This is a genomic window from Streptomyces beigongshangae, from assembly GCF_019710745.1.
Classification (GTDB): Bacteria; Actinomycetota; Actinomycetes; order Streptomycetales; family Streptomycetaceae; genus Streptomyces; species Streptomyces beigongshangae.
The window spans coordinates 56,167-100,047 of the sequence record NZ_JAHKJW010000030.1 but is presented as its reverse complement, the minus strand read 5'-3'; the positions used below and the strand labels follow the sequence as shown (position 1 = coordinate 100,047).

Here is a 43,881-nt window from a genome sequence, read left to right as displayed (position 1 = left end):
CTCCCGGGGCGCCCGGTACGCCGGGTGCGCGGCCGGCCGGTCCGGCTCCGGCGTCCGGGCCCGGCGCGCCGGGTGCTCCGGCCGGCGGGTACGTGCCGACGCAGCTCGTCTCACAGCTCGGTCCCGACGGACCGGAGGGCCCCGCGGGTCCGGGCGGCCCCGGCGCGCCCGACTCTCCCGGCGGTACGCCCGCCGGTGGTGTCCACCATGCGGCGACCATGCTCGCCGGCCCCCCGGTCGGCGGCCCCGGCGTTCCGCAGCCGCCGGGCGCTCCGGGTGCTCCGGGTGCTCCGAAGGCTCCCGGTGCCCCGGGTGCCCCCGGTGTTCCGGGCGGTACGCCGCCCGGTGGGGTGCACCACGCGGCGACCATGCTCGCCGGTCCCGCCGTCGGCGGTCCGGGTGTGCCCCCGCCCCCTCCGCCGCCCCCGCCCGCCCTCGGCGGTCCGGGCATGCCTCCCGGGGCTCCCGGTATGCCGCCGCCCGCCCCGCACCTGCCCGGCCGGCACCCGTTTCCGGGGCAGCAGCCCTTCCCGGGGCAGCCGGTGCCCGGTCAGCAGCCCCCCGCGTACGGCTACCCGCAGCAGGCGCAGCCCACGGTCGGCCCCGGCTACCAGGCCGTGCTGCGCTACCGCGCCCAGGACGGCAGCGAGCAGCAGCTGATCCGGCGGTCGGCGCCGGGCACCCCGCACCCGGAGTGGCAGATCCTGCACGAGCTGCGGGCGATGAACGTGCCGCCGCAGCAGGTGCTGGAGCTGCACACGGAGCTGGAGTCCTGCGAGCTGCCCGGCGCGTACTGCGCGCGGATGATCCGGGAGAGCTGGCCGCAGGCGCGGATCACGAGCATCGCCCCGTACGGCACCGACCACGCGAGCCGTCAGCAGGGCATGGCGCAGCTCCTGGCCCATCAGGGCGAGTTGCACCAGGTCGCGGACGGTCCCGCGCGACCGGGACCCGTACGGGCGCCGCTGCCGCCGGTGCAGTCCGCGCCGCCGATCCCGCCGGAGGCGATCGGGCAGGAGCTGGCGGCGGCCTTCGGGCCCGGTCTGTTCCGGTTCGACCAGGCGGCGGTGTCCCGGCAGGGCGTGCCGCCGATCGTGGCGCACACCCTGGTGGTGGCCGGTCTGCCCATCGACATGAACCCGTTCTTCTGGGCGCAGGCCCAGCCGGGCCGGCCGGTGCCGACGCTCGCCGAGCTGGCGCAGGAGCGGGGGGTGCGGCCGGGTGCGGACGCGGGCTCGTACCTTGTCATGGGCAGTGACTTCGGCAAGGCGATCTGTGTCCAGTACGGGACGGCGAACATCGTGGCCGTGCCCGTGGAGGCGGGGCCCGGCGGTGCTCCCGTACCGCCGCAGTTCGTGAACACGGGGCTGCCCGAGTTCACGCGCAGCCTCGCGCTGCTGGGCCGTATGTGGCGGTTGCGCTTCGGCCTCAACCAGGAGCAGGCGGGGCGCTGGACCGTCGACTTCCAGGCGCAGCTGGCCGCGCTCGACCCGGCGGCCCTCGGGTCGCCGGAGAGCTGGTGGTCGGTGCTGCTGGAGCAGATGTGGGACGGCCNCGGAAGTGTTCATAACGCGACACTCCGCGGGTCCCACCGGGCGGGCGACCGGCCGGGGGACGGGCCGAGAGAGGACCGGGGAGACGGAAGAGGGGCGGGATCCGGTCGGCCGACCGGATCCCGCCCCTCTTCCGTCTCCCCGGTCCTCTCTCGGCCCGTCCCCCGGCCGGTCGCCCGCCCGGTGGGACCCGCGGAGTGTCGCGTTATGAACACTTCCGCCTGATCTACCAGGATTGCGGCACATGCGGCACATGAGGCACATTACGGTGTGCGTCACAGGTCGTGGCCGCACGCCGGAGAGGGGACTTCGAGGATGAGCAGCGCACCGGTGCCGTCTCACGGCTTCGAGACCGTACGGGGGCGTGGTTACCGTCCCGGGCAGGTCGACGCGTACACCGCCGCGCTCTCGGCGGGGCGGGACGCTGCATGGGAACGGGCCGCGAGGCTGACCGTGCTGACCAAGGAGATGGAGGCCGAGGCGCTGCGGCTGCGCGAGGTCGTGGCATCGCTCACCCCGCAGACGTACGAGTTGCTGGGCGACCGGGCCCGGCAGCTCTTCGGGCTGGGCGAGGAGGAGGCCGGGGCGGTCCGCGAGGAGGCGCGGGACTGGGCGGCCCGGCTCGTGGCGGAGGCGGAGGCGGCGGCCGAGCGGGTGCGCGCGGCGGCGCGGGCGGACGCCGACGAGGTACGCGGCGAGGCCGACGAGGTGGCCGGGCAGCGGCTGCTCGCCGCCCGGACGGAGGCCGACGAGCTGCGGGTCGCCGCGCGGCGTGAGGCGAAGGAGACCCGCGGCGAGGCGCTGGCCATCCTGCGCGAGGTGCGGCTGCGCTGCGAGGCCCTGCTCGTCGAGCAGGAGAAGGAGCACACCGAGCGCTGGGAGAGGGCCGCGGGCGAGGTGGCCGAACGGGAGTCCGCGCTGGAGGCCCGTCACGCGGAACTCGTCGCGCGCGCCGAGGAGGGCCTGGCCCGGGCGGGGCGGGCCCTGACCAAGGCCGAGGAGTCCTCCCGCCACCTCCAGGAGGACGCGGAGGCCAGTGCCGCCGAGATCCTCGCCGAGGCGCGGGTCCGCGAGGAGCGCGTCGCCCGCGAGACGGAGCGGCTCCTGCGCGAACACGGCGAGCGGTGGGACGAGGTGCAGGCCCACATGGCGCATGTACGCAGCAGCCTCGCGGCGCTGACGGGCCGCGCACCGGCGGAGTGACCACCGACGGGGCGCCGACGGGAAGACGACGGGAAAACGGCGGGAACTGCGACCCGTCGGCTGATGTTTTCCGGACGACGGGCCGGAAACGATGCCGCTGCCGGAACTCCGGCGGCGGCATCCGGTCATTCCCCGGAAGGTTCCGGAAGTCCCTGGAAGGTTCCGAAGGATTCCGGTGGATATCAGCAAAGGGGACCGATGAGTGACGTACGCCGATCCGCGCCGCTCCGGCAGGTCGGATCGGCTCGGTTGCTGCTGTCCACGCTGGCGTTCGCGGGGCTGGTCGTCATGCTCGCGCTGTCGGAAGGGCTGACGTCCCACGGGAGGGGGAACCTGATGGCCCCGTGGCTCCTGGTCTGGGTGTGCGCGCTACCGGGCCCGACGTACGACGGCGGCGCGCGCAACGGAGTCCGGCTCACGACCGTCGCGGTGATGCTGTTCGTCGTCGTGGGACCGTTCGGCCGGGCTTTCGGCGCCGGGACGCCCGGGGAGCTCCTGGACGCCGCGCTGCGCATCGCGTTCGGGCTGCCGGTGATCGTCCTGCTGTTCCTGCCGGAGACCACCGCCTGGTTCGACCGGGAGAGGTGACGAAGGCCGTCGGGCCGGGTCCGGGGCCGGGTCCGGGGCCGGGGTCCGTGGTGCGTCGGTCGCCCGGGTTCTTCAGTCGCCCGGGTTCTTCAGGACCGGGAAGCGGCGCGGGGCCACGAACAGCAGGACCAGGAAGGCGGCCGCGGCCGCGCAGGCCGCGCCGAAGTAGACGGAGTGGACCGCCTCCGCGACCGCCCGGCGCACGTGCTCGGTGGGTGCGCCCGACTCCAGGGACGCGGTCACCGGGTCCAGGTCGCCCGTGCCGCCCAGCCGGGTGGCGAGCACCCCGTTGGCGACCGCGCCGAACAGCGCGGCACCGACCGTCTGGCCGGTCTGGCGGCAGAAGAGGACGGAGGCGGTGGCCGTGCCGCGCTCCGCCCAGCCGACGCTCGACTGGACGCCGATGAGCAGCGGGAGCTGGAAGAGCCCGAGGGCCGCGCCGAGGAGGAGCATCAGGAGGGTGGGCTGCCAGGCGTGGCCGGGGTACGGCAGGAAGGGGAAGGCCGACAGGAGCAGGGTGGCCGTGCCGATGCCGAGCATCGCCGTGTCGCGGAAGCCGATGCGGCGGTAGACGTGCTGGCTGAGGGCCGCCGAGACCGGCCAGCTCAGCGTCCAGACGGAGAGCACGAAGCCGGCGGCGACGGGGGCGAGGCCGAGCACCGACTGCGCGTACAGGGGCAGGAACACCGTCGGGGCGACCATGAGCAGGCCGAGGGCGCCGAGTGCGAGGTTCACGGCGGCGATGGTGCGGCGGCGCCAGACCCAGCCGGGGACGACCGGTTCGGCGGCCCGGCGTTCGACGAGGACGAGGACGGCGACGAGGACGAGTCCGGTGCAGAACAGGGCGATCGAGGGCGCCGACAGCCAGGGCCAGGCCACCCCGCCCTGCACCAGGGCCGTGAGGAGGGTGCCGCCGCAGGCGAAGACGGTGAGGGCGCCGGCCCAGTCGACGCGCGGCGGGCGCGCGGGGGCGGTCCGGTGGGGTTCGTGGAGGTGGCGGACCAGGAGCCGGAGGGCGACCGCGCCGAGCGGCAGGTTGACGAGGAAGATCCAGCGCCAGTCGGCGTAGGCCGCGAGCACCCCGCCGAGCGCCGGACCCGCGACCGCCGAGACAGCCCACACCGTGGACAACCTGGCCTGTATCTTCGGCCGTTGTTCGAGCGGGTAGAGGTCGGCGGCGAGCGTCTGGACCGTGCCCTGCAGGGCGCCGCCGCCGAGGCCCTGGACGACCCGGAACGCGATCAGCGCGGCCATGTTCCAGGCGAGGGCGCACAGCAGTGAGCCCACGAGGAAGAGGACGCAGCCGGCGATCAGCACCGGTTTGCGGCCGAAGGTGTCGGAGAGCTTGCCGTAGACGGGCAGGGTGACCGTCACGGCGAGCAGGTAGCCGGAGAACAGCCACGAGAAGACGGAGAAGCCGCCGAGGTCGCCGACGATCTGCGGGACCGCGGTCGACACGATCGTGGAGTCGAGCGCGGCCAGCCCCATGCAGAGCATGAGGGAGGCGACGACGGCCCGGCGGGTGCGGGCCCCGGCCCGCGCCGCCGCGGGTTCCTCCTCCGCCACCGCCGGTGTTCCGGTGTTCCCCTGGCCCACAGGATTCCTTCCCCTTGCACCTATCCGCCGGTGGCCACTGTCCCATTCGGGCCTCGTGTCGCGGGAGGGCGGGCGGCGGGTGGGCGGAAGGGAGGAGGCGTCCCTGAGAGGGACTCCGCCGCAGGGTGGAGAACCCCTAGGGGGACCTGGGTACTGAGGGTGGGGGAGGGTTCGTACCGCCGGAGGACGAGACGGGTCCGCCCGTTCCTTAACCTGGCTTTATGCCGCTGGGGGCGGGGCGCGGGGAGAAGCGGCGGGGGAGCCGTGGGAAGGACCGCCGGAAGGACCGCGGGAAGGGCCGCGGGAGAAACCGCACCTTGGGGGGTGGGGTTTTCCCCAGCAGAAGACTGCGCTGGGCACCAGCGCGGGGGACCGCCCAGCACCACCAGACTTGTCGCTGCAAGCACAGGGCGACCGCACGACGCCGCACACCGCCGTAGGACGACCGCACGGCGGCACCGCACAGCACCGCACGACGATCGCAGACCGTCACTGCCCGGCAGTGACCGACTTAGGAGACATACCGTGACATCGGCTGTAACCATTCCCAGGCACGGGGGCACTGGAGAGCGTACGGCCGTTGCCGCACGGGCGCGGCAGGTCGTGAAGGCGTACGGGTCGGGGGAGACCCGCGTCGTCGCCCTGGACCAGGTCGACGTGGACATCGCACGGGGCCGCTTCACCGCGATCATGGGTCCCTCCGGGTCCGGCAAGTCCACCCTGATGCACTGCCTCGCCGGCCTCGACACCGTCTCCGCCGGGAAGATCTACCTGGACGAGACCGAGATCACCGGGCTCAAGGACAAGAAGCTCACGCAGCTGCGCCGGGACCGGATCGGCTTCATCTTCCAGGCGTTCAACCTGCTGCCGACGCTGAACGCCCTGGAGAACATCACGCTGCCGATGGACATAGCGGGGCGCAAGCCGGACAAGGCGTGGCTGGCCCAGGTCGTGGAGACCGTCGGACTGTCCTCCCGGCTGAAGCACCGGCCGAACCAGCTCTCCGGCGGCCAGCAGCAGCGCGTCGCCGTGGCCCGTGCCCTGGCCGCGCGCCCCGAGATCATCTTCGGTGACGAGCCCACCGGCAACCTTGACTCCCGGGCCGGCGCCGAGGTGCTGGGCTTCCTGCGCCGCTCGGTCGACGAGCTCGGCCAGACCATCGTGATGGTGACCCACGACCCGGTCGCCGCCTCCTACGCGGACCGCGTGCTGTACCTGGCCGACGGGCGGATCGTCGACGAGATGCTCCGGCCGACGGCCGACGCCGTGCTCGACCGCATGAAGGACTTCGACGCCCGGGGGCGCACGTCATGACCGTCTTCAAGACCTCCAGGCGCAACTTCTTCGCGCACAAGGGACGCATGGCCCTGTCGGCCGTCGCGGTCATGCTGTCGGTGGCCTTCGTGTGCGGCACGCTCGTCTTCACCGACACGATGAACACGACGTTCGACAAGCTCTTCGCGACGACCTCGTCCGACGTCACGGTCACGCCCAAGGCGGCCGACACCAACGAGGACTCGCAGAACGGCACACCGGAGTCGCTGCCCGCCTCGCTCGTCGAGCGGGTGCAGAAGGTGGACGGCGTCGAGTCGGCCGAGGGCGCGGTCGCCGCGCTGAACGTGACCGTCGTCGACGACGAGAACGAGAACATGGGGTCCAGCACCGGGGCCCCGACGATCGCGGGCAACTGGACGAAGAACGACCTGCGTTCGATGGAGATCACCTCCGGGCACGCCCCGCGCGGGCCCACCGAGGTGATGGTCGACGCCGACACCGCGGACAAGCACGACCTGAAGATGGGTGACGAGCTGCGCACCATCGCCGTCACCGGTGACTTCAGGGCGAGGATCGTCGGCATCGCCACCTTCAAGGTCACCAACCCCGGTGCCGCCGTCGTCTACTACGACACCGCCACCGCGCAGCGCGAACTGCTCGGCGCCACCGGCCGGTTCACCCAGATCAACCTCGCGGCCGACGCCGGTGTGAGCCACACGCAGCTCAAGAAGGACGTCTCCGCGGCGCTCACGGGCTCGTCCGAGCCGGTCAAGGTCCAGACGCAGAAGGAACTCTCGGACGAGAGCCGCGAGGGCATCGGCGAGTTCATGAACGTCATCAAGTACGCCATGCTCGGCTTCGCCGGGATCGCCTTCCTCGTCGGCATCTTCCTGATCATCAACACCTTCTCGATGCTGGTCGCCCAGCGCACCCGCGAGATCGGCCTGATGCGGGCCATCGGCTCGTCCCGCAAGCAGGTCAACCGGTCCGTGCTCGTCGAGGCGCTGTTCCTCGGCGTCGTCGGCTCGGTCCTGGGGGTCGCCGCGGGCGTCGGCATCGCGGTCGGCCTGATGGAACTCATGTCGTCCATGGGGATGGACCTCTCCACGTCCGACCTGACGGTGAAGACGGCGACCCCCGTGGTCGGCCTGCTCCTCGGCATCGTCGTCACCGTCCTCGCCGCCTACCTGCCGGCCCGCCGCGCCGGCAAGGTCTCCCCGATGGCCGCGCTGCGCGACGCCGGTACGCCGGCCGACGGCAAGGCCGGCTGGATACGCGGGGGGATCGGCCTGGTCCTCACCGGCGCCGGTGCCGCCGCGCTCCTCACGGCGGCCGGCGCGGACAAGGCGAGCGACGGCTCGCTGATGCTGGGCGCCGGTGTGGTGCTCTCGCTGATCGGCTTCGTCGTCATCGGCCCGCTGCTCGCGGGCGGCGTGGTCCGGGCCCTCAGCGCGGTCCTGCTGCGCGCCTTCGGCCCCGTCGGACGCCTGGCCGAGCGGAACGCGCTGCGCAACCCGCGCCGTACGGGGGCCACCGGGGCGGCCCTGATGATCGGCCTCGCGCTGGTCGCCTGCCTGTCCGTGGTCGGCTCCTCGATGGTGGCCTCCGCGACGGACGAACTCGACAAGTCGGTCGGCACGGACTTCATCGTCCAGGGCAACCAGCGGATCGTGCCGCAGGCCCAGAAGGCCATCGAGGACACGCCGGGCCTGGAGCACGTCACCAGCTACAAGGTGGTCGAGGCGAAGCTGACCTCGCCCGACGGGAGGACCGAGGACAGCGACGTCACGGCCGCGGACCCGACGTACGCGGACGACCTGCGGCGCGAGACGATCGCCGGTGAGCTGTCGGCGGCGTACGGCAAGAACGCGATGTCGGTCGGTTCCGACTACGCGAAGAAGCACGGTGTGGAGCTCGGCGACACGCTGACCGTCGCCTTCAAGGGCGGGCAGACCGCGAAGCTGAAGGTCGCGGCGATCACCGACGACGACGTGGCCATCGACAAGGGCTCGCGCTACCTGAGCATCACCACGATGGAGCAGTACGTCCCGGCCGACCAGGTCCCGCCGAACGACATCATGTTCGCCACGGCGAAGGACGGCCAGGAGGCGGCGGCGTACACGGCCCTGAAGAAGGCCCTGGACCCGTACCCGCAGTACCAGGTCCGTGACCAGACCGACTACAAGCAGGAGCTCAAGGACCAGATCGGCCAGCTCCTGAACATGGTCTACGGCCTGCTGGCCCTCGCGATCATCGTGGCGGTCCTGGGCGTCGTGAACACCCTGGCCCTGTCGGTCGTCGAGCGGACCCGCGAGATCGGCCTGATGCGCGCCATCGGCCTCTCCCGCCGCCAGCTGCGCCGCATGATCCGTCTGGAGTCGGTCGTCATCGCCCTCTTCGGGGCGCTGCTCGGCCTCGGTCTGGGCATGGGCTGGGGCGCCACCGCCCAGCAACTCCTCGCCCTGGAGGGCCTGAAGGTCCTCGACATCCCCTGGCCGACGATCATCGGGGTCTTCGTCGGCTCGGCCTTCGTGGGGCTGTTCGCGGCGCTGGTGCCGGCGTTCAGGGCGGGCAGGATGAACGTCCTGAACGCCATCGCGACGGAGTAGCCGCCGCCGGCTCGGCGGGGTGGGGGCGGTCCGGTGCCGGACGAGTCGGGGGGCTCGTCCGGCACCGGGCCTTTTCCGGTCGTCCGCCGGGAACCGCGTGGCCGGGGGTTCGGGGGCGGAGCCCCTGAGGCGGTGGCGGGGAGGGGCTGTGTCCACAGGGGCGAGCAGGGTGGGGGCGGGCGTCGTACCCTGGACACCCCCGGCCCGTCAGACGTGTCGGGCGGCTCGTGTTGCCCACGGCCCTCGCCCCTGCCCCTGCCACCCGTACCTCTCACGATCCTCGGACGGAAAGCCCCTCCCATGAGCCTGCACGGTCTGCTCGACGCCGTCGTCAAGGACGCCGCACTCACCGAAGCGGTGAAGGCCGCCGGCGACGGCAACCGCATGCACGTCGACCTGGTCGGCCCGCCCGCCGCCAGGCCGTTCGCGGTGGCGGCCCTGGCCCGGGAGGCGGGGCGCACGGTGCTGGCGGTCACCGCCACCGGCCGCGAGGCCGAGGACCTGGCCGCGGCCCTGCGCTCGCTGCTGCCCTCCGACACCGTCGTGGAGTACCCCTCCTGGGAGACGCTGCCGCACGAGCGGCTCTCCCCCCGCAGCGACACCGTCGGCCGCCGGCTCGCCGTTCTGCGCAGGCTCTGCCACCCGCGCGCCGACGACCCGGAGACCGGCCCGGTCTCCGTCGTGGTCGCGCCCGTGCGCTCGGTCCTCCAGCCCCAGGTCAAGGGCCTGGGCGACCTGGAGCCGGTGGCCCTGCGCACCGGTCAGAGCGCCGACCTCGGCGACGTCGTGAAGGCCCTGTCGGCAGCCGCGTACGCGCGCGTGGAGCTGGTGGAGAAGCGCGGCGAGTTCGCCGTGCGCGGCGGCATCCTGGACGTCTTCCCGCCCACCGAGGAGCACCCGCTGCGCGTGGAGTTCTGGGGTGACGACGTCGAGGAGATCCGCTACTTCAAGGTCGCCGACCAGCGGTCCCTGGAGGTCGCCGGGCACGGGCTGTGGGCGCCGCCCTGCCGGGAGCTGCTCCTCACGGACGACGTGCGGGCCAGGGCGGCCCGGCTCGCCGAGGAACACCCCGAGCTGGGCGAACTGCTCGGCAGGATCGCCGAGGGCATCGCGGTCGAGGGCATGGAGTCCCTCGCGCCGGTCCTCGTCGACGACATGGAGCTGCTCGTCGACGTCCTGCCCGAGGGGTCGATGGCCGTCGTCTGCGACCCGGAGCGGGTGCGCACGCGCGCCGCGGACCTGGTGGCGACCTCGCAGGAGTTCCTTCAGGCGTCCTGGGCGGCCACGGCGGGCGGCGGCGGGGAGGCCCCCATCGATGTCGGCGCGGCGTCCCTGTGGTCCGTCGCGGACGTCCGGGAGCGGGCCCGCGAGCTGGACATGATGTGGTGGTCGGTGTCGCAGTTCGCGGCCGACGAGACGTTCACGTCCGCCGCCGACGCGGCGGGGGACGCGGACACGCTGAAGCTCGGGATGCACGCGCCCGAGAGCTACCGCGGCGACACCGCGAAGGCGCTCGCCGACACGAAGGGGTGGCTCGCGGACGGCTGGCGCACGGTGTTCGTCACCGAGGCGCACGGCCCGGCGGCCCGCACGGTCGAGGTGCTCGGCGGCGAGGGCGTCGCCGCCCGCCTGGAGTCGGAACTGCGCGAGCTGACCCCCGCGGTCGTACAGGTGTCCTGCGGCTCCATCGACCACGGGTTCGTCGACCCGGCGCTCCGGCTCGCCGTGCTCACCGAGACCGACCTCACCGGGCAGAAGGCCGCCGGCAAGGACGGCGCCCGGATGCCGGCCCGCCGCCGCAAGACCATCGACCCGCTGACCCTGGAGACGGGCGACTACATCGTCCACGAGCAGCACGGCGTCGGCCGCTACATCGAGATGGTCCAGCGGACCGTGCAGGGCGCGACCCGCGAGTACCTCGTCGTCGAGTACGCGCCCGCCAAGCGCGGCCAGCCCGGCGACCGGCTCTACATCCCCACCGACCAGCTGGAGCAGATCACCAAGTACGTGGGCGGCGAGGCCCCCACGATGCACCGGCTGGGCGGCGCCGACTGGACGAAGACCAAGGCGCGCGCCAAGAAGGCCGTCAAGGAGATCGCGGCGGACCTGATCAGGCTGTACTCGGCCCGGATGGCGGCCCCCGGGCACGCCTTCGGCGCCGACACGCCCTGGCAGCGCGAGCTGGAGGACGCGTTCCCGTACACCGAGACGCCCGACCAGCTCACGACCATCGCCGAGGTCAAGGACGACATGGAGAAGACGGTCCCGATGGACCGGCTGATCTGCGGCGACGTCGGCTACGGCAAGACGGAGATCGCGGTGCGCGCGGCCTTCAAGGCGGTCCAGGACGGCAAGCAGGTCGCCGTCCTGGTGCCCACCACGCTGCTGGTGCAGCAGCACTTCGGGACGTTCAGCGAGCGCTACTCGCAGTTCCCGGTCAGCGTGCGGGCCCTGTCGCGCTTCCAGTCCGACACCGAGGCGAAGGCGGTCCTGGAGGGCCTGCGGGAGGGCACGGTGGACGTGGTCATCGGCACCCACCGCCTCTTCTCCTCGGAGACGAAGTTCAAGGACCTGGGGCTCGTCATCGTCGACGAGGAGCAGCGGTTCGGCGTCGAGCACAAGGAGCAGCTGAAGAAGCTGCGCGCGAACGTGGACGTCCTGACCATGTCCGCCACCCCGATCCCGCGCACGCTGGAGATGGCGGTGACGGGTATCCGCGAGATGTCGACGATCACCACCCCGCCGGAGGAGCGGCACCCGGTCCTGACCTTCGTCGGCCCGTACGAGGTGAAGCAGATCGGCGCCGCGATCCGCAGGGAGCTGCTGCGGGAGGGCCAGGTCTTCTACATCCACAACCGGGTCGAGTCGATCGACCGGGCCGCGGCCAGGCTGCGCGAGATCGTGCCGGAGGCGCGGATCGCGACGGCCCACGGGCAGATGTCGGAACAGGCCCTGGAGAAGGTCGTCGTCGACTTCTGGGAGAAGAAGTTCGACGTGCTGGTCTCCACGACCATCGTGGAGTCGGGCATCGACATCTCGAACGCGAACACGCTGATCGTGGAGCGTGGCGACAACTTCGGCCTCTCCCAGCTGCACCAGCTGCGCGGCCGGGTGGGCCGCGGCCGCGAGCGGGGCTACGCGTACTTCCTGTACCCGCCGGAGAAGCCGCTCACCGAGACCGCCCACGAGCGCCTCGCGACCATCGCCCAGCACACGGAGATGGGCGCGGGCATGTACGTGGCGATGAAGGACCTGGAGATCCGCGGCGCCGGGAACCTGCTGGGCGGCGAGCAGTCGGGGCACATCGCCGGGGTCGGCTTCGACCTGTACGTACGCATGGTGGGCGAGGCGGTGGCGGACTACCGCGCCCAGATGGACGGCGGGGCGGACGAGGAGCCGCCGCTGGAGGTCAAGATCGAGCTGCCGGTCGACGCGCACGTCCCGTACGACTACGCGCCCGGCGAGCGGCTGCGGTTGCAGGCGTACCGCGCGATCGCCTCGGTCAACTCCGAGGAGGACATCAGGGCGGTGCGCGAGGAACTCGTCGACCGGTACGGCAAGCTGCCCGAACCGGTGGAGAACCTCCTGCTGGTGGCGGGGCTGCGGATGCTCGCACGGGCGTGCGGCGTCGGGGACGTCATGCTCCAGGGAACCAACATCCGCTTCGCGCCGGTGGAGCTGCGGGAGTCGCAGGAGCTGCGGCTGAAGCGCCTGTACCCGGGCAGTGTGATCAAGCCGTCCGTCCACCAGGTCCTGGTGCCGCGCCCCAAGACGGCGAAGGTCGGCGGAAAGCCGCTGGTCGGACGGGAGTTGCTGGGCTGGACGGGCGAGTTCCTGACGTCGGTCCTGGGATCCTGAGGCCGCGCGGGGGCGCGCACGAAGCGCCGTCCGAGCGGTTGGCCGGTGCCGCGGCCACCGGAGAGGTGTGCGGGGCGCGATGCGGGACAGCAGGTCTCCCGGGACCGGGCGGTCGCACGACCCCGGTCGCACCACCCCGGTCACGCCGGGGGGTGCGCCACGTACCCGCCGGAGCCCCTGTGCGTCCGGCCGCGGGCATGCCCCGCGGCCACCGCGCCAGTACGGTGAAGTGCGGGAAGACCGTCCGCCGGGGACGGAGCCCGGCAAGCGAGGAGAGGGAGCGCCCGTGACGTTCTGGACCAGGACCGCCGGTGTCGCGGCCCTGCTGCTCGCCGCGGCCGGCTGCACCGCGGAGACGACCGGTGGCACCGGAGCCCGGGAGACCGCGGGCGCGGGCGGAGCGGCCCTCACCGCCGTCGACTCGCTGACCGTCAAAGGCAGGGCGCCGAAGACGGGGTACGACCGGGACAAGTTCGGCAGCCCCTGGGCGGACACCGACTCGAACGGCTGCGACACCCGCGACGACATCCTCAAGCGGGACCTGAAGGACGTGGAGCTCGGCGACGGCGAGTGCGAGGTGACGTCGGGCAGGCTCGACCCCGACCCGTACACGGACAAGGACGTCACCTTCGTGCGCGGCGGCCGCAGCGAGGTCGACATAGACCACCTCGTCGCGCTGTCGGACGCCTGGCAGAAGGGTGCCGGGAAGTGGGACGCGAGCAAGCGGATAGCGCTGGCCAACGACCCGCTGAACCTCCTCGCCGTGGACGCCGGGCGCAACCGCAGCAAGGGCGACGGAGACACCGCGACCTGGCTCCCGCCGCACAAGGCGTACCGCTGCACGTACGTGGCCCGGCAGGTGGCCGTGAAGAAGAAGTACGAACTGTGGGTCACGGACGCGGAGAAGAGCGCGATGAAGAAGGTGCTGTCGTCCTGCCCCGGCCAGAAGCTCCCGACGGGCGGCACCCCGACCGAGGCCCCGGGCCGGTTCCGCGCGAACTGAGCGGACCGGATGGACCGGATGGACCGGGTGGACCGGGTGGCCTGAGCGGACTCGGTGGCCTGAGCGGACCGGGTGGGCTGAGCGGCTCGGGCGGATTGCCGGACGGCCCGGCCGAGCCCGGCCGGGCTCGGCCGGGGCCCGTGGGGTGGGCGCGGTGACCAGCACGACAACGGTTCGGTACAACCCTGGACCAGTTGCCCTGGTCGGCCTATACGCTCGGACTCCGCACGCGTACGTCCGTACGTCCGTACCTCCGTCCGCCCCATCAGGTCTCCAGGAGCAACCATGCACGGCCATGGCCCGGCGCAGCCGGTGAAGCCGCCACCTCCGACCGGGCAGCTGGTCTCCCTGCGCGCGCTCTTCGTGGTGATCTCCGTGTGCAGCTGCGGCCTGCTCGGCTGGACGATGATGCTGCGCCTGGCGCTGGTGACCCGCAAGTCGCTCGACTGGGGCCTGCTCGTGGCCACTCTCGCGGCCGAGACCCTCGGGTTCGTCCTGATCGGCACCGAGCCCGGCGACGAGATCCACACCCCGGGCGGCTGGACGGGTTTCACCCTGCTCCTCGGCTCCCTGCTCCCCGTGGTCCCGTACTACCTCGCGGCGGAGATCCGCCACTACCGCCGGCTGGACCGGGCGTACGCGGGACACCCGGCGCACCCGCAGCCCCCGGCGCAGGCGTACGGCTACCCGCAGCCGCCGTACGCCGCCGCGGCCGGCCCCCACACCCCGGTGCCGCCGATGACCCCGATACCCCGGCCCCAGCCCCCGCTCGCCGGTCCGGCGCCCACCCCGACGCCGGTCCCGCCGCCGCAGCGTCCCGCGCCCGCCCGTATCGACCAGGTGCGCGCCGAGCTCGACGAGCTGAGCGACTACCTCCGCAAGCACGAGGACGGCAGGTGACGGTGGCGGCGTCGGGACGTGTGATCACCGACCGCTACGAACTGTCCACGCTCATCGGCCAGGGCGGCATGGGCCAGGTGTGGACGGCGTACGACCAGCGCCTGGACCGGCGTGTCGCGGTCAAGCTGCTGCGGCCGGACAAGGTCGCGGGCCAGGAGGCCGACGAGCTGCGCCGCCGGTTCGCGCGCGAGTGCCGCGTCACCGCCCAGGTCGACCACCCCGGCCTGGTCACGGTCCACGACGCGGGCAGCGAGGGCGAGGAGCTGTTCCTCGTCATGCAGTACGTCGACGGGGCCGACCTCTCCGACCACCTCGCCGAGCACGACCCCTACCCCTGGCCGTGGGCCGTCTCGGTCGCCGCGCAACTGTGCGCCGTGCTCTCCGCGGTGCACGCCGTGCCGATCGTCCACCGCGACCTCAAGCCGCGCAACGTGATGATCAAGCAGGACGGCACGGTCACCGTCCTCGACCTCGGCGTCGCGTCGGTGATGGACACGGACACGACCCGTCTCACGCACACCGGCTCGCCCATCGGATCGCCCGCCTACATGGCCCCCGAGCAGGCGATGGGCGGCGCGGTCGGCCCGTACACCGATCTGTACGCGCTCGGTGTGCTGCTGCACGAACTGCTCAGCGGGGACGTGCCGTTCTCGGGCTCGACCGCCCTCGGCGTGCTGCACCGCCACCTCTACGAGCCGCCCGTGCCGGTCCGCCGGCTGCGCCCCGAGGTGCCCGAGGCGCTGGAGGCCCTCGTGCTGCGGCTGCTCGCCAAGGACCCGCAGCACCGCCCCGGCTCCGCCCAGGAGACGTACGAGCAGCTGCTGCCGCTGCTCCCCGCGCGCGGTGTCCCGAGCGGCGGGCCGCTCGATCCCACGCGCCCCTTCCTGCGCCCGCACGCCCCCTGGCCGGACCGCGCCCGTACGCCCGCGCCGCAGCCGCAGGCCGCGCCCGCCGTGGAGAAGCCGGACGTCGCGGGGGCGGTCGACGAGGTCAAACGGCTCCTCGGGGAGGGCCGCATCACCCAGGCCGTCGACATCCTCGGCCAGATCCTGCCGGCCGCCGCCGCTCAGCACGGCGAGCACTCGCCGGTCGTGCGCACCCTGCGCAAGCAGTACGCGGCCACACTGATGGACGACGGCCAGTACCGCCGCGCCCTGCCCGAACTGCGCCGCCTCGCCGGCGAACGGGCCACCGAGGCCGGGCAGGCCGACCCGCAGTCCCTGCGCTTCCGCTACGAGGCCGCCCAGTGCCTGGAACAGCTCGGCGAGCCGGCCGCCGCGCTCGCCGAGTACCGCGCGCTGCTGCCGTACTACGAGAACCAGTACGTCGCCCAGGACGCCGAACTCTCCTTCGAGGTGCGGCGCCGCATCGGGCACCTGCTCCTCGCCCTCGGGGACCGGGCCGCAGCCCACGACACACTGGCCCGGCTCCGGTACGACGCCGAACGGCTGCGGGGTCCCGGTCACCCGCTGGTCGCCGAGATCGGCCGGACCCTCCAGTGGCTGGGCCAGGTCCGCGGCTGAACCGCGCACCTGCGAGGCGGCTGAACCGCGTACCCGCGAGGCGGTCGAACCGCCTACCCGCGGGGCGGTGCCCGAAGTCCCGGGGAATCGTTGGGTCGAATGGGTGGCCGGGAGCCGGTCCCCTGCCTACCATCGATCACCGCAAGACTTTGTGCACCGCCGCACAAGCTCCCACAGGAGGTCTTCCTTGCACCGCCGCCGTCGCACCGCGCTCCTCCTCTCCGCCGCCCTCCTCACCGCGGCCCCCCTCCTCACCGCTTGCGGCGACGACGCGCATCCCGGTGCCGCGGCCGTCGTCGGTGACGACCGCATCACGGTCTCCCAGCTGGAGAACCGGGTGAACGAGGTACGGACCGCGCAGCGGGCCGCCACCACCGGCGAGGCGCAGTACGAACAGGCCATCGCCAAGACCGGCGGCCTCACCCGCGACACGCTGCACGGCATGGTCCTGGACCGCGTACTGCACCGGGCCGCCCGGGACGCGGGCGTGAGCGTCACCCGCAAGGAGGTCCAGGAGGCACGGGCGGGCCTGGAACGGCAGGCGGGCGACGCGAAGGCGCTGGAAGTGACCTGGCTCCAGCAGTACGGGGTGCCGCCGGAGCGGCTCGACGCCAACCTCCGCGTCCAGATCGAGGCCCAGAAGCTCGCCACCGCGCTCGGCACGGACACCGGGCAGCCGGCTTTCTGGAAGGCGCTGTCCGAGGCGTCGAAGAAGCTGGACGTCGACCTGAACCCCCGCTACGGCACCTGGGACGTGGAGAAGAGCAGCCGCGTCGACGCCAAGCTGCCGTGGCTGCGCGAGGTGACGCGGGCGGGGAGCCAGGAAACGGCGTGACGCCCGGCCGGTGCCCCCGATGGTTCGTGACCTCCGTGTCGGTGGCGTGGGTTACGTTCGGGGAGTGAACGCATCCAGCCCCGGGCGCATCGTCCTGCTCACCACCAGCCACCGTGTCGCGCCCGGCCTCCTGTCCTGGCCCGCCTGGCAGGCGCTGCACGGCGCCGACCGCGTCCTGTGCGCGGACGGCGCCCACCCCCAGCTGCCGTACCTGCGCGAGGCGGGCGTCCGGGTCGACGAGGCGTCGCCCGGTGCCCAGGAGCTGGTCGACGCCTGCGCCGGCGGGCGCACGGTCACCGTCGTCGCCACGGGGGAGGGCGAACCGCGCCTCACCGACGGCCTGTCCCGGCTGGCCGGCACCGGGCGGGTGCGGATGCCCGAGCTCGAACTGCTCCCCGCCTCGTACGACCTGCCGGGCGCCCGCCTCCTCGACCTCGTCCAGGTCATGGACCGCATCCGCCTCGAATGCCCCTGGTCGTCGCAGCAGACCCACAAGGGCCTCGCCAAGTACGGCCTGGAGGAGGCGTACGAACTGGTCGAGGCCATCGAGGAGGGCGACCGGCAGGAGCTGCGCGAGGAGCTCGGCGACGTACTGCTCCAGGTCGTCTTCCACGCCCGGATCGCCGAGGAGGGCAGCCCGGAGGACGGGTCGGAGCCCTTCTCCGTCGACGACGTGGCGGCCGGCATCGTCACCAAGCTGATCCACCGCCACCCGCACGTGTTCGGCGACGAGAGCGCCTCCACCCCCGAGGAGGTCGCGGAGCACTGGCTGCGCACCAAGGCGGAGGAGAAGCGCCGGACGTCCGTCACGGAGGGCGTCCCGCTCGGCCAGCCCGCCCTCGCGCTCGCCGCCAAGCTGGCGTCCCGCGCGCGCACGGCGGGCCTGGAGACGCCCCTGCCGCGGGGCGAGGGCGTCGGCTACGAACTGCTGGCGCTGGCGGTACGAGCCGAGGCACAGGGCGTGGACCCGGAAGCGGCACTGCGGGCGGCCGCCCGGGCCTACCGCGACGCGATACGGACGAGCGAGCCCCACCCGGCCGACGGCGCCTGACCGGCCACCGGGGCGTGGCCGGTGGACGGAACCCGACCGGCCACCGGAGCCCGACCGGCCACCGGCGCCCGACCGGCCACCGGCGCCTGATCGGTCGTCAGGGACCGGCCGGTTGCCGAGGTTCGGCCGGGACCCGGTTGTGCCGGGGACCCGCCACGAGATGGCGCCGCACGTCGCCGGAGACGGACCGCGTCGCCGTGGACCCGGTCCGGACGGGAGGGGACGGACCGGAGGGACGGGCTAGCCGTCCGCCGGGGCGTCCCGGGGGCCGGGGCAGGCCGGTGTGCCGTGCCAGTGCGGGCGGGGCCGCTGGAGGAGCCATTCGCCCGGGCCCAGCGTCCTGGCCTGGTCCTGGCCGGTCGGCGGGAGGTCGTCGCGGAACACCCGCGCCGGATCGCTGCCGAGGCCGGGGAGCACCCCGGTGACCTCCCGGACCAGCCCGGGCGGCCCCGCCAGGTAGACGTCGTGGCGCGCCCACTTCGCGCGACTGCCCAGAGCCGTCAGCAGCCGTTCGGTGGCCTGGAGCTTGGGACGGCCGGGCGCGGGCGTGATCACGGTGACGTCCAGCCGCGGCAACCGGGTGCGCAGTCCGTCGAGCGCGGCCCGGTCGTAGAGGTAGGCGATGTCGCGGGCCACGACGAACAGCCGCGCCTCGTCGTAGGGGCCGGGCTCGGCCGCCAGCTGTTCGAGCAGTGACTTCACGGGCGCCCAGCCGGTACCGGCCGCGATGAACGTGAGGGGCCGCTCCACCGGCGTGCGGAGGGTGAGCCGGCCGCCGGCCGGGCCGAGCCGCAGGACGTCGCCCGCCCGGGTGCGCCGGACGAGCTCGGGGGACAGGACGCCGTCCGCCACGAGACTGACGTGCAGGTCGAGGGTGCCGTCGGCGCGCGGCGCGTTGCCGACGGAGTACGGCCGCCAGACGCCCGGCAGCCGCGGGGTGCTGACGCTCACGTGCTGGCCCGGGACGTGCGGAAGACGCCGGTGCGGGCGGACCGTGAGCACGGCGAGGTCGCCGTGCCCGGCACGGCCGACGACCTCGGCGTCCCACCAGGACGGCTCGCCCTCGCTCTCCGCCCGCCCCGCGCCGTCCAGCATGGCCTCGGCGATCACCCCGTACGCCTCGTCCCACGCCTTCTCCACCTCCGCGCTCCACGCCGATCCCGACACGGCGGCGAACGCGGCGATCAGACTGCCCCCCACGGCCGTGTAGTGCTCGGGCCGGGCCAGGTACTTCCGGTGGTCGCGCCCCAGGTCCCGGAGGTAGTCGTGCAGCCCCGGCCCCTCCAGGCGGGCGATGACGAGCGCCAGGGCGGCGAACAGCCGGTCCCGCTGGCGCTCCTTGTCCTCCGGGGAGTCCCGGGGGAAGAGGGCGCGGACATCGGGGTGGTGCCAGAAGAGGTGTGAGTAGAAGTACTTGAGCGCGAACTCGGCCCGCCTTTCGACGACCGCGAAACTGGTCCTGAGCAGTTCGGGATCCACGGGCGCGAATGTAGGGAGACTCGACGCCGCACAGTCAAGCAGCGGTCCATTTCCGGACAGTCCGTGTCGAACGACCCGTGCCGGGAGAGTTCGCCAACGAAACGGAAGGGTGACCTCCGCCCCGCCGGGGAGCGGCCGGACGCCGGGCGGGTCCGCACCGCCCCTCCCGATACCGTCGAGGAGTGACCGAAACGCCTGCACAGCCGCCCGCGGGGCACCCCGCCCCCGAACTCTTCACCTGGGAGTTCGCAACCGATCCCTACCCGGCGTACGCCTGGCTCCGTGAACACGCTCCCGTGCATCGGGCGACATTGCCCAGCGGGGTGGAGGCGTGGCTGGTCACCCGTTACGCGGACGCCAGACAGGCCCTCGCCGACCCCCGGCTGAGCAAGAACCCCGCCCATCACGACGAGCCCGCGCACGCCAGGGGGAAGACCGGCATCCCGGGGGAGCGCAAGGCCGAGCTGATGACGCACCTGCTCAACATCGACCCGCCGGACCACACCCGGCTGCGCCGGCTCGTCAGCAAGGCGTTCACGCCCCGCCGCGTGGCCGAGTTCGCGCCCCGGGTGCAGGAGCTGACGGACCGGCTGCTCGACGGCTTCGCGGAGAAGGGGGAGGCCGACCTCATCCACGAGTTCGCCTTCCCGCTCCCCATCTACGCCATCTGCGACCTCCTCGGCGTCCCGCGCGAGGACCAGGACGACTTCCGCGACTGGGCCGGGATGATGATCCGGCACGGGGGAGGGCCCAGGGGCGGGGTCGCCCGGTCGGTGAAGAGGATGCGCGCCTACCTCGCCGAGCTCATCCACCGCAAGCGCGAGGAGCTCACGGACGTGCCCGCTCCGGGCGAGGACCTCATCTCCGGCCTCATCCGGGCCTCCGACCACGGCGAGCACCTCACCGAGAACGAGGCCGCGGCGATGGCCTTCATCCTCCTGTTCGCCGGTTTCGAGACGACCGTGAACCTCATCGGCAACGGCACCTACGCCCTGCTCACCCACCCGGGGCAGCGGCGGCGGCTGCAGGACTCCCTCGTGGCCGGCCGCACCGACCTGCTGGACACCGGCCTGGAGGAACTGCTCCGCTACGACGGGCCCGTGGAACTGGCCACCTGGCGGTTCGCCACCGAACCGCTGAGCGTCGGCGGACAGGACGTCGCCCCCGGCGATCCCGTGCTCGTCGTGCTCGCGGCGGCCGACCGCGACCCGGAGCGGTTCCGGGAACCGGACACCCTCGATCTCTCCCGGCGTGACAATCAGCACCTCGGGTACGGCCACGGCATCCACTACTGCCTCGGCGCGCCCCTCGCCCGTCTGGAGGGCCGGACCGCGCTCGCCACACTGCTCACCCGACTTCCTGACCTGCGACTCATGGGGGAATCGGCTGATTTGCGGTGGCGTGGGGGTCTCATCATGCGGGGATTGCGCACGCTTCCGGTGGAGTTCACCCCGGTCGCGAAGTCTGGAACCCCGTAGCAGCGACCGTGACGGAAAGTGACATTCCGTCAACTCTGTGATCTTCACGTTATCTGCGCTGCACCGACTTGTGACAAGAGTTCGAGTGCGGATACGTTCACCCATCAATGCGGCGGGTCCGCCCGCCGCGGCAGTCACGTGCACGGTTCTCGCCGTGCCCCGTGCGTATTCCTTGCTGTCGCGCGAAAGGCACTCGCATGCTCTCCGGGAACGGCCGTCATCGTCGCCCCCGTCAGGCTCCGGCACTCCTCGTCGCCGCGGGCGTGACCGGATCCGCCATCGCGATCCCCCTGCTCGGCGCGGGCGCCGCCAGCGCCGCCAGCGGAACGACCTGGGACGCGGTCGCCGAGTGCGAGAGCGACGGCTCGTGGAGCGCCGACACCGGCAACGGCCTCTACGGCGGGCTCCAGATCAGCCAGGAGACCTGGGAGGGGTACGGCGGCCTCGACTACGCGCCCAGCGCCGACCAGGCCAGCCGCTCCCAGCAGATAGCCGTCGCCGAGAAGATCCTCGCGGACCAGGGGACGGGTGCCTGGGCGACCTGCGCCCTCGTCTCCGGCCTGACGCAGGACTCCGGCTCCGCCGACGTCGACACGGGCCTGCCCGAGGACTCCACCGCCTCGCCGGACGACTCCGGCGGGACGAAGGGGAGCGGCGGCGGGAAGCCCGGCTCGTCCCCGGACAGCGGCTCGGTCGCGAAGGGCGAGACCGGCTCGGGCTCGGACGCGGGTTCGGACGCGGACCCGGCCCCGGACGCGCAGAGATCGGGGGGCGCTCCCGCGGACGACACCGCGAAGGGGGACGACTCGGGCAAGTCCGCCCAGAGCGACACCGCTTCGGTCGAGACGGACACGGAGGGCTCCGGCCGGCATCGCGGCGTCAGCGCCGAGGAGGCCGACCTGGCGCCCCGTGCGGACGACTACGCCGGCCGCCATGTCTCGCGCGGCGACAGCGAGTCGCGCGTCCTCGTCGAGGAGGGCTCGTACGTGGTCCGCACCGGGGACAGTCTTTCGAGCATCGCCGACTCCCAGGACGTGGCGGGCGGATGGAGCGAGCTCTACGCCGCCAACAAGGACATCATCGGCACCGACCCGAACTTCATCATCCCCGGTCAGAGCATCGAGGTCGACGGTGGAGCGGTCGCGAGCAAGTAGTGACCAAGCTGCCGAATCGGGCCATAATCAGCGGTAGTTCGCGGCGAATGTCCCATTTGGTGAAAGTGAGAGATGGATCTCAAGGACCCTGATCGTCTTTGAAATTCGGCGCGGTCCGTGTCTACGGTCGTGACCGCTCGCCATTGGCGGGCCCCGACGGTCGCACGCCGAATCCTGCCAACGGCCGTACGGGAACAGTCGTCGCGTCAAGCGCCGTAGGCAGGAGCGGGGGACCCAGGTAAGCGCCGGACCCGGTCGTCGAGACCGGTACGGCTTGGGGTGAAGCCGCGTGACAGCAGTGTCGCGCGGCCGGGCAACTCACTTGGCCCGAACCCGACAGCTCACCTCGCAGGCGTCGGTGAGGGGATCACTTCATGCTGCTTTCCAGCAAGGGCAAGCACCGCCGTCCGTCCAAGGCCACCCGCATCGCCACGCTGGCGGGTGTCACCACCGCCGCCGTCGCCGTCCCGCTGATGGGCGCCACGGGGGCCTCCGCCGCCACCACCTCGGAGTGGGACACCGTCGCCCAGTGCGAGTCCGGCGGCAACTGGTCGATCAACACCGGCAACGGCTACTACGGCGGCCTGCAGTTCTCGGCCTCCACCTGGGCCGCGTACGGCGGCACCTCGTACGCCCCCACCGCCGACAAGGCGTCCAAGTCCCAGCAGATCGCCGTCGCCGAGAAGGTTCTCGCGGGTCAGGGCAAGGGCGCCTGGCCGAGCTGCGGCGTGGGCCTGTCCGGCGCCTCGACCGGGGGTGGCACGGCCCCCTCGAACTCGAACAACTCCGGCTCCGGCCAGAGCACCCCGCAGCCGCAGCAGTCGCAGCCTCAGCAGCAGCAGTCGCAGCCGCAGCAGAACACGCAGCCCTCCGAGGAGCGCGCCTCGCGTTCCCAGGAGCGTCCGGCCGCGACGAAGACCGTCGAGACCCCGACCGGCAAGAAGGTCAAGAAGGGCGACGGCGAGTACAAGGTCGTCAAGGGCGACACCCTCAGCAGCATCGCCGAGCAGGAGAAGGTCAAGGGCGGCTGGCAGAGCCTGTACAAGCTGAACGACGACATCGTCGACGACGCCGACTTCATCTTCCCCGGTCAGCAGCTGCACCTCGGCTGACGATTCGGCTGCCGGCTCGCTCGGCTGACGACGCGTCCCGGCCGGGGCCCCGGCCGCTCGGCCCCGCCGGGAACGTCCGGTCCGCCACCGGTCCGTCGCCAGTCCGTCATCGGACCGCGGCCGGACCACGGTCGAACCGCGGCGCTCTCGCATCCGTGTCCTCCGTGACGGAGACCGCCGTGGGCCACCCCCGTCCCCCACGGGCTCCCCGCCCGGTGCGTCTTCCCCCGTACGCACCGGAGCGGGGTTTTTTCTGCCCGCCGCCTGCCGCCCGCCCGCCCCTCTTCTTTCGCCCCGGCTCTTTGTTCCGTTCGGAAACAATTTCCTCTCGGTTTCGTCCATGACGTGGTCGGGGGCCACCCGCTTCCCGGCGGCCGGTTAGGCTCATCCCGCGGGGCCACCACAGGCCCGCGCCCCACCGGGCCTCCGGCCCGGCACAGCTCGCGTCACATCCCAGAAGGAGATGCTCGTGCCGTCCATCGACGTCGTCGTAGCCCGGGAAATCCTGGACTCCCGAGGCAATCCCACGGTCGAGGTCGAGGTCGGCCTCGACGACGGCAGCACGGGTCGTGCCGCCGTTCCGTCCGGCGCCTCCACCGGTGCCTTCGAAGCCGTCGAGCTCCGTGACGGAGACCCCAACCGCTACCTGGGCAAGGGTGTCGAGAAGGCCGTCCTCGCCGTCATCGAGCAGCTCGGCCCGGAGCTCGTCGGCTACGACGCCACCGAGCAGCGCCTCATCGACCAGGCGATGATCGACCTGGACGCCACCGACAACAAGGGCTCGCTCGGCGCCAACGCCATCCTCGGCGTCTCCCTCGCCGTCGCCCACGCCGCCTCCGAGGCCAGCGACCTGCCGCTCTTCCGCTACCTGGGTGGCCCGAACGCGCACCTGCTGCCCGTTCCGATGATGAACATCCTGAACGGCGGGTCGCACGCCGACTCGAACGTCGACATCCAGGAGTTCATGATCGCCCCGATCGGCGCGGAGTCCTTCTCCGAGGCCGTGCGCTGGGGCGCCGAGGTCTACCACACCCTCAAGAAGGTCCTGAAGAAGCGCGGCCTGTCCACCGGCCTCGGCGACGAGGGCGGTTTCGCCCCGAACCTCGGCTCCAACCGCGAGGCCCTCGACCTCATCATCGAGGCCATCAAGGAGGCCGGCTACACCCCCGGCGAGCAGGTCGCCCTGGCGCTGGACGTCGCCGCGTCCGAGTTCTACAAGGACGGCTCGTACGAGTTCGAGGGCAAGTCCCGCTCGGCCGCCGAGATGACCGAGTACTACGAGGAGCTCGTCTCCGCGTACCCGCTGGTCTCCATCGAGGACCCGCTGTACGAGGACGACTGGGACGGCTGGAACGTCATCACCGAGAAGCTGGGCGACAAGGTCCAGATCGTCGGCGACGACCTCTTCGTCACCAACCCGGAGCGCCTGGCCCGCGGCATCGAGGAGGGCTCCGCCAACGCCCTGCTCGTCAAGGTCAACCAGATCGGCTCGCTGACCGAGACCCTGGACGCCGTCGAGATGGCCCAGCGCAACGGCTTCAAGTGCATGATGTCCCACCGCTCCGGCGAGACCGAGGACGTCACCATCGCCGACCTCGCGGTCGCCGTGAACTGCGGCCAGATCAAGACCGGCGCCCCGGCCCGCTCGGACCGCGTCGCCAAGTACAACCAGCTGCTGCGCATCGAGGAGATCCTCGACGACGCGGCGGTGTACGCGGGCCGTTCGGCGTTCCCGCGCTTCAAGGGCTGACCTCTTTGCAGGAAGCGTCGTCCGTACGTCCCCGTACCCGGTCCCGTACCGTGTGCGGGGACGTACGCACGTATCGGGGAGGCGGGACAGATGGCTGTGAAGGACCGTGACCGGTTCTCCACCGCGACCAGGCTGCGGGTGCTCGGCGAGCAGACCGCCGCCCGCGTCTACCGCTCCCAGACCAGACGCCAGGCGCGCCGCTCGCGGCTGACCGGCCGTGCGGCCCTCCTCGTCCTCGTCCTGTGCTCGCTCGTCGTGGCGCTCGCCTATCCCATAAGGCAGTACGTCTCCCAGCGCGCCGAGGTCGCCGAGCTGCGGCGCGAGCGCGAGCAGGCCCGGGAGCGGGTCGAGCAGCTGCGCGACCTGAAGGCGCGGTGGCAGGACGACGCGTACGCCGAGCAGCGCATCCGGGAGCGGCTGCACTATGTGATGCCGGGTGAGACCGGCTACATCGTGATCGATCCCGACGCGGCGAAGAAGACGCGCACGGACCGGACGGCGGCCGACCGGGCCTGGTACGCCAACGTCTGGGACGGTGTCGACAAGGCCGACGCCGCCGCCGGGCGGCAGCACGACCGGCCGCGCCCCGACCGGCCGCGCCCCGACCGGCCATGAAGCGACCGGCCACGACCTGACCGGCCACGACCCGACCGGCCGTGAACCGGCCGGTGACGACTCGACCTTCACGTCGCCGTCCGGCGAACGTCCGGCGACTGACCAGAAAGACACAGACCCAAGGCATGCAGACGCCCCCGCCGCCCACCCCGCGCACCGAGCCCACCGACGAGGACGTCGAGGCATTCGAGCAGCAGCTCGGCCGGCCGCCGCGCGGGCTGCGCGCGATCGCGCACCGCTGCCCGTGCGGGCAGCCGGACGTCGTCGAGACGGCCCCCCGGCTCCCCGACGGGACGCCGTTCCCGACGACGTACTACCTCACGTGCCCGCGCGCGGCCTCCGCCATCGGCACGCTGGAGGCGAACGGCGTCATGAAGGAGATGACGGACCGTCTCGCCGCGGACCCCGAACTGGCGGCGGCGTACCGGGCCGCGCACGAGGACTACATCGCCCGGCGGGACTCCATCGAGGTGCTCGAGGGGTTCCCCAGCGCGGGCGGCATGCCGGACCGGGTGAAGTGCCTGCACGTGCTGGTCGCCCACTCGCTGGCCGCGGGACCCGGGGTGAACCCGCTCGGCGACGAGGCGATCGCGATGCTGCCGCAGTGGTGGCGCAAGGGCGCGTGCGTGGTGCCCGCGGTGCCGGCCGGGGACTGACCGCGCCGTTCCCGCCGCCCCTGCCCGCCGGGGCGGCGGGAACGAGGAGACCTCCGGGCAGGACGCCACCGACGATCGCACACAGGAGACCACCGCCATGACTCGCGTCGCCGCCGTCGACTGCGGCACCAACTCGATCCGTCTGCTCGTCGCCGACGCGGACCCCGCAACCGGCGAACTCGTCGACCTGGACCGCCGGATGACGATCGTCCGCCTCGGCCAGGACGTCGACCGCACGGGCCGCCTCGCCCCGGAGGCCCTGGAGCGGACCTTCGCGGCCTGTCGCGAGTACGCGGAGGCGATCAAGACGCACGGCGCCGAACGCCTGCGCTTCGTGGCGACCTCCGCCTCCCGCGACGCCGAGAACCGGGACGAGTTCGTCCGCGGGGTCCTCGACATCCTGGGCGTGGAGCCCGAGGTCATCTCCGGGGACCAGGAGGCCGGGTTCTCGTTCACCGGCGCCACCGGGGAACTGACGGGCCGCCACGACCTCGCCGGGCCCTACCTGGTGGTGGACATCGGCGGCGGTTCCACCGAGTTCGTCGTGGGCGACGACCGCGTACGGGCCGCCCGCTCGGTGGACATCGGCTGCGTCCGGATGACGGAACGGCACTTCGTCCGGGACGGCGTGGTCAGCGACCCGCCGGGCGCGGAGCAGGTCCGGGCGGTCCGCGCCGACATCGAGGCGGCCCTCGACCTCGTCGAGGAGTCCGTCCCCCTGCGCGAGGCCCGCACGCTCGTGGGGCTCGCGGGATCCGTCACCACGGTCTCGGCGATCGCCCAGGACCTGCGGGAGTACGACCCCGGGGCCATCCACCACTCCCGGATCCCGCGCGACCGCGTCCGCGGGATCACCGAGTGGCTGCTCGCCGCCACGCACGCCGAGCGCGCCGCCGTCCCCTCGATGCACCCGGGACGCGTGGACGTCATCGGCGCCGGCGCCCTCGTCCTGCTCGCGATCATGGAGCGGACCGGGGCCGAGGAGGTCGTCGTGAGCGAACACGACATCCTCGACGGGATCGCGTGGTCCATCGCCTAGGCGGTGGCCTGTCGCCCGGGGGGTGGTCCATCACCCGGGCAGTGGTCCATCACCCGGGCGGTGGTCCATCGCCCGGGCAATTGAGCAGGTCGGACGACGTATGAGCACTCCGGGCGGGCTTCGGGGAGCACCCGGAACGGACTTCCGGACGGCTGGTCGGAAAACTTCGTGAAGTTCTTCACAAGAGAATCGGCCCTGTTGGGGGAGTATTTCAGCCCTTCGGGCCCTTTCGGGGGTCCGGAGAGGAGCGGAGCATGATCAACAGAGTGTTCCGCGGGCGTCGCGACCGTACGGTGGGAGGGGCTGGTACAGAGCCCTTCAGTGGCCGGAGTGGCAGCTCACGCGGCATTGACAACGGCTCGCGGCAGGTACTGGTTCCCCTGTCGGGGCATGACCTGGGTCACGTGAGCCGCGCAGTGTAGCAGAGGCCGCGTAAGAGCTTGTGAAGGGGCGCACGAGGGACCCCCCTGGGACGGGTGGATACTCGATGGCATGAGCACCACGGAGCGTCCCAGGATCCTCGTAGTAGGCGGTGGGTACGTAGGCCTGTACGCAGCTCGGCGCATCCTCAAGAAGATGCGCTACGGCGAGGCGACCGTCACGGTCGTCGACCCCCGGTCGTACATGACCTACCAGCCCTTCCTCCCCGAAGCCGCCGCCGGCAGCATCTCGCCGCGGCACGTCGTCGTCCCGCTGCGGCGCGTGCTGCCCAAGGCGGAAGTCCTCACCGGCCGGGTCACCACCATCGACCAGGACCGCAAGGTCGCCACGATCTCCCCCCTCGTGGGCGAGGCGTACGAGCTGCCCTTCGACTACCTCGTCATCGCGATGGGCGCGGTCTCGCGCACCTTCCCGATCCCCGGCCTCGCCGAGCAGGGCATCGGCATGAAGGGCATCGAGGAGGCCATCGGCCTGCGCAACCACGTGCTGGAGCAGCTGGACAAGGCCGACTCCACGACCGACGAGGACGTCCGCCGCAAGGCGCTGACCTTCGTCTTCGTGGGCGGCGGCTTCGCCGGTGCGGAGACCATCGGCGAGGTCGAGGACATGGCCCGGGACGCGGCCAAGTACTACTCCAGCGTGTCGCGCGAGGACATGCGCTTCATCCTCGTCGACGCCGCGGACAAGATCCTCCCCGAGGTCGGCCCCAAGCTCGGCCAGTACGGCAAGGAGCACCTCGAAGCACGGGGTGTCGAGGTCTACCTCTCCACCTCCATGGAATCCTGCGTCGACGGTCACGTGGTCCTGAAGAACGGCCTGGAGGTCGACTCCAGCACGATCGTGTGGACGGCCGGCGTCAAGCCCAACCCGGTGCTCTCCCGCTTCGGCCTGCCGCTCGGCCCCCGCGGCCACGTCGACACCGCGACCACCCTCCAGGTGCAGGGCACGGACTACGTCTGGGCCGCCGGCGACAACGCCCAGGTGCCGGACCTCGTCGGCCGCAAGGCCGGCAACGAGAACGCCTGGTGCCCGCCGAACGCCCAGCACGCGCTGCGCCAGGCGAAGGTCCTCGGCGACAACGTGATCTCCGGCATGCGGGGTTTCCCGCAGAAGGAGTACAGCCACGCCAACAAGGGTGCGGTCGCCGGCCTGGGTCTGCACAAGGGCGTCGCGTTCATCGTCATGGGCAAGATGAAGATCAAGCTCAAGGGACGGCTGGCCTGGTACATGCACCGTGGCTACCACGGTCTGGCCATGCCAACCTGGAACCGGAAGATCCGGGTCTTCGCGGACTGGACGCTGGCCGTGTTCCTCAAGCGCGAGGTCGTCTCGCTCGGCGCGATCGAGACGCCCCGTGAGGAGTTCTACGAGGCGGCCAAGCCCGCGCCGGCCCCCGCCGCCGTCGCCAAGACGGAGGAGAAGGCCAAGGCTTCCTGACCTCCGGTCAGGGCCTCGCCCGTCGGCTCCGCCCGCTCCACCGCTCCGCCCGAAGGGGCCTCCCGCCATCCGTGGTGCGGGAGGCCCCTTCGGCGTTCCGGCCCCGGGGCGGCGTCCGGGGCCCGTGGGGGAGGGGAGGGGGCCGTGGGGGGCGGAAATTCGCCTTTTGCTCAGACATAACACTTTGGCGGGACTGCTTTGCGGGCCAGGTGGTGTTTACGTGGTGTCGGAGTTTGTGGGATTCCCTCGTCACGGAGGTATGCGTCATGCAGGACGCGGCGCTTCGGCTCAAGGCGCTGATGGAACAGTTGCTGGGAGCCCCGCTCCCGGTACGGATCCGGGCCTGGGACGGCTCGGAAGCGGGGCCGCCGGGCACCCCGGTGCTCGTCGTGCGCAATCGCCGCGCCCTGCGCCGACTCCTGTGGAAACCCGGGGAGTTGGGCTGGGCGCGAGCCTGGGTGGCCGGCGACCTGACGGTGGACGGCGACCTGTACACCGCGCTGGACACGATGGCGGAGATGGTGTGGGAGGGCCGCGAGGACGCCAGGAGCCCCCGGCAGGCCCTGCGGGACCCCGACGTGCGGGCGGCCGTACGCGGGCTCGTACGGATGGCGGGATCGCCGCTGCCGCCCGCGCCGCCCCGCGAGGAGGTGCGCGCGCACTCCCGGTTCGCGCGCCCGCACACCAAGCACAGCGACCGGCGGGCGATCAGTCACCACTACGACGTCGGGAACGACTTCTACGAGATCGTCCTCGGCCCCTCCATGGTCTACTCCTGCGCCTACTGGGAGGCACCGGCCTCCCCGGACTCTCCGGCCTCCCCGACCCCCTCGGAATCTCCGGACGCCACCCCGACCCTGGAGGACGCCCAGCGCGACAAGCTCTCCCTCGTCGCCCGCAAGCTGGGCCTTCAGCCGGGTATGCGGCTGCTCGACGTCGGCTGCGGCTGGGGTTCGATGGCCATTCACGCGGCCCGCGAGCACGGCGTGAGCGTCGTCGGCGTGACGCTGTCCCAGGAGCAGGCCGCGTACGCCCGCAAGCGCGTCGCGGAGGAGGGGCTCACCGACCGGGTCGAGATCCGCGTCCAGGACTACCGCGACGTCACCGACGGCCCGTACGACGCGATCTCCTCCATCGGCATGGCCGAACACGTCGGCAGCGAGCTCTATCTGGAGTACGCCCGGAACCTGTTCGCCCTCCTCAAGCCGGGCGGACGGCTCCTGAACCACCAGATCGGCCGCCGGCCCTGGCGTGACGAGGAGCGGTACGAGATCAACGGGTTCATCGACGCGTACGTCTTCCCGGACGGGGAGCTCGCGCCGATCGGCCAGACCGTGACCCAGCTGGAGAACGCCGGGTTCGAGGTCCGCGACGTGGAGTCGATCCGCGAGCACTACGCGCTCACCCTGCGCCGGTGGGTGGCCAACCTGGAGGCCGACTGGCCCCGCGCCGTCCGTCTCGCCGGCCCCGGCCGGGCCCGCGTCTGGCGCCTCTACATGGCCGCCTCGGCCCTGGCCTTCGAGCGCAACCGCATCGGCGTCAACCAGGTGCTGGCGGTGCGGACGCCCGACTCCGGGGATTCGGGCATGCCGCTGCGGGCCCGTACCTGGAACTGACGGGCCGCGGTGCACGGAAGCGGAGGGGCCCCGTTCCCGACGGAACGGGGCCCCTCCGCTTCCGCGCGGCCCGGCCGCTACTCGGCCTTGATCGCGCCCAGCATGTTCAGACGGGCCGCCCGCCTGGCCGGCCAGAGGGCCGCCAGGACCCCGACCGCCGCCGCCAGGAGCAGGAAGACGCCCATCCGGTCCCAGGGCAGCACCAGTTCGTACGTCGGCATCCGGCCCGCCAGCAGCTCACCGGCGGCCCAGCCGAAGAACACGCCCAGACCGACGCCGAGCACACCGCCGAAGAGCGAGATGACCAGGGACTCCAGGCGGACCATCCGCTTGATCCCCTTGCGGTCGAGACCGATCGCGCGGAGCATCCCGATCTCCTGCGACCGCTCGAAGACGGACATGGCGAGCGTGTTGACGACACCGAGGACCGCGACGACGACGGCCATCGCCAGCAGGCCGTACAGCATGTTCAGCATCAGCGTGAACATCTGCGCGATCTCGTTGGAGACGTCCTGCTTGTCCTGGACCTTGACGGCCGGGTTGTCGCCGAGTGCCTTCTCCAGCCGGTCCTTGGTCGCGTCGGAGGGACCGCCGGAGGTCTTCACCATGACCTGCATGTCGCGCGGGTCCTGCTGGTGCGGGACGAGGTTCGCGACGTCGAGCATGATGCCGCTGATCATCTCGTTGCCCTGGTAGACACCGGCGACCGTCAGCCGCTGCTTCTCGTCGTCCTCGTACGAGACCGAGAACGTCGAGCCGGCCTTCCAGCCGTGGTCCTCGGCCGTCCGGTCGTCCACCACGACCCGGGCGCCGCCGACGTCGAACGAGCCGTCGTCGAGCGTCAGATCGGTCAGGTCGCCGATCGTGGAACCCTGCACACCGGTCAGGTACTCGGTCTGTCCGTCGATGCGCGCGGGCGCGTTGCGCAGGGGGCTGGTGGCGGTGACGCCGTCGGTCTCCCGCAGCTTCTTCTCGACGTCCGGCGAGAGGGAGTTGAAGTTCGCCATGGAGACCACGTAGTCGGCCTGCAGCGCGGCCGTGGCCATCTTGTCGATCGACTTCTGCAGGCTGCCCGCCATCACCGTCATACCGGTGATGAGGGTCAGTCCGATCATCAGCGCGGAGGCGGTGGCCGCGGTGCGGCGCGGGTTGCGTACGGAGTTCTGCCGGGCGAGCTTGCCCGAGACGCCGAAGACGCGCAGGACCGGGGCGGCGCCCGCGATCAGCGGACGGGAGAGGAGGGGCGTGAGGATGAAGACACCGATGATCAGCAGGACCGCGCCGAAGCCCATCGGCGCCTGGCCGTCGCTGCCGTCCATCGTCGTGGCGTAGAGGACGACGGTGGTGCCGGCCGCCGCGAACAGGGCGCCGAGGGTGTTGCGCAGCACCAGCGATTTGGTGGTCGCGGCGGCGTGCACGCTGCTCATCGCGGCGACCGGCGGGATCTTCGCGGCGCGGCGGCCCGGCAGCCAGGCGGCGAGCATCGTGATCAGGATGCCGACGGCGAACGACGTGGCGACCGTGCCCGGGGTGACGACCAGCGGTCCGGCCGGGACGGCGGCGTCCAGGGTGCCCATGAGGGCGCGCAGGCCCGCGCCGATGCCGATGCCGGCGAGCAGACCGCTGACGGCGGCGACCGCGCCGACCACGAAGGCTTCGAGGAGCACCGAGCGGGTGACCTGCCGGCGGGAGGCGCCGACCGCGCGCAGCAGGGCCAGTTCCTTGGTGCGCTGGGCGACCAGCATGGTGAAGGTGTTGGCGATGATGAACGTGCCGACGAAGAGGGCGATGCCGGCGAAGACGAGGAGGCCGGTCTTGAGGCCGCTCATCGACGCCTCGATCTGGACGGCCTGGTCGTCGGCGAGTTCCTGGCCGGTGGTGGTGGACGCGACGTCCTTCGGCAGGACCCTGTCGAGGCTCGCCCGCAGCGCGCTCTGGCTGGTGCCGGGAGCCGCCTTCACGTCGATCTCGTCGTACGTGCCGGTCTTGTGGAAGAGCCGCTGCGCGGTGGCCGTGTCGAAGAGGGCGAGGCTGCCGCCCGCGGCGACGTTGCCGTCGTCCGTGGTGAAGACCGCGCTGACGGTGGGGGTGAGGACCGGGCCGTCGATCGAGAGCCGGACGGTGTCGCCGACCTGGTAGCCGGTGCGCTTCGCCGTCTCGGCGTCGATCGCGACCTCGTTCCCGCCGGACGGGGCGCTGCCGCTCTTCAGCGGGTAGCGGGGGTCCTTGTCACCCCAGTAGTTGCCGCCCTGCGACTGGAAGCCGCCGCCGATCAGCTTGCCGTCCTTGTCGGCGATGGCGGTGAAGCCGCTGACGACGCCGATGGCGTTCTCGGCGCCGGGGGCCTTCGCGGCCTTCTCCAGCAGTGCCTGCGTCAGCTCCGGGTCCTCGGCGAGCCTGTCGCCCTCGTCCTCGGCGTACTCCGGCCGGACGGCCACGTCGACCTGGTCGAAGCCCTTCGCCGAACTCTTCTGGTACGCGTCCGAAATGGTGTTGGTGAAGACCAGCGTGCCGGAGACGAACGCCACGCCCAGCATCACGGCGAGCACGGTCATCAACAGCCTGGCCTTGTGCGCGAGCACGTTGCGCAGGGCGGTACGGAACATTGTCTTCTCAGTCCAGGTGGTGGGTGGGGGCGGGCGGGCCGTGGGGGTTCGCCGCGCCTCTTCACGGGCGCGGGGAACCGCGCGACCGCAGGCCAAGTGCGGCCCGCAGGTCAGGGGCGGCCCGCGGGCCAAGTGCGGCCCGCGGGCCAAGTGCGGCCCGCGGACCACGTGCGGGCTCAGGCAGGCGGTCGGAGGTGCAACCCGGTTGAAAAGGGCGGCGCGGTCAGCTCGTGCGGCCCTTCGCGTCGAACTGCTTCATGCGGTCCAGGACCGCATCGGCCGTGGGCGCGAGCACCTCGTCGACGACCCTGCCGTCCGCCAGGAAGACCACACGGTCCGCGTACGCCGCCGCCACCGGGTCGTGCGTGACCATCACGACCGTCTGCCCCAGCTCCCGCACGGAGTTGCGCAGGAAGCCCAGCACCTCCGCCCCCGAGCGTGAGTCCAGGTTCCCCGTGGGCTCGTCGCCGAAGATGATGTCCGGGCGGGACGCCAGCGCCCGCGCCACCGCGACCCGCTGCTGCTGCCCGCCGGAGAGCTGGGAGGGGCGGTGGGAGAGCCGGTCGGCCAGCCCCACCATCCGGATCACCCTGTCCAGCCACTCCTTGTCGGGTTTGCGTCCCGCGATGTCCATCGGAAGGGTGATGTTCTCCAGACCGGTGAGCGTCGGCAGGAGGTTGAACGCCTGGAAGATGAACCCGATCTTGTCCCGGCGCAACTTGGTGAGCTGCTTGTCCTTGAGGGAGCCGAGTTCGGTGTCCCCGATGCGGACCGAACCGGACGAGAAGCTGTCCAGCCCCGCGACGCAGTGCATCAGCGTGGACTTGCCGGAGCCGGAGGGACCCATGATCGCGGTGAACTCGGCCTGCCGGAAGTCGACGGAGACCCGGTCCAGGGCGACCACCCGGGTCTCCCCCTGCCCGTAGACCTTCGACAGTTCCGTGGCGCGGGCGGCCACCGCGGTGGTCCGTTCGGCGAGGGGAGTGGTGGTCACGGAAGGGTGCTCCTTGTCCGTACGACGACGAGTGGACGACCGTTCCATCGTCGGCGCGGATCCGCGCCGTGTAGTCACCCGCTGTTCCGGTATCGGGGGCAGACTCGGGGCGGACCACGCGGCCCCGTGTCATACCTGGGGATGACCCCGCGCCCCGGGGAGGGCGATTCGGCGACGGTTCGTCAGGTGCGGCCCCGTTCCGGCGGTGAAATCACGTCATTTCCCGGGTGCCGTGCCACGTCCGCATAAAGGCAGGTGGCATGTGCGGATGGCGCATACCGTGGGCTGATGCACCCTCAGACGCCAATAAAATAAGACAACATCGGGTCGCCCCACCGCTGTTCGGGGGATCTGTCCCGATAGGCTCGGGGCGCTCGAAGCGGAGCCCACGGCCTGCCCGGATGGTGGAATGCAGACACGGCGAGCTTAAACCTCGCTGCCCCTCGCGGGCGTACCGGTTCAAGTCCGGTTCCGGGCACCTCCGACACTTCGGCCCTTTCCGGTGCATTCTGATGGGAATGCATTCTTGTTGAGCCCTTGAGCCCTCCAGTCCTCGACTGCGTGACCGTTGACAGCGGGTTCCGTGCGCCGGAGACTCCCGTGGGGGAAGCGGTGAAAAAAGTTTCACCAGGCGAACGCCACGACTGCCATGACCGCCGTGAACGCCACGTCGGCGCTCGCGGAGGTCGCCGGAGCGCGAAGGGGCGTGTCGATGCGTACCACCGTAGGCATCATCGGGGCCGGACCGGCCGGTCTGCTGCTGGCGAGGCTGCTGCACAACGCGGGGATCGACTCCGTCGTGCTGGAGAGCCGGGACCGGGCGTACGTGGAGCAGCGGCAGCGCGCCGGGATCCTGGAGCAGGGGACCGTGGACGTCCTGCGCGCCGCCGGTGCCGGTGAGCGCATGGACCGTGAGGGGCTGCGCCACGACGGCATCGAACTGCGGTTCGCGCGCAGGCGCCACCGCATCGACTTCCCCGCCCTCACCGGCGGCCGGTCGGTGACGGTCTACGCCCAGACCGAGGTGTGCAAGGACCTGATCGCGCTGCAGCTCCAGGAGGGCGGGCCGCTGCTCTTCGGGGCGGAGGCCCTGGCCGTCGAGGGGGCCGGTACCGACCGTCCCCGGGTGCGCTTCCGGCGCGAGGGGCACGGAGGGCAGGAGGGGCAGGAGGGGCAGGAGGGTCGGGAGGGTCGGGAGGAGGTCCTGGAGTGCTCGTACGTCGTCGGGTGCGACGGCTTCTGGGGGGTGGCCCGCAAGGCGATCCCCGAAAAGCTCGTACAGGTCTTCGAGCGGACGTACCCCTTCGGGTGGCTGGGCATCCTCGCCGACGTGCCCCCCTCGCACGACGAACTCGTCTACGCCCGTCACGACCGGGGTTTCGCCCTGCTGTCCATGCGCTCGCCGGCCGTCTCGCGGCTCTACCTCCAGGTGCCCGAGGGCACGGACGCCGGGACGTGGAGCGACGGGAAGGTCTGGGACGAGCTGGAGCGCCGGTTCGAGACGGCCGACGGCTGGCGGCTGCGGAGGGGACCCGTCACCGCCAAGTCCGTCACGCCCATGCGCAGCCATGTGCACGAGCCGATGCGGTATGGACGGCTCTTCCTGGCCGGGGACGCCGCCCACATCGTGCCGCCGACGGGCGCCAAAGGGCTGAACCTCGCGGTGGGTGACGTCGTGACCTTCGCGCGGGCGCTGGCCCATCTGCGGGAGACCGGGTCCGGGGAACTGCTGGACGCCTACTCCGGGACCTGTCTGCGGCGGGTGTGGCAGGCCGAGCGGTTCTCGTACGAGATGACGGCGATGCTGCACCGCGCGCCCGGCGCGACGCCCTTCGAGGACCGCATCCAGCTGGCCCGGCTCGAACGGCTCGCCTCGTCCCGTGCCGCCGCGCAGGACCTCGCCGAGGGGTACACCGGCTTCGCCCTGGAGTGAAAAACCAGGCCCGGGGGAACCGGAGGAGTAGGTACCGGCGTTCTACCGGTGCGGGGAATGCCAGGGTGAGACCTGGTGTTTCCGGTCACAAGAGGGGAAAGATCCTCCCCAGGCACTAGATGCATTCTTTTGCCTACCCATTACTCTTGAGCCAAGGCCGCGCAAGGTGGCCATGGAGGAGTGAAATGAGGAGCAGCAACCCGGTCTTCTCGCGACGGGGGTTCAGCCGCGACAACGGCTACGCGGGCTTCAACGCGGCGCCGCAGGCCGGGGGCCCCGCTGTCGGGACGCAGGGGAACCCGTACGCACAGGGCGCCCCCGGCGCTCCGCAGGGCGGAAACCCGTACGCGCAGAATCCTTACGCTCAGAACCCGTACGCCCAGCAGGGCCTGCAGCACGGCGCGCCGCCGCAGGCCCCGTCCGCCGCCGGCCGCATGACGATGGACGACGTCGTCACGCGTACGGCCATGACGCTCGGCACCGTCACCCTGGGTGCCGTTCTCGCCTGGGCCCTGCTGCCGGTCACGTCCAGCAGCTTCGGCCTGGCCATCGGCTCGGCGCTCATCGCGATGGTCTTCGCACTGGTCCAGGCATTCAAGCGCAAGGCCTCGCCCGCGCTGATCCTGTCGTACGCCGCCTTCGAGGGCGTCTTCCTCGGCGTGATCAGCGAGATGTACAACAGCAGGTGGGCCGGCGCCCCCTTCCAGGCCGTACTCGGCACGATGGCCGTCTCCGGCGCCACCCTGCTGATCTACAAGGCGGGCTGGATCCGCGTCACCGCCCGGTACGCGCGCATCGGTATGGCCATCGCGATCGCCTTCGTGCTGGTCACGGCGGTCAACCTGCTGCTGGTCGTCTTCGGCGTCGCCGACGACGGCGGGCTGCGCAGCATGGGCCCGCTCGGCGCGATCGTCGGCATCCTGGCGATCGTCCTGGGCGCGTTCTTCCTGACGCTCGACTTCAAGCAGATCGAGGACGGCATCGCCTACGGCGCGCCGCGCGAGGAGGCATGGCTGGCCGCGTTCGGCCTGACCATGAGCCTCGTGTGGATCTACCTCGAGATGCTGCGTCTGGTCGCCATCTTCAGCGGCAACGACTAGCACCCGGCCGGTAGCCGGTAGCCGGTAGCCGGTAGCCGGTAGCCGGTAGCCGGTAGCCGGTAGCCGGTATTCGGGACGAAGGGCCCGCGAACCTCGGTTCGCGGGCCCTTCGCCGTCGTCGGTGCCGGAGCGTGACGGAGGCGCGCTCAACGGAGGTTGCGCGCGGCCCTCCTCAGGTCGTACTCGTGGATGATCGCTTTGGCGTGGCCGTACGCGAGGTCGTGCTCGGCACGGAGCCAGCTCACCTTCTCCTCGAAGCGGTGGAGAGAGGGGCCCTCGTCGACGGTGCGCAGCCAGTCGGAGATCTCACGACCGGTGCAGTGGGGGATGCGGGCGAGCAGGTTGCGATGGGTCTCCGCGGAGAAGACTTGGGACATCGGCGCCTCCGGACGCAAAGGGGATGTAGGCCGGTCCTTCACGCCACCGTGCCTGAGCGCCGGGGTGTTGGCAACAGTCCGGTTGCGACGCGTAGTCTCGCGACGTGCTTGATACGACGCCGCTGACCCGTGCCGTGGACCACTTCGCCGACCGGCTGCGGGCCGCGCCGCAGAGTCGGCTGCAACGGGGGGCCGCCGCCGAGGCACTGGGTCTGGCCAGGGAGTTGGCGCTGCGGGCCCAGCGCCTGGAGGACCCCGGACACACCCCCCGCGAGATGCCGGACGCGGGCATGTTCGCCTCCGCGGACCAGATCACGGTGGCCGTGCACGACCTCGCGCTCGTCCTGAGGACCGAGGCGGAACTGGCGGAGGCACTGGTACTGGTGGAGGAGGCGCAGAAGCGGGCGGGCGTCTGATCCGCACGCACGGACACGGACGGCCGTCCACACGGCACGGACCGGTGCCCGCGGAGGGCGGCGGTACGACCGGCGTCCGCAGGGACACGGGAGGGTACGGGCCGGTGGCCGGGGCGGGCCGGCCGGGTGTCTACAGCGAGGCGATGACCCTGTCGGCCAGGACGTAGACGTTCTCCTGGTCGCACGCGAAGGTGAGGGCGTAGGCGCCCGAGACCCCCGAGCCGCCGAGCAGGACCGGCGGGTGGCCGTGGCGCAGGGACTCGGCCAGGCGTTCGGCGGTCTCGCGGTGGCCCGGTGTCATGCACAGGGTGGTGCCGTCGGCGAAGACGTAGACGTCGAGGGTGCCGAGCGGGCCGGGGCGGACGTCCGCCAGTTCCGTGCGGGACTCGGCCAGCTCCTCCAGGCAGGCCACCGTGCGCTCGTGGTCGTTCACCATCGGTGACTGGACCGGTACGAAGTCGGGGTGCGAGGGGTGGCGCCGCCGGGCCGCGGCCAGTTCGGGGGACTCCCCGGCGAACTCGTCGGCGTCGGCGGGCGGCTCGGTCACCGGCTCCAGGCGCTCCAGGCCCGCGAAGTCCGACTGGCGGGGCAGGAACAGCTCGCTGTCGGGCAGGCCGAGCAGGGTCGGTACGTCACCGGCGTCCCGCGCCTCCTGGGCGGCCCAGAACGCGCGCGCCTCGGCGAGTTCGCGCTCCCGCTCGTCGGCGAGGGCCTCGGCCACGGCGGAGCGTATCTCGTCGGTGTCCGACGCCCCGCGGGCGGCCGGCGGCAGGCCGTGCCCGGCCGTGGCGCGGCTCTCGGTGAGCTCGGTGTGCAGGGCCGCCACCTGCCGGCGCAGCGCCAGCAGGGTGCGCAGAACGGCGACGCCCACAGCCGTGGTGGTGGCTGTGGCGAGCAGCAGAGCGAGAATCGTGGTGCTCACTGACGTTCTCCCGGTTCAAAGTCGACCCTCGACTTCCTACATCAGCTTGAAGGGCGGACTAACCAGCCGGCAGTGCACAACGTCATGAAACGGACAGGACTTTAGCCCTGGTGATGATTTTCGCAATGCTCTGACCTGCGTAAATCTCTCCCCGAAGGGACTTAGGTCACATCCTGGGGGAGATTGGGTCACGGAACGACCGGAGTCCCGACGGGTGCGGAACTCCGGGTCGCGCGCTCACACCGTGTTCAACTCCGGTCACGGGAGCCGTACTTCGGCCGGGGAGTCCCCCGGCCGATCCGCCGCTAGCTGAGCCGCTCGATGACCATGGCCATGCCCTGGCCGCCGCCCACGCACATCGTCTCCAGGCCGAACTGCTTGTCGTGGAACTGGAGGGAGTTGATGAGCGTGCCGGTGATCCGGGCGCCGGTCATGCCGAACGGGTGGCCGACCGCGATCGCGCCGCCGTTCACGTTCAGCTTCTCCAGCGGGATCTCCAGGTCGCGGTAGGAGGGGATCACCTGGGCGGCGAACGCCTCGTTGATCTCGAACAGGTCGATGTCGCCGACGGTCAGGCCGGCGCGGGAGAGGGCCTGCCTCGACGCCTCCACCGGGCCGAGGCCCATGATCTCGGGGGAGAGGCCGGTGACGCCGGTCGAGACGATCCGGGCCAGCGGGGTCACGCCGAGCTCGCGGGCCTTCGTGTCGGACATGATCACCAGGGCGGCGGCGCCGTCGTTGAGCGGGCAGCAGTTGCCGGCCGTGACCATGCCGTCGGGGCGGAAGACGGGCTTGAGCCCCTGCACGCCCTCCATGGTGACGCCGGCGCGCGGGCCGTCGTCCTTGCCGACGACCGTGCCGTCCGGGGTGGTGACCGGGGTGATCTCGCGCTCCCAGAAGCCGTTCTTGATGGCTTCCTCGGCGAGGTTCTGCGAGCGGACGCCGAACTCGTCCATGTCCTGACGGGTGACGCCCTTGACCCGGGCGAGGTTCTCCGCGGTCTGGCCCATCGCGATGTACGCGTCCGGGACGAGGCCGTCCTCGCGCGGGTCGTGCCACGACGCGCCCTCGCTCGCGGCGACCTCCGCGGTGCGGGCCTCCGCCTCCGCGAAGAACGGGTTGTGCGTGTCCGGGAGGCCGTCGCTGCTGCCCTTGGTGAAGCGGGAGACCATCTCCACGCCCGCCGAGACGAAGACGTCGCCCTCGCCCGCCTTGATGGCGTGCAGGGCCATACGGGTCGTCTGGAGCGAGGAGGAGCAGTAGCGGGTGACCGTGCAGCCGGGGAGGTGGTCCATCCCCATCTGCACGGCGACGATCCGGCCGAGGTTGTGGCCCTGCTCGCCGCCGGGGAGGCCGCAGCCGAGCATCAGGTCCTCGATGTCCTTCGGATCGAGCTCCGGGACCTTGGCGAGGGCCGCCTGGACGATCGTGGCGGTGAGGTCGTCGGGGCGCAGGTCCTTGAGGGAGCCCTTGCCTGCGCGGCCGATGGGGGAGCGGGCGGTCGAGACGATCACGGCTTCGGGCATCTGCGGCTCCAGGGGCGTTGCGGGGGTGTGGGCGGACCTGTGGGGGAAGCTACCCGCCCGTAGGAGGCGGGTCACGGGTATGGACGTGTGACACGGACCGCACTTTCCAAGCGCTTGCTTTGTGCTCCGCGCCTGCTTTGTGATCCGCCCTCGCTTTGTGATGCGTCCCTGCTTTGTGCTCCGCAGGTCGTGGATCGGCTGCGGGGCCGGTGGGGGGCTCGCGCGGCTCCCCGCGCCCCCGGGCACCTGGGCGCGCGGGGGCGCGGGGGCGGGGCGGTCAGGCGGATGTCGTCGGGACCGGGTCCGTCGCCGGGACCCGCCGGCGCCGGCGGCGCTTGAGGAGGGCCCAGGGACCCCGCGGCCCCGTCGGCATGGCGGCCGCGACCTCCGTACCCGGCTCCGCCGCCGCCTCCACGGCCGCCTGGGCCACCGGCAGGAACCCCTCCCGCCGGGACACGTCCGGCCGCTCCTCCTCCGCGGGCCACAGTCCCAGCGCGGCGCACACCGTCGGCAGCACGGCCATCGCCGCGGTCGCGTACCCCTCCGCCGAGGGGTGGTAGCTGTCGGGCCCGAACAGTTCCCGCGGATTCGCCGCGAACTCGGGCCCCAGCAGGTCGCCCAGCGACACCGTCCGCCCGCCCTGCTCGACGGTGCCGATCGTCTGCGCGGCCGCCAGCTGCCGCGAGGTCCGTTTGGCGATCCACCGCAGCGGCTGCTGGACCGGTTCGATGGTGCCCAGGTCGGGACAGGTGCCGACGACCACCTCGGCGCCCGCCGTCCGCAGCCGCCGCACCGCCGCCGACAGGTGCCGGACCGAGCGCGTCGCCGGCATCCGGTGCGTCACGTCGTTCGCGCCGATCATGATCACGCACACCTCGGGGCATCCGTCCGGGTCCCCGAGGGCCAGCGCGACCTGGCGGTCCAGGTCGTCCGACTGGGCGCCGGTCAGCGCGACGTTCCGCAGCCGCACCGGTCGCTCCGCCACCGCCGCGAGCCCGGACGCGAGCAGCGCCCCCGGTGTCTGGCGGGCCCGGTGCACACCCTGTCCCGCGGCCGTCGAGTCACCGAGCATCGTCAGGCGCAGCGGTTCCTCCGCGCCGGCGTACGCGTACCCGTACAATCCGTCCGCGCTCGGTGGATGAGGACTGCGCCCGTTGCCCACCTGCCGCTTCGCCAGATGCAGCTCGGCCAGCACCACCCCGGCCGTCGCCGCGCCCAGCAGCCCGATCCCGCCGCCGCCGTACGCCGCTCCCGCGGCGATCCGCCGGGCCACCCTCACCTTCGACCAGCTCGACATGCGAAGCCGCCACCTCCTCCTAGCCCTACACCCACTGCATGCCCCGTACCGACCGTCGGCCAATCGCAACGCGGTGTGAACGCCCAGGAGGGGCTTAGGCTGACCGCACCACCCCGACCACTTCTTTTGCAGCTCCGGAGACAACGGTGCAATTCCACGACTCGATGATCAGTCTCGTCGGCAACACCCCGCTGGTGAGGCTCAACAGCGTGACCGCCGGCATCCAGGCGACCGTCCTCGCGAAGGTCGAGTACTTCAACCCCGGCGGCTCGGTGAAGGACCGCATCGCCGTGCGCATGATCGAGGCCGCGGAGAAGAGCGGCGCACTGCGGCCGGGCGGCACGATCGTCGAGCCGACCAGCGGCAACACAGGTGTGGGTCTGGCCATCGTGGCCCAGCAGAAGGGCTACAACTGCATCTTCGTGTGCCCCGACAAGGTGAGCACCGACAAGATCAACGTGCTGCGCGCGTACGGGGCCGAGGTCGTCGTCTGCCCGACGGCCGTCGACCCCGGGCACCCCGACTCGTACTACAACGTCTCCGACCGGCTGGTACGCGAGACGCCCGGCGCCTGGAAGCCCGACCAGTACTCCAACCCCGACAACCCCGCCTCGCACTATCACTCCACCGGCCCTGAGCTGTGGGAGCAGACGGAGGGGCGGATCACCCACTTCGTCACGGGCGTCGGCACCGGCGGCACCATCTCCGGGACCGGGCGCTATCTGAAGGACGCCAGCGACGGCAGGGTCCGCGTCGTGGGCGCCGACCCCGAGGGGTCCGTCTACTCGGGCGGCTCCGGGCGCCCGTACCTCGTCGAGGGCGTCGGTGAGGACTTCTGGCCGACCGCGTACGACCGCACGGTCGCGGACGAGATCGTCGCGGTCTCCGACAAGGACTCCTTCCAGATGACCCGGCGCCTGGCCAAGGAGGAGGGCCTGCTCGTCGGCGGCTCCTGCGGTATGGCCGTCGTGGCCGCGCTGCGGGTCGCCGAGCGACTCGGCCCGGACGACGTGGTGGTCGTGCTGCTGCCGGACGGCGGCCGCGGCTACCTCAGCAAGATCTTCAACGACGAGTGGATGGCCGACTACGGCTTCCTGGAGGACGAGGGCCCCAGCGCCCGGGTCGCCGACGTCCTCAGCGACAAGGTGCACGGGGCCATCCCCTCCCTCGTCCACATGCACCCGGACGAGACGGTCGGCGAGGCCATCGAGGTGCTGCGCGAGTACGGCGTCTCCCAGATGCCCATCGTCAAGCCGGGCGCCGGGCACCCGGACGTGATGGCGGCCGAGGTCGTGGGCTCCGTCGTCGAGCGGGAACTGCTCGACGCGCTGTTCACCCAGCGCGCCTCACTCACCGACCCGCTGGAGAAGCACATGTCGGCGCCGCTGCCCCAGGTCGGCTCCGGTGAGCCGGTGGGCGACCTGATGACCGTGCTCGGCACGGCCGACGCGGCGATCGTCCTCGTCGAGGGCAAGCCCACCGGTGTCGTCAGCCGCCAGGACCTGCTGTCCTTCCTGGCCCGGGGCGGACGGCAGTAGGACCCGCGGCGCGCCGCCACGCACGTGGCCGTGGGTGCGGTCGTGGCAGTGGGTGCCGTGGGTGCCGTCGTGGTCGCGGGCGCGGCGGAACTTCTCGGAAGTGGTACGCGGGTGTCACATCCACGCAGCACACGCTTAACACGCGCCCGGCACAGTGGTGGATGTCGGCAAGGGCGACGGAGACACCTCCCGGGCGATCAGCACGGGGGAGGCTTCCCGCCCCGGCCGGCACCGAAACGGCGCCAAGGACAACCGGAGCGGCTCCCGGGCCTCCATGGACGCCACGGACGCGCGGCCCGGCCCTGACCCGGCCCGCGTCCCTCGCGGGGACCGCCGTCGTCCCGCCCCCCGGTAACGGGGGTGCGGCGGTCCCCGCGCAAGCCGGCGAAGGGCCCGGTACC

General features: G+C 72.0%; 31 protein-coding genes, 1 tRNA gene, 1 pseudogene and 1 riboswitch. Of the genes and pseudogenes, 25 read left to right on the top strand and 8 right to left on the bottom strand.

Annotation, left to right across the window (positions count from 1 at the left end):
• The 3 genes and pseudogenes from KM933_RS23340 to KM933_RS23330 all read left to right on the top strand — a co-directional run.
• Positions 1-1,553 (top strand): annotated as a pseudogene (locus KM933_RS23340) (SUKH-4 family immunity protein); the annotation flags it as partial.
• Positions 1,554-1,868: 315 nt separating this feature from the next.
• Positions 1,869-2,756: a coiled-coil domain-containing protein gene (locus KM933_RS23335; RefSeq protein WP_221355269.1), complete on the top strand. Its 888-nt coding sequence runs from the start codon at positions 1,869-1,871 to the stop codon at positions 2,754-2,756.
• Between the two features lie 198 nt (positions 2,757-2,954).
• Positions 2,955-3,344, top strand: coding sequence for a hypothetical protein (locus KM933_RS23330; protein ID WP_221355268.1), 390 nt, complete (start codon positions 2,955-2,957; stop codon positions 3,342-3,344).
• Positions 3,345-3,416: 72 nt separating this feature from the next.
• Here the strand turns inward: KM933_RS23330 and KM933_RS23325 are convergent, their stop codons facing one another.
• The gene (locus KM933_RS23325; RefSeq protein WP_308013515.1) at positions 3,417-4,910 is read right to left on the bottom strand and encodes an MFS transporter; all 1,494 of its coding nucleotides are present in this window, start codon (positions 4,908-4,910) and stop codon (positions 3,417-3,419) included.
• 555 nt (positions 4,911-5,465) lie between these two features.
• On the opposite strand from KM933_RS23325, the gene KM933_RS23320 reads away from it, so the two are divergent.
• The 8 genes from KM933_RS23320 to KM933_RS23285 all read left to right on the top strand — a co-directional run bounded on the left by KM933_RS23320 (position 5,466) and on the right by KM933_RS23285 (position 17,994).
• On the top strand, positions 5,466-6,254 hold the full coding sequence (locus KM933_RS23320) for an ABC transporter ATP-binding protein (RefSeq protein ID WP_221355266.1): 789 nt from the start codon (positions 5,466-5,468) through the stop codon (positions 6,252-6,254).
• Positions 6,251-8,824 (top strand): ABC transporter permease, encoded by a 2,574-nt coding sequence (locus KM933_RS23315; protein WP_221355264.1) that lies wholly within the window; start codon positions 6,251-6,253, stop codon positions 8,822-8,824. The genes KM933_RS23320 and KM933_RS23315 overlap by 4 nt, the downstream gene beginning before the upstream one ends.
• 300 nt (positions 8,825-9,124) lie before the next feature.
• A complete protein-coding gene (gene mfd, locus KM933_RS23310; protein WP_221355262.1) occupies positions 9,125-12,682 on the top strand; it encodes a transcription-repair coupling factor in 3,558 nt (1,185 codons plus the stop codon).
• A 286-nt stretch (positions 12,683-12,968) separates the two neighbouring features.
• Positions 12,969-13,685 carry an HNH endonuclease family protein gene (locus KM933_RS23305; protein WP_221355260.1) on the top strand — a complete coding sequence of 239 codons (717 nt, stop codon included), beginning with the start codon at positions 12,969-12,971 and terminating at the stop codon, positions 13,683-13,685.
• 285 nt (positions 13,686-13,970) lie between these two features.
• The gene (locus KM933_RS23300) at positions 13,971-14,585 is read left to right on the top strand and encodes a hypothetical protein (protein WP_221355258.1); all 615 of its coding nucleotides are present in this window, start codon (positions 13,971-13,973) and stop codon (positions 14,583-14,585) included.
• A 41-nt stretch (positions 14,586-14,626) separates the two neighbouring features.
• Entirely contained in the window at positions 14,627-16,108 is a 1,482-nt protein-coding gene (locus KM933_RS23295) for a serine/threonine-protein kinase (protein ID WP_260334051.1), read from the top strand.
• Between the two features lie 187 nt (positions 16,109-16,295).
• Complete coding sequence (locus tag KM933_RS23290) at positions 16,296-16,943, top strand: SurA N-terminal domain-containing protein (RefSeq protein ID WP_221355254.1); 648 nt, start codon at positions 16,296-16,298, stop codon at positions 16,941-16,943.
• Positions 16,944-16,962: 19 nt separating this feature from the next.
• On the top strand, positions 16,963-17,994 hold the full coding sequence (locus tag KM933_RS23285; protein ID WP_221355252.1) for a nucleoside triphosphate pyrophosphohydrolase: 1,032 nt from the start codon (positions 16,963-16,965) through the stop codon (positions 17,992-17,994).
• Positions 17,995-18,234: 240 nt separating this feature from the next.
• Here the strand turns inward: KM933_RS23285 and KM933_RS23280 are convergent, their stop codons facing one another.
• Positions 18,235-19,473, bottom strand: a complete 1,239-nt coding sequence (locus tag KM933_RS23280; RefSeq protein ID WP_221355250.1) for a globin domain-containing protein — start codon at positions 19,471-19,473, stop codon at positions 18,235-18,237.
• A 182-nt stretch (positions 19,474-19,655) separates the two neighbouring features.
• Between KM933_RS23280 and KM933_RS23275 the strand changes: the two genes are divergently transcribed.
• The 9 genes from KM933_RS23275 to KM933_RS23235 all read left to right on the top strand — a co-directional run bounded on the left by KM933_RS23275 (position 19,656) and on the right by KM933_RS23235 (position 30,771).
• On the top strand, positions 19,656-20,951 hold the full coding sequence (locus KM933_RS23275; RefSeq protein ID WP_221355248.1) for a cytochrome P450 family protein: 1,296 nt from the start codon (positions 19,656-19,658) through the stop codon (positions 20,949-20,951).
• 197 nt (positions 20,952-21,148) lie between these two features.
• Complete coding sequence (locus KM933_RS23270) at positions 21,149-22,105, top strand: LysM peptidoglycan-binding domain-containing protein (RefSeq protein WP_221355246.1); 957 nt, start codon at positions 21,149-21,151, stop codon at positions 22,103-22,105.
• Between the two features lie 201 nt (positions 22,106-22,306).
• Positions 22,307-22,475, top strand: a riboswitch (cyclic di-AMP (ydaO/yuaA leader).
• A 4-nt stretch (positions 22,476-22,479) separates the two neighbouring features.
• Positions 22,480-23,217, top strand: a complete 738-nt coding sequence (locus KM933_RS23265; protein ID WP_221355244.1) for a LysM peptidoglycan-binding domain-containing protein — start codon at positions 22,480-22,482, stop codon at positions 23,215-23,217.
• Positions 23,218-23,686: 469 nt separating this feature from the next.
• Positions 23,687-24,967, top strand: coding sequence for a phosphopyruvate hydratase (gene eno / locus KM933_RS23260; protein WP_221355242.1), 1,281 nt, complete (start codon positions 23,687-23,689; stop codon positions 24,965-24,967).
• A gap of 90 nt (positions 24,968-25,057) precedes the next feature.
• Positions 25,058-25,582, top strand: a complete 525-nt coding sequence (locus tag KM933_RS23255) for an FtsB family cell division protein (RefSeq protein WP_221355239.1) — start codon at positions 25,058-25,060, stop codon at positions 25,580-25,582.
• Between the two features lie 125 nt (positions 25,583-25,707).
• A complete protein-coding gene (locus KM933_RS23250) occupies positions 25,708-26,238 on the top strand; it encodes a DUF501 domain-containing protein (protein ID WP_221355236.1) in 531 nt (176 codons plus the stop codon).
• Positions 26,239-26,335: 97 nt separating this feature from the next.
• Entirely contained in the window at positions 26,336-27,277 is a 942-nt protein-coding gene (locus KM933_RS23245; protein ID WP_221355234.1) for a Ppx/GppA phosphatase family protein, read from the top strand.
• 492 nt (positions 27,278-27,769) lie between these two features.
• The gene (locus KM933_RS23240; protein WP_221355233.1) at positions 27,770-29,155 is read left to right on the top strand and encodes an NAD(P)/FAD-dependent oxidoreductase; all 1,386 of its coding nucleotides are present in this window, start codon (positions 27,770-27,772) and stop codon (positions 29,153-29,155) included.
• A gap of 266 nt (positions 29,156-29,421) precedes the next feature.
• Positions 29,422-30,771 (top strand): SAM-dependent methyltransferase, encoded by a 1,350-nt coding sequence (locus tag KM933_RS23235; protein WP_221355231.1) that lies wholly within the window; start codon positions 29,422-29,424, stop codon positions 30,769-30,771.
• A gap of 77 nt (positions 30,772-30,848) precedes the next feature.
• Here KM933_RS23235 and KM933_RS23230 read toward each other — a convergent pair whose 3' ends face one another.
• Both KM933_RS23230 and KM933_RS23225 read right to left on the bottom strand, forming a co-directional pair.
• Positions 30,849-33,377, bottom strand: a complete 2,529-nt coding sequence (locus KM933_RS23230; protein ID WP_221355229.1) for an ABC transporter permease — start codon at positions 33,375-33,377, stop codon at positions 30,849-30,851.
• Positions 33,378-33,600: 223 nt separating this feature from the next.
• Positions 33,601-34,371: an ABC transporter ATP-binding protein gene (locus tag KM933_RS23225; protein ID WP_221355227.1), complete on the bottom strand. Its 771-nt coding sequence runs from the start codon at positions 34,369-34,371 to the stop codon at positions 33,601-33,603.
• 395 nt (positions 34,372-34,766) lie between these two features.
• Here KM933_RS23225 and KM933_RS23220 point away from each other — a divergent pair.
• The 3 genes from KM933_RS23220 (at position 34,767) to KM933_RS23210 (ending at position 37,404) form a co-directional block, all read left to right on the top strand.
• A tRNA-Leu gene (locus tag KM933_RS23220) sits at positions 34,767-34,849 on the top strand.
• 234 nt (positions 34,850-35,083) lie between these two features.
• Positions 35,084-36,304 carry a 4-hydroxybenzoate 3-monooxygenase gene (locus KM933_RS23215; protein WP_221355225.1) on the top strand — a complete coding sequence of 407 codons (1,221 nt, stop codon included), beginning with the start codon at positions 35,084-35,086 and terminating at the stop codon, positions 36,302-36,304.
• Between the two features lie 185 nt (positions 36,305-36,489).
• Positions 36,490-37,404: a Bax inhibitor-1/YccA family protein gene (locus KM933_RS23210; protein ID WP_221355223.1), complete on the top strand. Its 915-nt coding sequence runs from the start codon at positions 36,490-36,492 to the stop codon at positions 37,402-37,404.
• A 146-nt stretch (positions 37,405-37,550) separates the two neighbouring features.
• On the opposite strand, the gene KM933_RS23205 is transcribed toward KM933_RS23210, so the two are convergent.
• Positions 37,551-37,781, bottom strand: coding sequence for a DUF4287 domain-containing protein (locus KM933_RS23205; protein WP_221355221.1), 231 nt, complete (start codon positions 37,779-37,781; stop codon positions 37,551-37,553).
• Positions 37,782-37,885: 104 nt separating this feature from the next.
• On the opposite strand from KM933_RS23205, the gene KM933_RS23200 reads away from it, so the two are divergent.
• Positions 37,886-38,197: a hypothetical protein gene (locus KM933_RS23200; RefSeq protein ID WP_221355219.1), complete on the top strand. Its 312-nt coding sequence runs from the start codon at positions 37,886-37,888 to the stop codon at positions 38,195-38,197.
• A 130-nt stretch (positions 38,198-38,327) separates the two neighbouring features.
• Here KM933_RS23200 and KM933_RS23195 read toward each other — a convergent pair whose 3' ends face one another.
• From KM933_RS23195 to KM933_RS23185, 3 genes are all read right to left on the bottom strand, one after another.
• Complete coding sequence (locus tag KM933_RS23195; RefSeq protein ID WP_221355217.1) at positions 38,328-39,119, bottom strand: hypothetical protein; 792 nt, start codon at positions 39,117-39,119, stop codon at positions 38,328-38,330.
• A 305-nt stretch (positions 39,120-39,424) separates the two neighbouring features.
• Entirely contained in the window at positions 39,425-40,645 is a 1,221-nt protein-coding gene (locus tag KM933_RS23190; protein ID WP_221355215.1) for an acetyl-CoA C-acetyltransferase, read from the bottom strand.
• Positions 40,646-40,922: 277 nt separating this feature from the next.
• Positions 40,923-41,942 carry an SGNH/GDSL hydrolase family protein gene (locus KM933_RS23185; RefSeq protein WP_221355213.1) on the bottom strand — a complete coding sequence of 340 codons (1,020 nt, stop codon included), beginning with the start codon at positions 41,940-41,942 and terminating at the stop codon, positions 40,923-40,925.
• Between the two features lie 146 nt (positions 41,943-42,088).
• On the opposite strand from KM933_RS23185, the gene KM933_RS23180 reads away from it, so the two are divergent.
• Positions 42,089-43,480, top strand: coding sequence for a cystathionine beta-synthase (locus tag KM933_RS23180; protein ID WP_221355211.1), 1,392 nt, complete (start codon positions 42,089-42,091; stop codon positions 43,478-43,480).
• Positions 43,481-43,881: the final 401 nt, after the last annotated feature.

Coding starts and splice junctions, on each gene's coding strand:
- KM933_RS23335 (WP_221355269.1), top strand. CDS start 1,869: ATGAGCAGCGCACCGGTGCCGTCTCACGGCTTCGAGACCGTACGGGGG.
- KM933_RS23330 (WP_221355268.1), top strand. CDS start 2,955: ATGAGTGACGTACGCCGATCCGCGCCGCTCCGGCAGGTCGGATCGGCT.
- KM933_RS23315 (WP_221355264.1), top strand. CDS start 6,251: ATGACCGTCTTCAAGACCTCCAGGCGCAACTTCTTCGCGCACAAGGGA.
- mfd (WP_221355262.1), top strand. CDS start 9,125: ATGAGCCTGCACGGTCTGCTCGACGCCGTCGTCAAGGACGCCGCACTC.
- KM933_RS23300 (WP_221355258.1), top strand. CDS start 13,971: ATGCACGGCCATGGCCCGGCGCAGCCGGTGAAGCCGCCACCTCCGACC.
- KM933_RS23285 (WP_221355252.1), top strand. CDS start 16,963: ATGGTTCGTGACCTCCGTGTCGGTGGCGTGGGTTACGTTCGGGGAGTG.
- KM933_RS23270 (WP_221355246.1), top strand. CDS start 21,149: ATGCTCTCCGGGAACGGCCGTCATCGTCGCCCCCGTCAGGCTCCGGCA.
- KM933_RS23265 (WP_221355244.1), top strand. CDS start 22,480: ATGCTGCTTTCCAGCAAGGGCAAGCACCGCCGTCCGTCCAAGGCCACC.
- KM933_RS23255 (WP_221355239.1), top strand. CDS start 25,058: ATGGCTGTGAAGGACCGTGACCGGTTCTCCACCGCGACCAGGCTGCGG.
- KM933_RS23250 (WP_221355236.1), top strand. CDS start 25,708: ATGCAGACGCCCCCGCCGCCCACCCCGCGCACCGAGCCCACCGACGAG.
- KM933_RS23245 (WP_221355234.1), top strand. CDS start 26,336: ATGACTCGCGTCGCCGCCGTCGACTGCGGCACCAACTCGATCCGTCTG.
- KM933_RS23240 (WP_221355233.1), top strand. CDS start 27,770: ATGAGCACCACGGAGCGTCCCAGGATCCTCGTAGTAGGCGGTGGGTAC.
- KM933_RS23235 (WP_221355231.1), top strand. CDS start 29,422: ATGCAGGACGCGGCGCTTCGGCTCAAGGCGCTGATGGAACAGTTGCTG.
- KM933_RS23230 (WP_221355229.1), bottom strand. CDS start 33,377: ATGTTCCGTACCGCCCTGCGCAACGTGCTCGCGCACAAGGCCAGGCTG.
- KM933_RS23215 (WP_221355225.1), top strand. CDS start 35,084: ATGCGTACCACCGTAGGCATCATCGGGGCCGGACCGGCCGGTCTGCTG.
- KM933_RS23210 (WP_221355223.1), top strand. CDS start 36,490: ATGAGGAGCAGCAACCCGGTCTTCTCGCGACGGGGGTTCAGCCGCGAC.
- KM933_RS23205 (WP_221355221.1), bottom strand. CDS start 37,781: ATGTCCCAAGTCTTCTCCGCGGAGACCCATCGCAACCTGCTCGCCCGC.
- KM933_RS23190 (WP_221355215.1), bottom strand. CDS start 40,645: ATGCCCGAAGCCGTGATCGTCTCGACCGCCCGCTCCCCCATCGGCCGC.
- KM933_RS23185 (WP_221355213.1), bottom strand. CDS start 41,942: ATGTCGAGCTGGTCGAAGGTGAGGGTGGCCCGGCGGATCGCCGCGGGA.